The following is a 56372-nucleotide window of genomic DNA, read 5'->3' on the forward strand; positions in this document are numbered from 1 at the left end:
CCGGCAGACTGTTCCTTCGGCATACCTGCATCCTCGTTTCCAAGGTCAGGAGCCTCCAACATTTCCAGGGCGATTCACGACGTCCTCCTCGTTGTCTTGGGACACCAAGCCCTCTAACGACAACAGGGGGACGTCGCACTTACCACGCACAACACGCGACATAGTTCTCTTACTACGGCCGCTCGCGGGGAACCTACGAGCGCTTGCGGGCGCCGGCGCCGTAGATGATGTCGCTGCGGCCGGCGTCCCAGTGGTTCCGGAACACGACCTCGGAGACGGGCCGCCGACGTACCGGGCCGTGCCTGCCGCGGGGCCAGCCCACGACGATGTGCCCGGCCAGCGCCCACTCGTCGGGCACGCCGACCGCCGCGCGGATCAACTTCTCGCCGTCGTAGGACGCCCAGCTGGTAAAGCACGCCCCGAGGCCCTGCGCGCGGGCGGCCAGGTAGAAGTTCTGCATCGCGGGGAAGATCGACCCGCCCTGCAGAAACTCGGACGAGAACTCATTGCGGAACGCGGTGAAGAGCACCGAGGTGAGTTCGCCTGCGCGGTCGTGAAGTTCGTAGGTCGCGCGGTTGTTTCGGGCGGCCCGGCTGTGGTCGTCGTCGGCGGGCCGGCTCATACCGTAGATCGACTCGATGGACCGCAACGCCGCCTGTGCGGCTTGCGCGACGACGGCCCGCTGTTCGGCGGAGTCGAGCACGACGAACCGCCACAGCTGCGCGTTGGCGCCGTTCGGAGCCCAGGTCGCGGCCTCGAGGCAGCGGTCAAGTGTCGCGGCGTCGACGGGTTCGTCGGTGAACCGGCGGATTGCCCGCGCGGTCGCCAGCGTCTCCCAGACATCGTTGGTGGGCTGCGACATGCTCCTCCGTTCGGGCGTCCTGCTCCTGCCCGTCGACCTTATCGGGAAGGGCGAGCCCGTTGAGACGGTGCTATACGATCGTATAACGTGCTGTACGGCCGTATAAGACGCCTTCGGAAGGGGCCACCCATGACCACCGCCGACGATCTCGACCAGCTGCGCAGCCGGCTGCAGTACGTCGAGGACCGGATCGCGATCCTGGACTGCGTGATGAATCAGGCCCGCGGCCACGACCGCCACGACGCCGACCTGATGTCGAGTGTCTACTTCTCCGACGGCGTGGACGAACACGGTCCGGTGGTCAAGGTCGGCGCCGAGTACGCCGAGTACGCCAACGACGCCCACAGCGCGGTGTTCGAGGATCACCTGCACAACATCACCACCCACACCTGCGAGATCGACGGTGACGTCGCCCATGCCGAGAGCTACGTGATGGGCTCGATGCGGGCCAAGGGAGGCAAGGTGGTCGCGCTGATGGGCGGGCGCTATCTCGACCGCCTCGAGCGCCGTGACGGGGCGTGGAAGATCGCGCTGCGGCGCTGCACGATCGAGTGGATGATGCAGGGCGACTCGTCGGTGCTGGCTTCCGGAGCGGTGAAGGGTTTCATCAAGGGCAAGTGGGACCGCACCGACCTGTCCTATGCGCGTCCGCTGCAGATGGACAGCGAGCCCGTCGACCGGTGGTGAGGCGCTGATGCAGCTGGCCGGGCGCGTCGCGTTGATCACCGGCGGTGGATCGGGCATCGGTCGCGCCGCCGCCCAACGGCTTTCGACCGAAGGTATGCGGGTCTGCGTGCTCGACATCGACGGCGCCGCCGCACATGCGGTGGCCGATCCGCTCGGCGGGCTGGCCTTGGCGTGCGACGTCGCCGACCCCGATCAGGTGGCGACGGCGTTCGCCCGGTGTGTCGAGGAGCTCGGCGGGCTGGACCTCGCGCTGTTGAACGCCGGCATCACGATCAGGTGGTCGGGTGACATCGGTGTGCTGGACCTCGCCGACTACCGAAAGTCGTTGGGAGTCAATCTCGACGGCGTGGTGTTCGGCATGGTCACCGCCGTGCGTACGATGCGTTCCCTCGGTGACGCCGACCGTGCCATCCTGGCGACCGCATCGCTGGCCGGCCTGATGCCGTGGCACCCCGATCCGGTGTATGCGCTCGGCAAGCACGCCGTGGTCGGCCTGATGCGTTCCGTGGCTCCGAACCTCGCTGCCGAGCGCATCGCGGTACACACGATCTGCCCGGGCATCACCGAGACGGGTGCCCTCGGCGACCGGCGCGCGCTGGTCGAAGGAATCGGGGTACCGGTGATGGAGCCGGAGGCCAGCGCCGACGCGGTCGTCATCGCAGTGACGGCCCCGCGTGATGCCACCGGATCATGCTGGGTCGTCGAGCACGGAAGAGAGCCCTGGCCGATGGACTTCGCCGACCTCGACACCCCCGACAACCGGCTCAACGTTCCAGTGCGGGGCGCCAAGGGCTGACCGGCCCCTTCGGCCGCGACTGTGGGATTGTGTCACGCCGTTGCGGGTTTTCCGTGACACGAGCCCACACTCGGCGATCGGGACGTCAACCCAGCACCGCAGGCATCGAATCCCAGCCGCGGACCGTCGCCGTCGGCGCCCGCACGGCGTTGTCGATGTCGATCGTCCAGTCGGGCCAGCGCTTGAGGATCTCCTCCAGCGCCACCCGGCCTTCGACCCGGGCCAGCGACGCGCCGAGGCAGAAGTGCGTGCCCCGACCGAACGACAGGTGGTTGTTGGCGACCCGATGAACGTCGAACGTGTCCGGGTCGTCGAACTTGCGGTCGTCGCGGTTCGCCGAACCGGACATCAGCAGCAGCGCACTGCCCGCCGGTATCGTCTGGCCGTGGTACACAACGTCGTTGGCCGCGTAGCGGGCGATATGGTGCACCGGCGGCTCGTAGCGCAGCACCTCCTCGACTGCATTGGAGATCAAGCGCGGGTCACGGCTCAACTCTCTCCGTTGGTCGGGGTGTTCGCCGAGCAGCTTGCCCAGCCAACCGAACAACCGCCCCACCGTCTCGGTACCCGCGTTGGCGATCACTCCGAGGAAGACCAGCAGCTCCTCGGTGCTCAACCGCCGGATCGTGCCCTCGACGTCGGCGAACTCCACGTTGAGCAGTTCGGTGACCAAATCATCTGACGGGTTCTTCTCGCGCCAGGCCACATAGTCGCGAAACATGTTGCCGTTGAAGTAGTTGTTCTTGCTCACCGGTAACGGCTCGCCCGGTTTGTTGCGAAGTCGGCGACCGGCGACACTGCGGACGGACCGCTGCAGCGAGTCCGGCATACCGACGAGCATTCCGATGACGCGCATAGGCATTTCCGCGCCGAGGTCGGTGGTGAAGTCGAAGCGATCACCGTCGCGCAAAGGATCGAGACACGTCGCGCAGAAGGCGCGCACCTGATCCTCGATGGCCGCCATCTTGCGCGGGGTGAACGCGCGCGACACCAGCAGGCGGTGCACGGTGTGCAGCGGCGGGTCCTCGTTGATGAAAACTCCCAGTGGCATCACCGGTTCGGCTTTGACGACCTCGAGGATGTCACCCTTGGCGGAGCTGAGGTTCTCGACGTCGCGCAGCGCCGCTTCCACGTCGGCGAACCGGCTCAAACCCCAGAACCCGAACTTGTCGTTGTAATACACCGGCGCTTCGTCGCGTAGCCGTCGGTAGACCGGATACGGGTCGACGTCGATGGCCACGTCGTACGGGTCGTAGTACAGCTCGTCGCTTGTTGTACGAACGTATGGCACTGTACGATCGTATGGCACAAGGGCGACGGCGTAAAGGAGCGTGAGGGTGGACCTCGGTTTCGTCTCGCTCAACACACCGCGCGACCTGGAAGCCGACCTTCTTGCCGTCGAGCTCGAGTCGCGGGGTTTCGAGTCGCTGTGGGTCGGAGAGCACCCGCAGATTCCGGTGGCCGTCCGCGGCCAGCTACCCGCCGGCCTGCTCGAGGCGCAGAAGCAGATGTGGGATCCTTTCCTCTCGCTGACGGTCGCCGCGCGGGCGACGACGACGTTACGGGTCGGCACCTCGGTGGTTCTGCCGCTGGAGCGCGAATTATTCACGTTCGCAAAGCAAGTCGCGACCCTGGACCATATGAGTGGCGGCCGACTGCTGCTGGGCGTGGGCGTCGGTATGCGCACTGAACTGGAAGCGAGCAGTCCGATCGCGTGGAGAGGCCGGTACCGCGCCTTGACTGACATGGTCGCCGCGCTGAAGAAGCTGTGGGTCGATGACGAAGCCGAACACCACGGACAGTTCTACGATTTCGCGCCGGTATGGAGTTATCCCAAGCCGGTCCAGGAACCGCACCCGCCGCTGCTCGCTGCTACCACCGGGCCGAGGGGGACGCGCGAGTGTCTCGATTGGGCCGACGGCTGGTTGCCCGGCGATGCGGCGTTTCACGACCTGGGTGCGGCACTGGCCGACTACCGGCGTGCTGCCGAGGACGCCGGCCGCGACCCGTCGACGCTGGACCTGACGGTGATGGCCTGGGGCGATCCGAAACCCGACAAACTCGCGCGATACCGGGACCTCGGCTTCAATCGCGCCGTCCTCGGCGGCGGCCGGCGTGACGGCACCGACCCGTCGACGACGCTGAGCTTCCTCGATCGCTACGCCACTATGGCCGGCGAACTCCGTTGACCAGCAACCCGATAGACCACATCAAAACGGAAAGGGCATCAGCGTGAACGACAGATTTTCGATGGAGGGGCGCGTCGCCGTCATCACCGGAGGCGGGACCGGCATCGGCCGCGGATCGGCATTGACGCTGGCCGAACGTGGTGCCGACATCGTGCTCGCAGGGCGGCGGGCCGAACCGTTGAAGTCCACCGTGACCGAGATCGAGTCGCTCGGCCGCCGTGCGCTGGCGGTACCGACCGACGTCACCCAGGCCGACGCTTGCCGCGCGCTGGTCGACACGACGCTGGCCGAGTTCGGCCGCGTCGACGTGCTGGTGAACAACGCCGGTGGCGGCGAGACGAAGTCGATCATGAAGTGGACCGACGACGAGTGGCAGCACGTCCTCGACCTGAACCTGTCCAGCGCCTGGTACCTGTCGCGCGCCGCCGTCGAGCCGATGATCAAACAAGGTAAGGGCGCCATCGTCAACATCTCCTCAGGTGCCAGCCTGCTGGCGATGCCGCAGGCGGTGGCCTACGCCGCGGCCAAGGCCGGGTTGAACAACCTGACCGGATCGATGGCCGCGGCGTGGACCCGTAAAGGCGTGCGGGTCAACGCGATCGCCTGCGGGGCGATCCGCACACCGGGCCTGGAATCCGACGCACAGCGGCAGGGCTTCGACATCGACGTGATCGGCCAGACCAACGGCGCGGGCCGTGTCGGGGAACCCGACGAGATCGGGCACGGCGTGCTGTTCTTCGCCTCCGACGCCTCCAGCTTCTGTTCGGGCCAGACGCTGTACATGCACGGCGGCCCCGGCCCGGCGGGGGTGTGACATGGGTGTCAGCCACGTCGGTTTGCGGGTGCGCGACCTCGACAACTCGAAGCGGTTCTACGAAGCGCTGGGATTCACCGAGGCGAAACGGTTGACGATCCCTGACGAGATGGCGGCCGGATTGCTTCCGCTCGCCCCGCCGATCGGATTCGAAGCCGTATACCTGCAGAACGACGGGTTCGTACTGCAGCTGCTGACGTTCTCCGGGCACCCCGCGCCCGATGAGCCAGAACGCGGCATGGTCGGTGCGGGCCTCACCCACCTGTCGATCGCCGTCGACGACATCGCCGCTGCGCAGGCGGCGGTCACCTCCGCAGGCGGCACGATCGTCGCCGACCCAGGAGGCGGATTCGCCTGTATGGCACGCGATCCGGAAGGTCAGCTGATCGAACTGGTGCACAACAAGGTGCGCCCGGTGCCGCCGGCGGGCTGAGCCGTCACAGCACCGCCCCACCGTTGACTCCGATGACCTGGCCGGTGACGTAACCCGCTCCCTCCGAACACAGGAACGCACACGTGGCCGCCACGTCGTCGCCGGTGCCGAGGCGTCCGGCTGGGATCGCGCGCACCAGCATCTCGGCCGGCGGTAGCTTCTTGGCGCGCTGTTGTTCGCGCAGCATGGGGGTGTCGATGACGAACGGCGGGATGGTGTTGGCGGTGATCCCCCGTGACGCGTACTCCGCGGCCACGGTCTTGGTCATCGCGATGACCCCACCCTTGGTCGCCGAGTAGTGCCCCTGACGGACGGCGCCGCTCTGGCCGGCGGCCGACGAGATCGTGACGATCCGCCCCCACTGCGAAGCGACCATGTCGGGCAGCGCGGCCTGCAGACACAGAAAGGTGCCGGTCAGGTTGACCGCGAGGTAGCGGTTCCACTCGTCGAGGGTGATCTGGTCGAACCTCGTGAACCCGGCCAGCGCGGCGCTGGTGACGAGAATTCCGATCGGGCCCAACGTGTTTCGTGCCCTCTCGAACGCCTCGTTCACCGCGCCCTGATCCGACACGTCGACCTGGATTCCGGTCGCGTGGGCGCCCTCCGACTGCAGGCCGTCGGCCGCCGACGAAGCGGCACCGCCGTTGATATCCAGAACGGCGACCGAATGCCCGGCGCGGGCGAGATGCTCGGCTATCGAACGCCCCAGGCCCGAACCGCCGCCGGTGACCACTGCTACGCGGTTCACGTCGCCCATCTCCTTGCTCTCGCTGTGCTGTACGAGTGTACAACCCATGCAGATGTATAGCACGGTCAGCGGCGAGTGGACGAACCCTTCCTCGGCTTGCGGCGCGCGGGCCGCGGTTCGATCGCGTCGAGGTACTTCTCGACCGCCTTCACGACGTCGGTGTGCGCGGCGTCGACGCCGACACCCTCTTCGAGGTTGAGGAATTTGGGGATTCCGGTGATCAGCAGTACGGCGGCCCCCAGCGACAGGTCGCCCTCGAACCGGGTGCGAGCGCCGTAGCGCTGCGCCAGCGCGTCGACCTGGATCTCGCGGACCCGGTTGGTGACCTCGGCGATCTCCGACGCGATCGACTTGCGGTGGTTGCCCAGCGCCATGAATTCGGTGATCAGGGCGCCGGTCGCCTCGTCCCAGCTGTACTCCCACAACGCGTGAAGCGGGTCCTCAGACCGTGTCGCGAGCGCCTTGCTCAACACCGCGAGATTGCGCTCGGAGTAGCGGCGGATCGCGGCGAGGAAGATGTCGTCGAGCGACGGGAAGTAGTACTGCACCAGGCTCGCGGTGACACCGGCCTTCGCGGCCAGCGCGCGATAGCTCACGCTGGCGTACCCCTCTTCGAGCATCATCTTCTCGACGGCGTCGAGCAGGGTGTCACGTGTCTTCGACGTCTCCGCGCCGATGCGGCGGGGCGATGCTGCCATCGTCACCTCTCAGATTGGCTGACGACATTCTCGCACCGCGGTGCCGCGGGCCCTCAGCAGAACATGCCTCGGTATCCGAACGCCGGATGTCGAGGGCTGACATGGGGGTCATCGGTGCCGAAGATCTTCTCGCGTAGCGTGCCGGGACGGTACTCGGTCTGCATCAGACCCTTGTCCTGCAGTACCGGTACGACGTGGTCGAAGAACTCGTCGTAGCTCTCCGGCATCAGCATGTTCATGATTTGAATGCCGTCCGACCCGGCGGCCTGGAACTCGAGCAACCGGGTCGCGATCGTCTCCGGTGATCCGACCACCATCTGCGGCAACGACATCGTCGACAGGAAGTCGTTGATCGTCGGTGTCCCGCCCTCGGGCCACGCGTTGATCAAGGAGAGAAACGCTCCGCGGATACCCGGCATCTCGTCGATCAGGTCGACCAGCGGTGTGGCGGGATCATATTGGCCCAGGTCCATCCCGCTCAGGCTGGCGAAGTACGCGGTCTGCGCCTCGGTGCTGCGCCACTCCTCGAGCTCCATCCACTTGCGGTTGGCCTCCTCGTCGGTGGATCCGACGACGAACATCAGCCCCTGCAGGAACAGGATGTCGTCAGCCGAGCGGCCGCGTTTGCGTGCCAGGCTCCGCACGGTGGCCACCTGCTGGGCGATGGTCTCGGGGGTGAACGCTGACAGGAACATCAACTCGGCGTGGCTGGCCGCGAAGTCGAGGCCCGCCGGCGACCCGCCTGCCTGCGCCAGCAGTGGAACCCGTTGTGGCGACGGCTCCATCAGGTTGTACCCGCGAACGCGGTAGCGCTGTCCGACGTGATTGATCTCGTGCACCTTCGCCGGAGCGGTGTACACGCCGCTGGCCGGGTCGTCGACCACCGCGCCGACATCCCACGACCCTTCCCAGAGTTTGTAGACGACGTCGACGTACTCCTTGGCCCACTCGTACCGGTCGTCGTGTGACATCCCGCCGGGCACACCGAGATTGGCGAACGCGCGTTCGTTGGCCGAGGTGACGATGTTCCAGCCGACCCGACCGCCGCTGAGATGGTCGAGCGTGGAGACCTGCCGGGCGAATACGAACGGGTGCTGCTGGATCACCGAACTCGTGTAGAGGAACCCGATGTGCTCGGTTTCGTGGGCGAGTGCGGGGATCAGCATCGTGCAGTCGCCGATAGGCACGTTCATGGCTTGTTCGAACACCACGTCGCCCGACCCGTTGTATTCGCCTTGGACGCCGAGCGTGTCGGTGAAGAAGAATGCGTCGATCTTGGCGGCTTCGGCCTTGCGCGCCAGGTCCGTCCACAGGTCGAAGGTCTTGAAATCCCGGTTGCGGGCGCGTGGATGCCGCCAGCCGCCGTGGAAGTTGTGACCGACCGAGTTCATCACCAGCAGGGTGACGATCATGCGCTTGGGCATTGAGCCCTCCTCCCTATACGACCGTATAGCCGATGCTATATGATCGTACAAACTTCTCGAGGAGAATCGTGTGAGCGACCTGTACTACGACCCCTGGGACGTCGCAATCGATCTCGACCCCTACCCGACGTATCGCAGGCTGCGCGACGAGGCTCCGCTGTACCACAACGAACGTCACGGCTTCTGGGGTGTCAGCCGCTACGACGACGTGGACGCCGCACTGCGAGACACGGCACGGCTCAGCTCGGCCAAAGGAGACATCCTCGAGGTCGTCATGGTGGACCCGGTGATGCCGCCGGGAGTGTTCATCAACGAGGACCCGCCGCTGCACACGATCCACCGCGCGATCGTGTCCCGGGCCTTCACGCCCAAGCGGATCAGGGCGGTCGAGGAGAAGGTCCGGTCCTTCTGTGTCGCGTGTCTGGATCCGCTGCTCGATGGCGACCGTTTCGACTTCGTGGTCGACCTCGGCGCCGAACTGCCGATGAAGACCATCGGAATGCTGGTCGGTATCCCCGACGCCGAGCAGCCCGCGGTCCGGGCCCACGCCCATGGGTCACTACGTAACGAACCGGGCAAGCCGCTGCCGGTGGACAAGGACCACTACTTCGACGGCGACATGTTCGCCGATTACGTTGCGTGGCGCGAGAACCACCCGTCCGACGATCTGATCACCGAACTGCTCAACGTCGAGTTCACCGACGAGACGGGCACCGTGCGCGGGCTCACCAAAGAGGAAATCGTCGTCTTCCTGGCGGTCGTGGCCGGCGCGGGCGTCGAGACCACCGGGCGGCTGTTCGGCTGGATGGGCAAGGTCCTCGCCGAGCACCCGGACCAGCGCAAGGAACTGGCCGCCGACCTGTCCCTGGTGTCGGGCGCCATCGAAGAACTGCTGCGCTACGAGCCGCCAGGTCCGCACGTCGCGCGCTACGTCGCCACCGAGGACGTGCAGTTCCAGGGCCAAACCGTGCCGGCGGGCAGCGCGCTGCTGATGATGCTGGCGTCGGCCAATCGCGACGAACGCCACTTCGCCGACCCCGACCGCTTCGACATCCACCGCAAGCCGGGCGGGCACTTGACCTTCGGTCGCGGGGCGCACTTCTGCGTCGGCGCACCGTTGGCCCGGTTGGAGGGCCGAATCGCATTGGAGGAAGTTCTCAAGCGCTGGCCCGAATGGGACATCGACCTCGAAAACGCCCGCCGCTCACGGTCATCGACCGTGCGCGGATGGGACACTATGCCTGCGGCTGTCAGCCGTCGATGATCCGGTCGGCGGCCCGCCAGGCCATCGCCATGATCGGCCCGTTGAGGTTGCCCGCCACCATGGTCGGCAGCACCGAACAATCGACGACACGCAGATCGTCGATGCCGCGGACGCGCAACTCGCTGTCGACCACATCGTCGTCTCCGGGGCCCATCGCGCAGGTCCCGATCGCGTGGTAGCCGCAGTATCCGCCCTCCAGGGCGGCGTCGATGAGTTCGTCGTCGCTGCACACCGAAGGTCCGGGGTACATCTCGTGGCTGATGCGCTCGGCGATCGGCGACTGCTCGAAGATGGCGCGCATCCGGCGAAGCAGGCGAACCATTGTCTCCCGGTCCTCAGGGCTGGACAGGTAATTGGGCTCGATCCGCAGCGCGGTGTCCGGCCGGTTCGAGGTGATCTCCACGCTGCCTTGTGATGTCGGGCGTAGCACCATGCCGAGGCAGGAGATTCCGGGCTCACGTTCGATGCTCACCGATTCGCCGCTGGTGTTGTAGGGCGGAAGGGTCCACGGACCCATCATGATCTGGCCGTCGACGCGATCGGCGTCCTCATGCGACTTGGCGAACGCCACGACGTCGAACGAGGGGGCTGCCAGCGGCCCCTTCCGGCTGGCCAGGTACTTCATGCCGGTGATGGCCTGGCCGATGTTGCTCGAGAGCAGCTTGTTGTACCCGATATCTTCTTTGAGCCTGAACCGAATTGCTGCACAGCGATGTTCGCGCATCCTGCGGCCGACGTTGTCGCGCTCGAGGACGATGGGCACGCCCGCCGCCTTCAAGGCTTCCCGCGGTCCGACCCCTGACAGCTGAAGCAGCCGTGGGCTGTTGAGGCTGCCGAGCGAGATGATGACCTCTCGGCGGGCGCGGACCTCGGCGACACCGCGCGGACCGTGGACTTCCAACCCGACCGCCCTGCCGTTCTCGACCAGGATGCGGCGGGCGACGGTGTTGGTGGCGACGGTCAGGTTCGCCCGCCGCACAGCCGGTTTGAGGAAAGCGCTTGCCGCGCTGACCCGTCGCCCGTTGCGGATGGTCGAGGTGGCATACCCCACCCGCTCGGCGTCGGACTCATTGATGTCCTGGACCCTGCTTAACCCCGCACAGGTGCTCGCCGTGATCATCTCCTCGCACAGCGGATCGGGGTCATCCGGCACCGAGATGTGCAGTGGGCCACCGACTCCGCGGGTGGCGGAGGCGCCGAACTCGTTGTCCTCGAGAGCTTTGAAGATCGGCAACATGTCGTCCCAACCCCAGCCCTTGTTGCCGAGCCGTTCGAGGTGGTCGTAGTCGGCGCGGTGGCCTCGGTTGTAGATCATCCCGTTGATCGAGCTGGAACCACCGAGCACCTTGCCGCGCATCCACTGTTCGGAATGGCTGTCCGGCCCGAATGGAGTAGTGGTGTAGTGCCACATGTATTTCTCGTTCTCGAACAGCATTCCGGATCCTTTCGGAATCCGGAAAAACGGATGGCGGTCGGGTCCACCGGCCTCGACCAGTAGCACCGACACGCGGGGATCGGTCGACAATCGGTTGGCGAGAACACATCCGGCCGACCCGGCCCCGGCGACGATGTAGTCGTACGTAGTCATGCATGGTCCTTCCGAGCCCGAGTCGACCCACCCCGCTGTACGAGCGTACAGTACAGCTTCGAAGTCAGGTCGGCGTTCGAGGAGAGTGATCAGGTGGCCGAGACCATCGCGGTGGTGACAGGGGCCAGTCGCGGTGCAGGGGCGGGTATCGCACGCGCGCTTGGCAGCCACGGATGCACCGTCTACGTCACGGGCCGAACCCAGAACGGCGGTGACGCACAGGGATCGAGACTGTCGGGCACGATCGACGAGACCGCACAGGCGGTCACCGACGCGGGAGGCAAGGGCATCGCCGTCCGTGTCGACCACGGCGACGATGATCAGGTAAAGGCCTTCTTCGATCGGGTCGGGCGCGAACGGGGCCGCATCGACATCCTGGTCAACAATGCGGCGCTGATCCGCGACGAGATGATGGGGCGCACGAAGTTCTGGGAAGAGCCGCTGAACGTCATCGACACCCTCGACGTCGGACTGCGCAGCAGCTATGTCGCGACCGTCTACGCCGCGCCGCTGATGCTTCCGCAGCGCAGCGGCCTCGTCGCGTTCACCTCGTCGTCGGGCGCGGTGCACTACGCGTTCGGGCCGGCGTACGGGGTGCCCAAGGCCGGTACTGACAAGATGGCCGCCGACATGGCGTTCGACTTCCGGGAGTTCGGCATCGCCGCGGTGTCGATCTGGATGGGTTCGCTGTTGACCGAGCGGGTGCGCGGGATCATCGCGAGCAACCCAAAGAAGTTCGGGCACATCCTCGAGACCGCCGAAACCCCCGACCTCACCGGACATGTCATCTGGGCGCTATATCGGGATCCGGCTCTGATGGAGGTCAGTGGCCAGACGCTCATCGGAGCGGAATTGGCGCTCAAGTACGGCATCAAAGACGACGGCGATCGTCAGCCACCGTCGTACCGCGACATGTTCGACGTTCACCCGGCCAAGCAGTATCCGCACGTCATGCGGTGATATGCGCACACTCGGGGGGTCGTGAAGGTGCGCGAACTGCTGAAATTTCGCGGCGTTTCGAGTGCAAACCCGCACGCTCGCGGGTATTCGGGGGGCACGTGCAACCACCAGCTGAGGAGGCCACGATGGCGAAGGATCACGGTTCCAGCGTCAAGAACGACAAACAGTACGAGGGTCTGCGCGAGAAGGGCATGAGCAAGTCCCGCGCGGCAGCCATCGCCAACACGCCCGGTGCGTCGAAGAAGGGCGGCAAGAATTCCGGCGGCGGGAAGAAATCCGGCGGATCCAAGAAGAGCTGACGATGACTTTCGGCCGCTGAGTCGGTCATATCCTGCGAGAGCACCACCACCGCAGGAGGAACGATGTCCGTCCCGACTCAACCGGCCGCCCTACCGCCCGTCGTCGACCAGGCGACATGGCGCGCCGCCCTCGACGACCTGCGCCGCCGCGAAAAGGCGGCGACACGAGAACTGGACGCGATCGCCGCCCAGCGCAGACGCCTGCCCATGGTCCGCATGCCCGACTACACGCTGATCGGTGAGCACGGGCCCGTCCGACTGGCCGACGTGTTCGAGGGGCGCTCCCAGCTGATCGTCTACAACCACATGTGGACCGACGGCGCAGAGTGGCAGTGTGGCGGCTGCACCGGGTTCACCTCGCAGTTCACCCGGTTGGAGTTCCTCGACAACTACGACGCCCGCTTCGTCATCGTCACCAACGGCCCGATTGACGAGGTGCTGGCCTACCGCACCAAGGTCGGCAACCGGATGGATTGGTACTCGTCGTCGGAGAGTTCGTTCGGCGCCGACGTCGACGCGCCACCCGGCGAAGGTTTCGCGGTCAACGTGTTCCTGCGAGAAGGTGACACCGTTTACCGGACCTGGCACACCAACGGCCGCGGCACCGAACAGCTCAGCCACTCGTTCGCGCTCATCGACCTTCTGCCGTGGGGCCGCCAGGAGGAGTGGCAGGATTCGCCCGAGGGATGGCCGCAGCGGCCGACGTACTCGGGCTGGCTGGACTCACCCGACATCGCGCGGGCGTACGGCCCCGGGCACTGCTGATGGCGTCCGTACCGGAACCCGGCGCGGACTGAGCCTCGCGGGGTGGAGTATGCGCGAGTGCCCACCTATCAGCGAATAATTCGCTGACAACGAATGTTTCGCTGCTAGGCGGGCACTAGCTCCAATGGTCCCGAGCCGGGCTCCGCTGCGCGGCGGCCCCCGTCAGGTTGATGCATCGGTGGCATCCTGGCTACATGGTGTCGGTATGGGCTTGATCATCCGTCTGCTCGAGCTGCTGATCGTGCTGGTTCCGCTCGCCGGCGTGCTGTACGGGGGGTGGCGGGCGCTGACGGCGGCGCGCGCACGCCAGGACGCCGGCCGCGAGCAACTCGCCGACCCCGCACCGCAGCCCTCGTCCGGAACGGCAACGCAGTGGCAGGCGATCGCGCGGGCGGTCAAGGCGCACGACCGCACCGACACCCGATGGCTCGAGTACGAGCTGGACGTCGCGAAGCTGCTCGACTACCCGTTGATGACCGACATGCGCGACCCGCTGACCGAGCGGTTCCATCGGACCAAGTTGCGTGCGGACCTGTTGCGTCCGGACAAGGCCGAGGATCTGGTCGACGACGCCGAAGCGGCGCGCGAGTACGTCGACGCCGTCACCGACTACGTCACCGCGTTCGAGGCCGCCGAGACCGAGGCGGTCCGTCGTCGGCGCAGCGACTTCTCGGCGCAGGATCAGCAGCGCATAGCGCGGGCCCAGAGCATGTTGCGCGTCGCGACCGACACCGCGGCCACCCCGCAGGAACGCGAACGCGGCTACGAACTCGCCCGCCGCGAACTCGAGGGCCTGATGGTGCTGCCAGAGCGGGCCCGCGTCGCCATCGAGCGCGGTATCGCCGGCGAACTCGACGGCTGACGGTGTTCAGACGCCGCGACGCAAAAGTTCGACGAGCACCGCGGCCATATCCGGAATCGCTTGGCGGGCAATGACTTCGTAGCCGTGCGTGCTGAGCGTGGGCAGGCACAGCAGCCCGGCCCGCGGAGTGAGCCCGCTGGCCTTGGCGTGCGAAGCGTCGGATTCGAACGCACCCAGGACCGCAGGCTGCGCCGAAAGGCCGAGCTCGGTGGCGGCGGCGATGAGCGCATCGGCGACCGCCTTGTCGTAGATCGTCTCGGCGTCGCTGTAGGCGACGATCGGGCCGCCGCTGCACGAGGTCCCGTACTCCGCTTCGGCCGGACCGACCTCCAGCGCGATGGTCAGGTCGCCGGGCAGCGCGCGGCTGGCGTACGAGCCGCCGACACCACCGACTTCCTCGGCGGTCGTGAAGACCAGGTAGGTGTCGCGTGCCGGGCGCCCGTCGCCGGAAGCCAGCCGGCTCGCCACGTCGAGCAGTGCGGTGACCGCCGCGCGGTCGTCCATGAAGTAGCACCCAAGATAGTCCGGGCCGACGTCGATCAGCGTGCGCTTGCTTTGGTGGACGCACGCCCGCGTGCCCGCTCTGACACCGGCGTCGGCCAGTTCCTCGGGAGTGTGGCCGGTGAAGACGTAGACATGGAGCCAGTCGAGCGCCAGGTCCCCCTGGTCCGGTTTGGTCTCCCAGATCCGCTGACTCTCCTTGGTGGTGTGCTCGGAGCCGAGGGTCAGCACGCCGCACACGGTGCGCTGGTCGCCGAGCAGCGCGACCGGCCCGAGACCGAAGTTGCCCGGATACATCGTGCCCAGCGGCGTCATGTGCAGGGTCCCGTCGGGCTCGATCCGTTTGACCAGCATCGACAGCTCGTCCATATGGGCCATCACACGGATCGGCTGGTCCGCGCGGTGGTCGCCGTAAAGCAAACCGATCAGGTTGCCCGCCTCGTCGACCCACATCTCGTCGACGTGCGGTTCGAGCTCGCGGCGGCACACCTCCCGCACGGCGTCTTCCTGACCGCAGGGGCCGTACGCGTGGAGCAGTTCCTGCAACAGGTCACGGCGCAACGGGTCGTCAGGCATAGATCTTGAAGTAACCGACACCGCGTCGGCCTAACCCCCGCGACCGGCTGACGCGCCTCAGGCCACCGGCGGATGCGGATACGGCGGGGGGACCGGCACGCACAATCCGGTGCTGGTGTCCAAGGCCTTACCGTCGACGCAGAAGGACGCGCAACCGTAAATGACGCCCGTCTGACCCGGCGGGCAGCAACAGTTGCCCGGCTGGGCTGCCGCGACGACGGGCGAAAGGGGTGCTGCCGCCAGCGCGGCCACGAAAAGCCCCGCGATCAGTGACCGTCGCATCATGAAGGCAGTCTAGGTCGGCTGGCTCAGGTCCCACAGAAGGTTCGGTACTTCCCGAAGTCATCGGGTGCGGGTTCGGCGTACCGCTGCAGACCTGGGCGCTCGTCATACGGCGCGGTGACCGCGTCCAGCAGCCGGTACAGCGGGTCGAGGTCGCCTTCGGCGGCGGTGCCGCCAATCTGGCCGGTCGCGGCGGTCAGCGCCTCCTCGACCAGATGGTTGCGAGGAATGTAGACCGGGTTGACGCGGTCCATCACCGTCGCGTCGGGCCGCAACGCATGCCACCGCGACAGCCACTCGTCGAACGCGGCGAGGTCGAGGAACAGGCCGCGTGCGGGTTCGTCGTCACCGCGGGCCGCATGCGCGAGTTGGCGGAAGAACGACGTGAAGTCGACGTGGCTCTGGTGCAGCTGGGCGATCAGGTCGTTCATCAACGGCACCGCGATCTCGTCGGGCGTGGTGTCGGGCAACCCGAGCTTGGCGCACATGCCCGCCGACAACGCGTCCTGGAACTTGGGCGCGAAACCACCGAGGCTGCCTTCGGCGATCGCAATCGCCTGCTGTTGTTCGTCGGCGAACAACGGCAGCAGTGCCTCGGCCAGCCGGGCCAGGTTCCACACCGCGATCGCCGGCTGGTTGCCGTAGGCGTAGCGGCCCCACGAGTCGATCGAGCTGAACACCGTCTCGGGGTCGTAGGCCTCCATGAACGCGCACGGCCCGTAGTCGATGGTCTCCCCGGAGATCGTCATGTTGTCGGTGTTCATCACGCCATGCACAAAGCCGACCAGCATCCATTTGGCGATCAGCGCGGCCTGCACCGCGATCACCGACTCGAACAACGCGACATAGGGGTTGCCCGCGCCGGCTGCGTCGGGATGGTGCCGCTGGATCGCGTGGTCGGCCAGGCGCCGCAAGAGCTCGATGTCGCCGGTGTTCGCGGCGTACTGGAAGGTGCCGACGCGCAGATGGCTGCGGGCCACCCGCGACAGCACCGCACCGGGTAGCGGCGTCTCGCGCTGCACCTGGCGTCCGGTCGCGACCACGGCCAACGAGCGGGTGGTCGGAATACCCATCGCGTGCATCGCCTCGCTGACGATGTATTCACGCAGCATCGGGCCGACGGCGGCCAAACCGTCGCCGCCGCGCGCGAACGGCGTCGCGCCGGAACCCTTCAGATGCAGGTCGCGAAGCTCTCCGGAGGTCGTCGTGAGTTCGCCGAGCAGCAGCGCGCGCCCGTCGCCCAGTCGCGGGACGTACCCACCGAACTGGTGACCGGCATAGGCCTGCGCGACCGGGTTCGCGCCGTCGGGAACCTGCGTGCCGACCAGCAGCCGCAGCCCCTCGGGTCCGCGCAACCAGGCGGGGTCGATGCCGAGTTCGGCGGCCAGCGGCTCGTTGAGGACGAGCAGCCGCGGTTCCGGCGCCGACTCGGCCTGCCAGCGGACCGCGAGCTCGGGTAGGTCGCTGGCGTAGCGGTCGGCGAAGGTGACGGCGGTGGGTGCGATGCTCACCCTTTCCACAGTACGAGCGGTAATCGGTGCTCCGTGTCGTCGTCAGATTCACAAACGGGCCGAGGTCGAAGTTCCCAACAGGGCGCCCCACTCGGTGAGCACAGCGGTTCGCGCCGCCGCGTTCACACATTCCCCTTTGCCGCTTGCGGCGGTGACCAGCGCGTCGGCGAGCGTGAACAACGGCACCCGATGGTGTTGCGCCGCGCGGATCATCTCGCGGAACGCCTCGTCGACCGTGCAGTGGCGAAGCGCGATGAGAACACCTTCCGCGGTGTCCAGGCATTGTCGTCCGGGAGTCATGGCTCCGTTGGTACCAACCGCAGTCGGCATACGGTTGGTCAGACGCTGGGAATCGACTGGGAGCCCTCGAGCTGCGGAGCCGGAACGGGTCCCAACGGTGATGTCTGTATGGTGAGGCTTCCTGGCGAGCGCGGATGGTGGTCAAAGAAGACCTGCCGCGCGCGGGAAGAAACCGTCGGATGAGGAGCAGCCCGGTGACGCTGAACACCATCGCGCTCGAGCTGGTGCCGCCGAACGTCGAGCGTGGGCACGAGCAGGCGTTGGAGGATGCGCAGAAGGTGCTGCGATGCTCCGCGGAAACCGGGCTCGACGGCCGCATCCAGCACGTGATGATCCCCGGCATGATCGAGGAGGACGACGACCGTCCCATCGAGATGAAGCCCAAAATGGATGTGCTCGACTTCTGGGCGATCATCACCCCCGAACTGTCCGGGATGAACGGGCTGTGCACCCAGGTCACCGCGTTCATGGACGAACCGACGTTGCGTCGGCGGCTGACCGATCTGTCCAGCGCCGGGTTCGACGGCATCGCGTTCGTCGGGGTGCCGCGCACGATGAGCGACGGCGAGGGTACCGGGGTCGCTCCGACCGACGCGCTGTCGATCTACTCCGACGTCGTGCCCAACCGCGGGGCGATTCTCATCCCAACCCGCGATGGTGAGCAGGGCCGGTTCCGGTTCAAGTGCGATCAGGGCGCCACCTACGGCATGACCCAGTTGCTGTACTCCGACGCGATCGTCGGGTTCCTGCGCGACTTCGCCGAGCTGACCGATCACCGGCCCGAGATCCTGCTGTCGTTCGGTTTCGTGCCGAAGCTGGAGAGCAAGGTCGGCCTGATCAACTGGCTGATCCAGGATCCGGGTAACGCCGCCGTCGCCGCCGAGCAGGAGTTCGTCAAGAAGCTCGCCTCCACAGAGCCGGCGGAGAAGCGCAAACTGATGCTCGACTTGTACAAACGCGTCATCGACGGTGTCGGCGACCTCGGCTTCCCGCTGAGCATCCACCTCGAGGCCACCTACGGCGTGTCCACCCCGGCGTTCGAGACGTTCGCCGAGATGCTCGACTACTGGGCGCCCGACACGCCCTGACGGTTTACGCCTCCCGGCAGCGGGAAGGCCCACCACGTGGTGGGCAGTCTGCTATCCCGTGCCCGGCACGCGTTCCATCACGTGCGGCTCGATCGCGAGACCGCACTGGCCTTGCTGAAGGCCGTCATCGCGTGCACCATCGCGTGGCTCCTGGCGACCAGGGTGTTCGGTTCCTCGCACGCCACCTTCGCGGCGTTCTCGGCCCTGATGCTGGTCGAGATCACGATCGCGGACTCGATCGCGAAGGCCGTTCGCTACACGGCCGCGATGCTCGTCGGCATCGGCCTGGCGGGCGCGGCGGTGTGGCTGTGGGGTGTGGTGGTGTGGCTGTTCCCTGCCATGCTGATCGTCGCGCTGGTGATCGGGCGGTGGCGCCGTCTGGGCGCTCAGGGGATCAACGTCGCGGTGGCGGCGATCTTCGCCTATGGCACCTTCGCGCTGCCCTCCGGTGACGCCTCGGGCGGCAGCCCCCTTCCGTCGATCGCGGGGATGGTTCTGCTGGGCGCGTCGGTGGCGCTCGTGGTGACGTTGGTGGTCGCGCCGCCGCTGCGGTATCGCAGCGTCCGGCACGCCGTGGAATCGGTCAGCGGGTCGATGGTCGAGCTGCTGACGGATATGGCCGAGGGGCTGGTGGACGACGACGAGGTGAGCGAGGAGGTCGCGCGGGATTGGCAGTGGCGCGCCGACGCCTTGCCGAACAAGGCGGCGCAGGCCCGCCACACCCTCGACCACGCCGTGCGCACCACGAAGCTCAATGTGCGCCGGCTGCTGGTCCACACCGACACCGCGGTGGCAGGTCACCGGGTGACGGTCAATGCGCTCGAGCGGATCGGCGAAGAGTTGCGATGGGTGGCCACGGGGGTGGTCCGTGCCGTCGCGCGGGAAGAGTCGGGCGCACACCACGACGAGTTCCTCCGCCGCTACGGCACGCTGCTGGCGGCCGTGCGGGATGCCGTCGCGGCTGCGGGGTCGATGCACACCGTCGCCGACTTCGGCGGGCAACCCCTGGCCGAGGAGGCCCGCCGGTGCCGGGCGGCGTTCGACGAACTGACCGCGCACGTCGCCAACCGTGAACTCGACCGTCCCACCCAGTGGGCGATCTTCGGCGGGCTGTACACCGACGCCGAGCGTCTCTGCGACGAAATCGATTCCGCCCGTGACGCATACGCGACCTCCGCGCGCAGCGGCACGGTGCGGCCCACGTAGGACCGCACCGTGCCGGTTGCATTCACGACGCCCGACGTTGTGCATCTACACCGCCGAGCCCGGATTCCCGTCGGAGAGTGCACTTCGCCTGCCGGCCAACTGGACGGGCACCCCGTCGACCGCCGACAGCGACGCCGACCTGCCGACGCCCTGACCGGCCGCCTATCCTGGCCGGAGTGTCCGGCCCGTCTGTCGCTGAGCTTCGCGAACGCCTCGACGGGCTGACCATCCGCGACGCGGCCCGCTTCGGCAGGCGCCTTCGTCAAATGCGCGGCGCGCCTCCGGAGAAGCTCGCCAAACTCGCCGAGCAGATCGCTGCCGCGGAAGCGGTCGTCACGACCCGCGCCGCCGCGGTCCCGACAATCTCCTACCCCGAGCTTCCGGTCAGCGAACGCCGCGACGAGATCGCCAAGGCGATCACCGAAAACCAGGTGGTGATCGTCGCCGGCGAAACCGGTTCGGGGAAGACGACCCAGCTGCCCAAGATCTGCCTCGACATCGGCCGCGGTGTGCGCGGCACGATCGGGCACACCCAGCCGCGACGCCTCGCCGCCCGCACCGTCGCCCAGCGCATCGCCGACGAAGTGGGCAGCCCGCTGGGCGACACGATCGGCTACACGGTGCGCTTCACCGACCAGGCCAGCGACCGCACCCTGGTCAAGCTGATGACCGACGGCATCCTGCTCGCCGAGATCCAGCGTGACCGCCGGTTGCTGCGCTACGACACCCTGATCCTCGACGAGGCCCATGAGCGCAGCCTCAACATCGACTTCCTACTCGGATACCTTCGGGGGCTTCTGCCTCGGCGGCCCGACCTCAAGCTGATCGTCACCTCCGCGACGATCGAACCGGAGCGCTTCGCGGCCCACTTCGGCGGTGCCGAACATGGACTCAGCGCCGGTGCGCCGATCGTCGAGGTGTCCGGGCGCACCTATCCGGTCGAAATACGGTACCGCCCTTTGGAAGTCGCCGCCCCGGTCGACGAGAGCGATGACCCCGACGATCCCGACCACGAGGTGGTGCGCACGCAGACCCGCGACCAGACCGAGGCGATCGTCGACGCCATCGCCGAGTTGGAGAACGAACCGCCCGGCGACGTGCTGGTGTTCCTGTCGGGTGAGCGGGAAATCCGTGACACCAGTGAGGTGCTGCGCGGATTGGTCGGTGCCACCACCGAAGTGCTACCGCTGTACGCACGGTTGCCGACGGCCGACCAGCAGCGGGTGTTCGCGCCCCGCCACACCGCCCGCCGCATCGTGCTCGCGACCAACGTCGCCGAGACGTCGCTCACGGTGCCCGGAATCCGCTACGTCGTCGACCCGGGCACCGCCCGCATCTCCCGCTACAGCCGCAGAACCAAGGTGCAGCGGCTGCCGATCGAGCCGATCTCCCAGGCGTCGGCCGCGCAGCGGGCCGGGCGGTCCGGACGGACGGCACCGGGGGTATGTATCCGCCTCTACTCGGAGGAGGACTTCGCGGCGCGGCCGCGCTACACCGAGCCCGAGATCCTGCGGACCAACCTGGCCGCGGTCATCCTGCAGATGGCGGCCCTCGGGCTGGGCGAGATCGAGACCTTTCCTTTCCTCGACCCGCCGGACCGGCGCAGCATCCGCGACGGTGTGCAGCTGTTGCAGGAACTCGGCGCGTTCGATGCCGACGGCGCGATCACCGATGTCGGCCGCAGGCTCGCGCAGCTTCCCGTCGACCCCCGTCTGGGCCGCATGATCCTGCAGGCCGACACCGAGGGTTGCGTGCGCGAGATCCTCGTGCTGGCCGCGGCGCTGTCGATCCCCGACCCTCGGGAGCGGCCTGCCGACCGCGAGGACGCCGCGCGGCAGAAACACGCCAGATTCGCCGACGAGCATTCCGATTTCGTGTCGTACCTCAACCTGTGGCGGTACCTCGGCGAGCAGCGCAAAGAGCTGTCCGGCAATGCGTTTCGCCGGATGTGCCGTGACGAGTTTCTGCACTATCTGCGGATCCGGGAGTGGCAGGACCTCACCGGCCAGCTGCGCAGCATCGCGCGCGACCTCGGGATCACGGAGTCCAGCGACGTGCGAGAACCCGCCGACCCCGCAAGTGTGCACGCCGCGCTTCTGGCGGGCCTGCTATCGCATATCGGGCTGCGCGACGGTGACGGCCGCGAATACCAGGGCGCGCGCAACTCCAAGTTCGTCCTCGCGCCCGGTTCGGCGCTCACGAAACGTCCGCCGCGCTGGATCGTCGTCGCCGATCTCGTCGAAACCAGCCGGCTGTTCGGCCGCGTCGGGGCCCGTATCCAACCCGAAGTCGTCGAGCGCATCGCGGGCGATCTCGTGCAGAGCACCTACAGCGAACCGCACTGGGACGCCCAGCGCGGGGCGGTGATGGCCTTCGAGCGGGTGACGCTCTACGGGCTGGCGCTGGTTGCCCGTCGCCGGGTCGGCTACTCGCAGATCGAACCGGACCTGGCGCGCGACTTGTTCATCCGGCACGCGCTGGTCGAGGGCGACTGGCAGACGCGGCACCACTTCTTCCGCGACAACGCCCGCCTGCGCGAGGAACTCGAGGAACTGGAGGAGAAGGCCCGCCGACGCGACCTGCTGGTCGGCGACGAGGAGATCTTCGCGTTCTACGACGCACGCATCCCGGCGGATGTGGTGTCCGCGCGGCACTTCGACGCATGGTGGAAAAAGCAGCGCCACGTCACCCCGGAGCTGCTCACGTTCACCCGCGACGATCTGCTTCGTACCGAGGACGCGGTCGATGGCCAGCCCGACGCGTGGCGGGCGGGCGACCTGGCGCTGCCGCTGAGCTACCGCTTCGAGCCGGGAGCCGAGGACGACGGTGTGACCGTGCACGTGCCCGTGGGGGTGCTGGCCCGGCTCGGCGGCGACGAGTTCGCCTGGCAGGTACCGGCATTGCGCGAGGAGCTGGTCACCGCGTTGATTCGCTCGCTACCGAAAGATTTGCGGCGCAACTTCGTGCCCGCACCTGACACGGCGCGCGCGGTGCTCGGTGCGATCACCCCGGGAGCCGAGCCGCTGCTCGAGGCCGTGCAGCGTGAACTGCACCGCCGCACCGGCGTGCTGGTGCCGATAGACGCGTTCGACCTCGACAAGCTGCCGTCGCACCTGCGCGTCACCTTCGCCGTCGAAGGCGCCGACGGCACCGAATTGGCGCGCGGTAAGGATCTCGACGCGCTGCAGCATGAACTCGCCGCGCCGGTCCGGCGCGCGGTCGCCGACGCGGTGGCGGGCGGCCTCGAGCGCACCGGATTGCGCACGTGGCCAGACGATCTCGACGAGATGCCGCGCACTGTCGAGCGGACCGCCGGCGGCCACACCGTGCGCGGATATCCAGCGCTGGTCGACAAGGGCGGCGCCGTCGACCTGCATGTGTTCCCGACCGCCGCCGAACAGCAGGCGTCGGTGGGGCCCGGCACCCGCAGGTTGTTGCGCCTCGCGGTGCCCTCACCCGTGAAAGCCGTTGAACGAGGACTGCAGCCCCGCACCAAGCTCGTCCTCGGCGCCAATCCCGACGGGTCTCTGCAGGCGCTGATCGAGGACTGCGCCGACGCCGCAACCGATATGCTCGCACCCGCGCCGGCGTGGACCCGCGAGGAGTTCACCGCGCTGCGCGACCGCGTCGCCGCCGACCTGGTGGCCACGACGGCCGGAATCGTCACCCGCGTGGAGAAGGTGCTCGCGGCAGCGCACGACGTCGAGGTGGCGTTGCCGCCGGCGCCCTCGGCCGCGCAGGCCGACGCGATCGCCGACATCCGCGCACAGCTGGACCGGTTGTTGCCGCGCGGCTTCGTCGCGGCCACCGGCGCCGCGCACCTGGCCGACCTGACCCGCTATCTGCTTGCCATCGGCAGGCGGCTGGAGCGGCTGCCGCAGGCGCCCGCGGCCGACCGCGAGCGGATGGACCGCGTACATGCGGTCGAAGACGCGTACGACGAGCTGGTGCGCGCGTTGTCATCCGCGCGCACCGCCGGCGCCGACATCCGCGACATCGGCAGGCAGATCGAGGAACTTCGCGTCAGCCTGTGGGCGCAGCAGCTGGGCACGCCCCGCCCGGTCAGCGAGCAGCGCATCTACCGCGCGATCGACGCGGTGCTGGCCCGCTGAGAGCCATATAGCGGCACGACGCCCGCGCATCCGGTAGGCATGTGACCTATGTATGCCTCGCTGGTCCGACGTGCGGCCGCGGTCCTGCTCGCGGTCGCGACGGTGTCGTGCGGCGGCTCGTCGCCGCCCGCCCAGAGCGACACACCCACCCCGTCGGGATCTGCGCCCGTCATCGAACCCGTTGTCCTCGAGGAGATTCCGCACGACGTCACCGCGTGGACGCAGGGCCTCGAGCTCGACGGCAACATCCTCTACGAAGGCACGGGCATCGTGGGCCAATCACAGGTACGCGAGCTCGACCCGGCCACCGGTGCGGTGCGGCGCGCGGCACCGGCCCCGAACAACTACTACGGCGAGGGCATCACCGTCGTCGGCGACCGTATCTGGGAGCTGACGTGGCGGAACGGGGTGGCGGTGGAATGGGACAGGGCCACCCTGACCCCAGTGCGAGAGGCGGCGGTCGACGGGGAGGGCTGGGGTCTGTGTCACGACGGTGACCGGCTGGTCCGCAGCGACGGCACCGACCGGCTGCGATTCCACGACCCTGCGACCTTCGCCGAGACCGGCTCGGTGGCCGTCACCCGCGACGACCAGCCGCTGCGCAATCTCAACGAGCTCGAGTGCGTCGACGGCCAGGTCTGGGCCAACGTCTGGCACTCCGATGAGATCGTGCGCATCGATCCGGCGACGGGCAGGGTCAACACCGTCGTCGACGCCGCCGGGCTGTGGCCCGGTCAGGGCGACGACCGGGAGAAGGTGCTCAACGGCATCGCGCACGTCGGCGGCGACGAATACCTGCTGACCGGCAAGTTCTGGCCGTCGATGTACCGGGTTCGGCTCGACCCGCCGGGCTGAGGGTTTGCACCGCGGCCGAACCGTCAACGTAGCGGTCATGACCGCTCTCGACACCACCAGGGACGCGACGCGGCTCGTCGCGGGGCCCATCGCAGGCGTCTATCGGCGCACCGGCGCCGATCTGCCCTTCGGCGATCCGCTGACCTCGCACGGCACGGAGATGGAGGGCTGGTTCTGGCGCCTGACCGATGCCGCGTCGGGACGCGCCGTGGTGGCGTTGTTCAGCGTCAACCAGCATCCCGACGGCGACTGGGCGACCACCGCGGTGGCGTTGCACCCTGGCGAGCGGGTGTACAGCGCGGCGTTGGACGGCGCCTACGCCGGCGCGGACCCGTTTCGGCTCGACGCTTCCGACGGACGGTTCCATGCGACATACGACCGGCTGCATGCCGACCTTCCCGGCGTGCGCGTCGACATGCGTTTCGACGACCCGGTCCGCTGGCCCAAGGCGCTGGCCGGCGGCGGGCTCGCCTCGGTCATACCGTTCCTCAACCAGTACTGGCATCCGTACCGGCTCGGTGGATCCGCCACCGGCACCGTCGAATTCGGCGGTGAGCGCTGGGAGTTCGACCGCGCCAAGCTCTACACCGAACGCAACTGGGGCGCGGGCTTCCCACAGCGGTGGTGGTGGGGTCAGGCACACGACTTCGGCGACGCCGACGTCTCGGTGGCGTTCTCCGGTGGACTGCTCGCGCTCGGACCGCTCAAACAGGATGTGGCAGGCGTCGTCGTCCGGCTCGAAAACAAGGTGCTGCGCTTGACCCCGCCGACGGCCTGGGTGCGCTCGGACATCGGCGACGGTACGTGGCGGCTGCGCGCGACGTCGCTTCGGTACCAGATCGAATTGCACGGCGACGGTACGCATCTCGATCCGCATGTACTTCCGGTGCCCCTGCCCGCCGAGCGGCGCAACGTCGACATCGACTTTGAACACCTCGCAGGCAGGTTGCGCTGCGTTGTCAGGGATTTCGGCCGGGTGATCTTCGACGGGGAGTCCGAGATCGCGGGTCTGGAGGTCGGCAGCCTGCCCGGTGACTAGGGTGAGGTGAATGCGACTGGGCAGGATCGGCGGACGGTGACGCGTCCTCGGGTGGTCGTCGCGGGCCTCGGCGACAGCGGCGTGCTGACCGCGATCAAACTCGCCCGGCACGCCGACGTCGTCGGTGTCTCCGCCAAACCTGGACTGCTCAGCGGCCAGGAACTCGGCATGCGCATCAGCAGGCCGCAGGACTGGGCCCGCTACAACTGGATTCCGTTCCACCGATTCCGCGGACTCGACCACGTCCGCACCGTGCACGGCACGCTGACCGGGCTCGACCGGGCGGCCAGAAAAGTGTTCGTCGAGACCGCCGCCGGCGGCACTGTCGCCGAACCCTATGACGCCCTGGTGATCTCGACCGGGGTCAGCAACGGCTTCTGGCGGCAACCGCATCTGCAGTCGGCCGACGAGATCACCACCGAACTCGGTGCGGCACACCAGCGACTGGGATCCGCGCGGTCGGTGATCGTCATCGGCGGTGGTGCCGCCGCGGTCAGCAGCGCCGCCAACCTCGCCAAGGCGTGGCCCGACAAACGCGTCGACCTCTATTTCCCTTCAGAGCGTGCCCTTGTGCACCACCACCCGCGCGTGTGGCAGCAGATCAGCCGTCAGCTGACCGGCCTCGGCGTCGGCCTGCACGCGGGCCATCGTGCGGTGCTCCCGGACGGCTTCGCGTGCGACGAGATCACCGACGCACCGGTGCAGTGGAGTACCGGGCAGCCGGCGGCGTCGGCCGACGCGGTGCTGTGGGCCATCGGCCGGGTCTCACCCAACACGCAGTGGCTGCCGCCCGAGTTGCTCGACGAGCACGGCTTCGTGCGTGTCACCCCCGAACTCCGGGTGCCCGGCGCGCCCGGTGTATTCGCGGTCGGCGACGTCGCCGCGACCGACCCGCTGCGAAGCTCGGCCCGCAACCGTGCCGACGGGCTGCTCGCCCACAACATCCGCGCCCACTTCGGCGGCAAACCGCTGCGCGCCTACCGCCCCGCGAGCCGGCGGTGGGGTTCGGTGCTCGGACCGCAGGGCGACGGGCTCGAGGTGTTCACCCCCAAGGGGCAGGCGTTCCGATTCCCCGGCTGGTCGATCGACCGCGTGCTGATGCCGTGGATCGTCTGGCGCGGCTTCTACCGCGGCGTGCGCTCGGATTCTTCCCGCCGAACCTGAAGATATGCCGCAAGCTGCGGTGATTTCTCGAGCAGAAGTTCAGTTTCGAGGCAGCGCCGACGTGATCGTGTCCAGCAGGGCCCCGTACCGGTTGGCCTCGCGATGGGGGCCGGGCTTGCCGCTGCTGATCACCCCGGCGGCCAAACTGCGCTGCGGATCCGCCCATACCGCGATGTTGGTCAGGCCCGTATGCCCGAACGCGGCGGGGGCATTGCGACCGAACGGCCCGAACCGCTTCGACCCGAGCATGAAACCGGTGCCCCAGCGCAGCGGCGCCAGCCCGACCGCGACGTCGGGGCGCAGCCGCCGGGCTTCGGCGGTCGCATTGCGCAGGGTCTCCGGCGCCATGATGCGTACGCCGTCGAGTTCGCCGCCGCGTCGCAGCAAATCGGCGAACCGCGACAGCTCGTAGGCCGTGGAGACCGTGTTCGACGAGGGCAGCACGCTGGTCAGGTACTGCGGGCTGTTCGAGAACGGGATGATCTTGTACATTGAGCCGCCGACCGCCAAGCGGAACACCGTGGCGGCGGGCTGAGGGAGCTCCTTGCCGGTGGCATGGCTGGGTGCGACCAACGGAACGTCTTGTGCCGCAACGCCGTAATTCGTCCACCGGAAACCCAGCGGTTCGAGGATCTCGGTCGCCAGGATGTCGCGGATGTTGCGTCCGGCCGCGGCGCCGACGATCTCGCGCATCAACGGACCCCAGGTCAGTCCGTGGTAGATGTGCACGAGGCCCGGCCGATACAGCGGTTTGAGCTCGCCGAGCTTTTCCCGGGTGTACTCGCTGTCGTCCATGCGCCGCAGATCCGGGCGCGGCCCGGTGTGGATCGGGATGCCCGCGCTGTGGGTCATCACATGCCGGATCGTGGTGCGGTGCTTGCCGTGGCTGGTGTAGCTGGGCAGGTACTCGCAGACGCGGTCGTCGAGAGAGAAGACGCCGCGCTCGACGAGCATGTGCACGACCGTCGTCGTGATCGCCTTGGCCGCCGAGTACGCGCAGAACGGTGTCTCGGTGGTGACGGGCACCTTCTCGGTATCGGGTGGGTCGGTGGGACCGTTGCCCCATCCGTGTCCGATCGCCCGGTTCAGCACGACCTTTCCGTTGTGCCGCAGGCATATCTGGATGGCGGGATGCATCCCGGCCTCATACCAGTGGCGCGCGGCCTGCCAGATGCGTTCGATCGCCACGGGGTCGACGTTCGAGTGGTCTTCCTCGCCGACCGCGGTCACGGCGTCGAGATCGTCGGGCACTCGTATCCTGCCGTCGGGCGCGGTCATTCGGCCGCCCTGTGCAGGGTCGCACCCAGGTGGTGTTGCAGCGGCTGACCCATCGCGGCCATCCGCAGCGTGTAAACCAACTCGTCGCCGTCGACGCGGATCGAACGACCCAGCGCAACAACATTTTTCGCAGTCGAGGTGAGCCCGATCGAGGTCGCGGTCAGGTCGAGCTCGATGACTACGCCGTCGACCACGAGGGTGCCCTCCTCGATCTCGGTGATCCCGGTCGGATGGGCCAGCACCCATTCGGCACGGCCGGGGGACGGCACCCGCAGATAGCCCGTCTCGGCGTGCAGGGGCCGGCCGTCGTCGGCGGTCGTCTTCTGCCGGTACGTCAGGAACGGTTTGCCGACATGGTCGAACGCGACCTGCTCGTGGTATCCGAACGGTTGGATCGTGGGGTACTCACCGGCGCCTGGACCGGACCAGACGCCGAGCAGTGGGCGCAGCACGGCGATGTCGGGGTGAAGGTCGGCCACCCGGCCAGGCTAGCGGGGCCCGCCGCTCAGGATGCCCTTGCCGATGAACGACCCCAGTTGTCCGAGCAGGTCGGTGGGGGAGGCCTGCGGCGGCGGCGAGGCGTTGGTCTGCTGCCAGGGCTGGCAATCACGCGTGGTGAAGGCGGTGTCGGTCGCCTCGATGCGCACCACCTGGGGCTTCTTGGTGAGCGCGTTGTCGGGAACCTGGTCGTCGTTGACCCGCTTCCAGTAGCAGGCGCCGTCGTCCACGGGGCCCGCCGAGGAGTACGTACCCGGCAGGATCTGGGTGCCGACCTCGTAGGTGCCGTCCTTGTCGATGGAGGTCAGGGGCCCCGCGGGGGGCGGCCCCGGTGCGGAGGACGGGCCCGGCGCGGCGGACGGTCCGGGAGCCCCCGGATCGGGATGATGCGGCTCATCCGGTTGGGCCTGCGCGACACCCAGCCCGCCGAGGGCGAGGAGCGCCGTCGCGGCAACGGCGGCCAGTCGCGGCAAAGTCATGCGAGCCAGTCTAAACGGACAGCGGGCATGGGAAGGAAAAAACCCGTCGCCGCAGCACGGAGCTGCGGCGACGGGCTTTGTGCATCTGAGGTCGACCGGATTAGCCGGCCATGAACTCGTCGTAGGCCGACGCCAGCTCCGGCGACAGCGCCTGGACGTTGCAGGTGCGCTGCACGTCGCCGATCGGCGCGAGGATGCCGCGCAGGTCGTAGTACTCCTGCGGGTTGGCGTTGAAGTACCCGCGCAAGGTGGCCGACGCTTCGTTGCGAGGCTGGCCGAACGCGGTGGTCACGGCCTGGTTGGCACCCGGATGGGCGTCCAGGTACGAACGTGCCTGACCCGTCACATTGCTGACGGTGCCGGACACGGCGCTTGCGCTGCAGTCCGGTGCGGCCATCGCCGACGGCGCGGCGATGGTTGCTGCGGCCAGGCCGCCGAGCAGGCTGGCGGCACAGGCGCCGGCGATCTGCCGACGCGCGGCGATACCACGGATTTTCATATCGTTTCTTTCCTTCATTGCGTTTGTCGCTGATTCCCCCGTCCCCGAAAACCAAGGTACCCAAGGCAAACGAGCACAAACGCCGCCGCGCAACCCGGAAACGGACCACATGCAGGCGTTACACCGCACCGGCGTGATCTGTACCGCAATATCACCGGAATTCGATAAGCGTGCGACCAGAAACTTCGATAACTCTGAGAATTAGCTACCGATCTTTAATTGATCGTGATTTGCATGGTGACCGAATCGTTATCCAACGCGGATGGGTGGAGCGTCGAACCCAGGGCTGAACATAAGGTGGTCCCTGTGAAGCTGGATCTGCTGAGCCCCGGCGTCGAAGTCGGCCTCGTCACCACGAACCGAGACGAGATGGTCGCCTTCTATGAGGGCTTCCTCGAGCTCGAACCCCAGGGCGAGATCGAGTTTCCGGGCGGTTCGCAGCGGCGGTACTCGCTTGGCGGCAGCGTGGTCAAGCTGGTGACCTACGAGTCGCCGCCGCCGCAACCGGTTACGACCGGTGGCGGCCGGGCGCAGGCCGGGATCCGGTATTTCACGGTGGGCGTGAAGAACCTGCGCGGCATCGCCGAGGAATTCGCCGCCGCCGGGTACGACGTCGTCGAACCGCTGACCGAGTTCGCGCCGGTGCCGGGTATGGGCTGGATGTTCGTCGCCGACCCCGACGGCAACTGGATCGAAATGTTCGGAACGCTGTGACCGGCTCCCAACCCATGTCGACCCCTCCGGTGACGCCGACGTGCTACCGGCACCCCGATCGGGTGACCTATGTGCGCTGCGCACGGTGCAACCGCTACATCTGTCCCGAGTGCATGCGGGCGGCATCGGTCGGGCATCAGTGCGTGGAATGTGTGAACGCCGGCGCGCAGCAGGTTCGGCAGGTGCGCACCCAGTTCGGCGGCGTCGCGACGGCCAAACCGATGGTCACTTACGTGCTGATCGCCGCGAACGTGGTGATGTTCGTGCTGCAGATGGCGGTGCCCGGTTTCCAGCGCGAACTCGTGCTGCAGTCCTTCGCCGTGGCCGATGGAGAGTTGTACCGCCTGATCACGTCGGCGTTCCTGCACTACGGGCCGGCCCACATCCTGCTCAACATGTGGGCCCTCTACGTGGTCGGCCCGCCACTCGAGGCGGCGCTGGGCCGGTTGCGGTTCTCGGCCCTTTACCTGCTGAGCGCGCTCGGTGGATCCGTCCTCGTCTATCTGCTGTCGTCGCCCGTGGCGCAGACCGCCGGAGCGTCGGGCGCGATCTTCGGGCTATTCGGGGCGATATTCGTGGTGGGCAAGCGGTTGAACATGGACGTGCGATGGGTGGGCGCGATCATCGCGATCAACTTGGCGTTCACGTTCATCATCCCGCTGGTGAGCTCGCAGAACATCAGCTGGCAGGGTCACCTCGGGGGGCTCGTCACGGGTGCCGCGATCGCGACGGCCTACGTGTATGCGCCGCGCGGCTCGCGCAACATGGTCCAGGCGGGGGCCAGCGCGGCAGCGCTCGTGGTCTTCGCGGCACTGATCTGGTGGCGCACCGTCGATCTGCTGGCGTCGCTCGGTCTGGCCTGAAACCCGCTACAGCTGGATGCGGGAGCCGACGATCACGGTGCGGTCCAGCGGCAGGCCGAAGTGCGCTGCGGCGTCGGCGGTGATGTGCGACGTCGCGATGAACAGTCGTTTGCGCCACGGCGCCATGGTCGGGGCGTCGCCGGGAAATACTTCGAGCTTGGACAAAAAGTAGGACGCGTTGGCCAGGTCGACCGGGCCCTCGGTGTCCGCGGGATCGAGCAGGGCCAGCGCCCGCGGTACGTTCGGCCGTTCCATGTAACCGAACCGCGCGACGACGTGGACGATCCCGTCTCGGGTGTAACCGAGGTCGTCGTGAGTCATCCGCTCGGCGTCGGGCACGCGCGGCACGGTCTCGGTCTCGACGGAGACGATGAGCACATGCTCGGCCAGGACGCGGTTGTGTTCGACGTTGGTCCGCATGGCCAGCGGTGCGGTGTGCTGGCTGCGGTTCAGGAACACGGCGGTGACCGGTATTCGCATCAGCGGCGGTTCGCAGTGCGACAAGCCCGCGACGAACTCACGCAGCGGTCCTTCGGCGCGTTCGCGCGCTGCGGTGATGACGGCGCGCCCGCGTTGCCAGGTGGTCATCACCGTGAACGCCGCCACGGCGATGGTCAGCGGTAACCACGCGCCGTGCACCAGCTTGGTGAGGTTGGCGCCGAAGAACATCAGGTCGACCACCAGCAGTGCACCCGCGCCGGGCACCACCACCCACAGCGGCCACCGCCACCGTGTGCGCGCGTAATAGAAGAACAGCGTCGTGGTGATCGTGATGGTGCCCGTAACCGCCATGCCGAACGCGTAGGCCAGCGACGCCGAACTGCGGAAGGCGAACACCAGGATCAGCACTCCCAGCAGCAGCGCGCCGTTGATCCACGGCACGTAGATCTGCCCGATGGTCGACGCCGAGGTGTGCTCGATGCGCAGCCGCGGCAGGTATCCGAGGCGCGCGGCCTGCGAGGTCACCGAGAACGCGCCCGTGATCACGGCCTGTGAGGCGATCACCGTCGCGGCGGTGGCCAACAGCACGATCGGGACGCGGGCCCACTCCGGTGCCAGCAGGAAGAACGGGGCCGCTACCGTCGACTCGTCGCCCAACACCAGCGCGCCCTGGCCGAAGTAGTTCAGCGTGCAGGCGGGCAGGACGAGCCCGAGCCACCCGAAAGTGATTGCCCGCCTGCCGAAGTGGCCCATATCGGCGTAGAGCGCCTCGGCACCCGTCACCGCCAGCACGATCGCCGCGAGCGCGAAGAAGCCGATGTGGAAGTGCTCGGTGATGAAGGTCAGTGCGTAGGTCGGCGACAACGCCTTGAGGATCTCCGGATGCCCGGTGATGCCACGCACCCCGCATAACCCGATCGCGACGAACCACAGGATCATCACCGGGCCGAAGAACCGTCCGATGGTGGCGGTGCCGCAGCGCTGCACCGAGAACAGCGCGACGATGATCACGGCGGTGACCGGAACGACGAAGTCGGCCAGCTCCGGGTCGATCACTTTGAGGCCCTCGACCGCCGACAACACGGAGATCGCCGGCGTGATCATGCTGTCGCCGAAGAACAGCGCGGCGCCGAACAGACCCAACGCGGCCAGCGTCGCCGTCACCCGTCGCCCGCGCCGGCCGGTCCACCGGCGCAACAGCGTGATCAGCGCCATGATCCCGCCCTCGCCGCGGTTGTCGGCCCGCATCACCAGCGTCACGTAGGTGAGCGTCACGATGATCATCACCGACCAGAAGATCAGCGAGACGACGCCGTAGACGTGGCTGTGCGCTACGGGCACGGGATGCGGATCGCGCGGATTGAACACCGTCTGGATCGTGTAGATCGGGCTGGTGCCGATATCGCCGAACACCACGCCGAGCGCGGCGATCACCACGGCCGGACGCAGCGACGCGGTACCCGGCGCTGCTCGCATTCGATGATCATCGCCGAGCGTGGGCTCGTTCGCGGCGGATCGGCAGAGCGGCAATGCGGTCCGGCGCGCTTTGGGAGGATGAGTCCGTGGCCGACGACGCGCTCGACGAACTTTATGCCGCCAGGCTCGAGGACTTCACCGCGCTGCGCACCAAGCTCGCCGGTGAGGCGAAGAAACGCGGCGACGCCGATGCGGCCAAGCGGATCTCGGCCGCACGGAAGCCAACGACCGCTGCATGGGTGGTCAACCGGCTCGCGCTCGCCGACGAGGACGTCACGCAACGCCTGAAGGGTCTCGGTGAACGGTTGCGCGACGCACACGCGGCAATGGATGGTGAGCGGATCCGGGAGCTGTCGGCCGAACAGCGTCGGCTGGTCAACGATCTGACCCGTACCGCGTTCGAGGAGGCGGAACTCAAGCGTCCGACGGGAGCGCTGCACGACGACGTCACCGGGACGCTGCAGGCCGCCATCGCCGACCCCGATGTCGCGGATCGGCTCGGCAGGCTGACCAAGGCCGAGGAATGGTCCGGATTCGGCGAGTTCGGCGACACCGCAATTGTTTTCAGCCCCACAGCGAAACGCAAGCCGACGCGCGAGCCCGAGCCCGAACCCGTGGAGCCGCGCGACGAAGGACGCGACGGCAAGGACGCGGAGGCCAGCAGGCGACGACAGCAGGCGCGCGCCGAACTGGCTGCCGCCGAGCGCGCCAGGGCCGAAGCCGACGACGCACTGTCCGAACTGCAGTCCGACCTGGCCGCCGCGCGTCTGCGCCACCAGGACGCCCGACGCCGGTTGCAGGAGGCCGAGCGCGGCCTGGCCGCCGCCGAGGACTCCTACGACAAGGCCAAGCAGGCCTCGCGCGAAGCCGCCGCCGCGGTCAAGGACGCCAAGGCGCGGCTGCAGCGCGTTAAGTGACTGCGCGGCAACTGATCTCCATGCTGTCGCTCTCCCGTGCCGGGATCGGTACGCTGACGTAGCCGTTAGCCGGGTCACGGACGTGGTCGAGATAGGGCACCAGTTCGTCCATCGATGTGTTGTCCGCGACGACCAGTGCGCCCGGCGTCAGGCGCGGTTCCAGCAGCTCGAGCACTGGAACATACAACTCCTTCCAGCCGTCGAGAAGGACGAAATCGACTGTGCCGGCCAGGGTTTGCAGCGTATGTAGCGCATCGCCGGCCAGCACCGTGATCACGTCGTCGAGACCGATGTCGACGAACGTCTTCGTTGCCGCGGCGACCTTTGCCGCGCTCAGTTCGGTGGTGACGACACGGCCCCTTCCGTTGTCCCGCACCGCCGCGGCCAGGTGGATCGCGGACAGGCCGAGGGACATGCCGAACTCGACGACGGTGGCAGGTTTAGTCGCCCGCACCAGCGCGTACAGCAGCCTGCCGGCCTCCGGCGTCACCGGCAGATAGAAGTCGCTGAGAGCATCGGCGCGCTCCTGCGGCGTCGCCTCCGACAGGCGGGCGAAGTCGGCGCGCCGAAGTGCCTCCATCTGATACCGCGCTTCGGCGTACATCCGGTCGATCGCCCCGGCGACGCGGGACTCGTGCAGTGTGATCGTCATAGTTGTCGAACGTATCGGGCCGGCGGCCATTCGTGTCAGGATGACCACAGGGCCATGGGGACTTCCGGCACGTCGACTCGACGCGTGATCGCGGTGATCGCGCTCATGGTGCTTGCGGCCTGGGCGTTGCGGGGCTACGTCCCCGGCGTGGAGCGCACCGCCGAAGAGCCAGGGCAACGCCAGAGCAACCCGCTGGCGTTGGCGGCCGTCATCGTGTTGCTGTGCGCGGCGGTGGCGATCATCGGTTTCGCGATCATCGTGCGGATGCGGGATAAGCGGCCACTCCCAGCGGCGGCCGGGAGCCTGCCTCGGGACCGACGGCCCGGCGACCGGCCGTCGTGGCGGTTCACCCTCGTCGCGTTGGCCGCGCTGATCGGGTTGGTGTTCCTGGTCTTACTTCTATCCCGGCTCTCGCTCCCGGTGCCGACCGAAGAGGTGCCGCCGGCCGCCACACCCGACACGTCCGTACGCGGCGACCCCGACGACTCCGTCTCACCGCGTCCGGACGAGGACGACGCGGCCGACGGCAACGTCGTGAACTACCTGATTCCCCCGATACTTCTGTTGATGGCGCTGATCGTCGTCGGTACGGCGGTCGCATCGCGGCGACAGGGGCGCACCCCGACTTCGGCCGACGTCGTCGTGGCGGTGGACGAGCCGGTGGCCCCGGCGCCCACGACATCTCTTGCCAGGGCCGCCGAGGTCGGCCTCGCCGAGATCGGTGACCTGAGCCGCGAACCGCGCGAGGCGATCATCGCCTGCTACGCCGCGATGGAACGCGAACTGACGAGGGTCCCCGGCGCAGCGCCGCAGGCGTACGACACCCCGAGCGAGGTGCTCGCGCGTGCGGTCGCCAGCGGGGCGTTACGCTCCGACAGCGCTACCGAACTCGTCGAGTTGTTCGAGGAGGCGCGGTTTTCGCCACACGTGATGAGCGAGCAGCACCGTGAAGCCGCGGTGCAGGTGCTCAACCGGGTGCTGAGCGAACTACCGCAGCGCACGACGGGGGTCGCATCGTGAGAAGGCTTGTGGCCGCGGCGTTTCTGTTGGTTGTGGGTGCGGAACTGATCGCGGTCGCCAGCCGTGATCGTGAGCTGATCCTGATCGTTTCCGGCATCGCGCTGGCGCTGGCATTGCTAGGCCTGCGGTGGCAGCTGGCCCGTGAGGCCGAAACCGGCGGCGTCGACACACCTTCCGACGATGCCGCAGAGTCGTTGCGTCGCTGGCGATCACGCACCGAGACCCTGATCAGCCGTGCGGAGGCCACCCGCACCGACTGGGACAGGCACCTAAGGCCCATGCTCGCGCGGCAGTTCGAGTTGGCTACTGGCCAACGTCGCAACCGCAACCGATCCGCTTACCACGCCACCGGTGAGATGCTGTTCGGCCCGGAGCTGTGGGGTTGGGTCAACCCCGAGAACGTCGCCAAACGCGGGACCGAAGAACCCGGACCCGGCAGGGCGACGCTCGATGAGATCCTGCAACGGTTGGAGCGGGTATGACGACAGGACTGCCTGCGGCGGCCACCACCGCGAACTGTGAAGCGGTGCTCGACGAGATCGGACGGGTGGTGGTCGGCAAACGCGATGCGTTGGCGCTGATCCTGACGACCGTGCTGGCCGGGGGACACGTGTTGATCGAGGACCTGCCGGGTCTCGGCAAGACGCTGATCGCGAGGTCCTTCGCAGCGGCGCTCGGACTGGAGTTCAAACGCGTGCAGTTCACCCCCGACCTGCTGCCCGCCGATCTGCTCGGCTCGACGGTGTATGACATGCAGTCGGGGCGTTTCGAATTCCGTCGCGGCCCGATCTTCACCAATCTGCTTCTCGCCGACGAGATCAACCGCACACCACCGAAAACACAGGCGGCGCTGCTCGAAGCGATGGCCGAGAGCCAGGTGAGCATCGACGGTGCGACGCACCCGTTGCCCGCCCCGTTCATCGTGTTGGCGACCGACAACCCGATCGAGTACGAGGGCACCTACCCCTTGCCCGAGGCTCAGCTCGACCGCTTCACGATCCGGCTCGAACTGCGGTACCTCTCCGAACAGGAAGAGGCGTCGATGTTGCGCCGCCGCATCGACCGCGGCTCCGCCGAACCGACGGTCGCTCAGGTCGTGGACGCCCACGATCTCGTCGCGATGCGGGAGTCGGTGGAACAGGTCACCGTGCACGACGATGTGCTGCGTTACGTGGTGTCGTTGGCGGCCGCCACCCGAAACCACCCGCAGATCGCGGTGGGCGCCAGTCCCCGCGCCGAACTCGATCTCGTCCAGCTGGCCCGCGCCCGCGCGCTGCTGCAGGGTCGTGATTACGTCGTACCCGAAGATGTGAAAATGCTTGCGGTTCCGGCAGTTGCGCACCGGATCACCTTGCGGCCGGAGATGTGGGTGCGCCGAGTCCGTGGCAGCGATGTGGTCGACGAGCTACTGCGGCGACTGCCGGTGCCGCGGACCGACCCGTGATCGAAGTCCGCTGCACCGAGGCCGAGTTAGGCTGGCGCGCCTCACCTCTGACGCGGGCACTGCTGACCTGTGCGGTGGTGGCCATGGCCGTGGCGGTGCTCGGGTCGCGCTGGGAGCTCATCTCGTTTGCCGCGCCGCTGATCGGGGTGTTGTGTTCGGTTGGGTGGCAGCGCGGGGTCCCCACGGTGCGAGTGTGCGCTGATCCCGGCGTCCACCGTTGCTTCGAAGGTGAGCCGGCGCGCATCACGATGTGGGCGGAGGCCGGGAACGAGGCGGTGAGGCTGGTGAGCGGCTCCGTCGAGGGGATGACGCTCGAGGTCGCTTCGCGGGAGCCTTCAAGGCAAACCGTGGTGGCGACCGCGCAGCGCTGGGGCCGCTATCCGCTGCAGGCGCACCTGATGGTCGCGGCGCGGGGCGGTCTGGTCGAGGGGATCGGAGTGGTCGACGCCGCAGACGTATTCGTGTTCCCGATGGCGCCGCCGCAGTCGACGGCGGTCCCGCGCACCGAGTTGCTCGATCGGCTGGGCACTCACCTGACCCGGCACATCGGTCCCGGTGTCGAGTACGCCGACGTGCGCCGGTATGTGCCGGGAGATCAACTGCGCACCGTGAACTGGGCGGTCAGCGCGCGTAGGGGCAGCCTGCACGTCACCGAACGGTTGACCGACCGCGCCGTCGACGTGGTCGTGCTGATCGACAACTACGCCCAGCCGGCGGGTCCCGCCACCGAGGCCACTGAGCGCACGGCACGCGGTGCGGTACAGGTGGTGCAGAGCGCGCTGCGCAGCGGCGACCGGGCCGGCATCGTCGCGCTCGGTGACCGCCATCCGCGGTGGTTGAGCGCGGACATCGGCCGAAGGCAGTTCTATCGGGTGCTCGACGCGATGCTCGGTGTCAGCGGTGGTTACGACACCACATCGGGCACTCTGGCCCCGCGCGCCGCGGTCCCGCCGGGCGCAATCGTCGTCGCGTTCTCGACGATGCTCGACACCGAGTTCGCGCTGGCGTTGATCGACCTGTGCAAGCGCGGCCACACCGTTGTGGCGGTGGACGTTTTACAGGGTGCGCCGTTCGAGGAGGGATGCGACGCGTTGGTGGCACGGATGTGGGCGCTGCAGCGATCGTTCATGTATCGGGACATGGGCACCGTCGGTGTGGACATCGTGGCGTGGCGCGAGGACGACACGCTCGACCAGGCCATGCAGCTGGTACCCCAGCACCGCAGACCGGTGCGGAGGCGACGGTGAATCGCGCGTTGTCCACAGGGTTCGGTTTCGTCATGGTGGCGGCGGCCGCGCTGTCTGCTGACGATGCGGCGTTGGTTGCGTGTGGTTTTACGGTAGCGATGGTGGTGCTGGGCAACGTGTTTCGGGTGGCCGCCACGTTGGCGGTGTTGTCGACGGCCACGGCGATCGTGGTGGCATCGGCGAGTCCAGTGCTGGCGGCGCTGTGTGGATTGGCCGGTGCGGCGTATCTGGTGTTGCGGCATACCGCCGATGTCACCGTGCCTACAGTCGTTGGGGCACTGGGGTTCACGGGTATCGCTTTGGCGGCGGTGCTGCTGTCACCGGAGCTGCCATGGGTGCCGTTGGCGGCACCGATCGCGATATTGGCGGTCGTCGTGCTCGCGACGCGGCCGTTCTGGTTGGGCACATCGCAGCGGTGAACCGCATCGCCAGATGTTGCGCTGACGTAGTCCCGACTTGTCGGTGGGCGATGGCACAATCGAACACATGTTCGAGTCCGACTTCGCGGATGCCGACGACAAGACAGTCGTGGCGGCGATCGAGGAGTGTGCGCGCTCTGAGGCGATGCTGGCCGCGCGGAGGCTGGCCGCCACCGCGGAGTTGACCGCGCGCTACACCGAACCCGATGAGGAGCGCGATCATCTAGCCGTCGACGGGTGGCGGATGGCGTCGGCGGAGATCTCGGCGGCGATGGGGGTCGGGGACCGGGCGGCTTCGAGGCAGATGTGCATCGCGATGGCGCTGCGCGAGCGGCTCCCGAAAGTCGCGGCGCTGTTCACGCAGGGACGGTTGAGTGCGGCGCTGGTGTCGACGATCACCTGGCGCACACAACTGATCGTGGACTCGCAGATCGCCGAGCGCATCGACACTGCGATCGCGCAGCGCGCCGGCGAGTGGGGTGGGTTGTCGGTGGCGCGGCTGGAATCAGCGATCGACTCCCTTGTCGATGAGCACGATCCCGACGCGCGCCGGCGCATGCGCGAGGCCGCCCAGAACCGGGATGTACGCCTGGGCAAGCGTGATGACGTGACCGGAACGATGTCACTGTGGGGCCGATTGAGCATCACCGATGGTGAACTGCTCAAACGCCGGCTTGCGCAGCTGTCGAGCCAGGTGTGCAAAGACGATCCGCGCACCGGGGGACAGCGCCGCGCCGAAGCGCTCGGCGCCATCGCCGCCAACGCCGAGGGATTGAGTTGCAAATGCGGTAGTCCCGACTGCCCGTCAGCCGGACAGGACGATCCCCGCGCAGCGCACTTCGTCATCAATGTCATCAGCGAAGCCAACGCTCCGAACACAGAACCCGTACCCGCAACACCTGCCGAATCCGCGACGGCAGAGCCGGCGGCCGGGCCGGTGGAACCGGCGACAGAGCCGCAACCTGCCGAACCGGCGACAGAGCCGCAACCTGCCGAACCGCCGACAGAGCCGCAACCTGCCGAAGCGGCGACAGAGCGGCCGAAGCCGAGATCCGCTGCGGCACTGATCATCGGCGGCGGGATGATCCCGACCCCGTTGTTGGCTGAGCTGATCAAGAACGGGGCCAAGGTCCAGTGGGTTCACAAACCCCCCGCCGCGCCCGAGACCGGCTATCGCCCCTCGCGCAAGACCGCACAATTCGTTCGGATGCGCGATATGACATGCCGGTTTCCCGGTTGTACTCGACCGGCAGAATTCTGCGACCTTGACCACACCACGCCCTCTCCGACTGGTGCCACCCATCCGTCGAACCTCAAGTGCCTGTGTCGAATTCATCACTTGCTCAAAACGTTCGGTGGGTGGGGCGATCAACAGCACCCCGACGGAACCGTCTTGTGGACCGCGCCGTCTGTGAGAACCTATTTCACGCACCCCGGAAGCCGGTTGTTCTACCCCGGCTGGGACACCACCACCGCCACCCTGCCCGTGCCCGCCGGACCAGCACGACACGGCGACAAAGGCGCGATGATGCCGCGTCGCCGACGAACCCGCGTCCAAGACCGGCTTCAACGAATCGAACGCGAGCGTGCCCTCAACGCCATGGACCGCACTAGATGGGCCGCGCCCGCGACCACCCAACCCAGCAGGCCACCCCCACAGGACGATGACCTGTGGAAAATCGCCACCGACGCCGGCATTGAGACCACGGACACCGATCCCGCGCCGTTCTGATCAACTCGTCGACTCGGGCCAAGCTGACGCGGCCAAGCTCAAGAACGGCCATGTCCTGATGAGCATGTGCAGCCGCTCGCGGGCGGGGACGTAGCCCGATATCTTCGTAGGGCGCTTACCGGCCCGGTAAGCGAAATGCTCAGCGCAGCGCTTACTTTCGGGAGGTCGGATGCCGAGCGATGTGCGGAAGGCGATCACAGGTGCGTCGATCGGGAACGCCGTCGAGTGGTTCGACTTCGCGATCTACGGATTTCTGGCGACGTTCATCGCGGCCAACTTCTTTCCGGCGGGCAACGAGACGGCGGCACTGCTGAACACGTTCGCGATTTTCGCGGCCGCCTTCTTCATGCGCCCGCTCGGCGGATTCGTCTTCGGCCCGCTTGGCGACAAGATCGGCAGGCAACGGGTCCTGGCGTTGGTGATCCTGCTGATGTCGGGCGCGACCGTCCTCATCGGCGTGCTGCCCACCTACGCCTCGATCGGCGTCGCCGCCCCGCTGCTCCTTCTGCTCCTGCGCTGCCTGCAGGGGTTCTCCGCCGGCGGTGAATACGGCGGAGGCGCCGTCTATCTCGCGGAGTTCGCAACCCAACGCCGCCGCGGGCTGACCATCACCTTCATGGCGTGGTCCGGCGTGCTGGGCTTTCTGCTCGGCTCCATCACCGTGACCCTGCTTCAGGCGCTGCTGCCCACCGAGGCGATGGAGAGCTACGGCTGGCGCATCCCGTTCCTGATCGCCGGGCCGCTGGGCCTCGTCGGCCTCTACATCCGGCTGCGCCTCGACGACACGCCCCACTTCGCCGAGCTCAGCAAGACCGACCGCGTCGCGGAGTCGCCACTGCGTGAGGCGTTCACGACGTCATGGCGGCCGATCCTGCAAGTCATCGGCATGTTCATCGTCTTCAACGTCGGCTACTACGTGGTGTTCACGTTCCTGCCGACCTACTTCATCCAGACGCTCGAGTTCTCCAAGACCGACGCCTTCCTGTCGGTCACGCTGGCCAGCCTCGTCGCACTCGTCCTCATCCTTCCGTTGGCTGCGCTGTCGGACCGGATCGGCCGTCGGCCGATGCTGATCGCCGGATCGGTGGCCTTCGCGGTTCTGGGCTATCCGCTCTTCCTGCTGCTCAACTCCGGGTCGCTGGTCGCCGCGATCGCCGCCCACTGCGGTCTGGCGGTCATCGAGTCGATCTACGTCTCCACCGCGGTGTCGGCCGGTGTCGAACTGTTCGCCACCACCGTGCGCTACAGCGGATTCTCGATCGGCTACAACATCTGCGTCGCCGGATTCGGCGGCACCACCCCGTACGTGGTCACCTGGCTGACCGCCGAGACCGGCAACGATCTCGCGCCAGCGTGGTACTTAGTCGTCGCCGCGGTGGTCTCGCTCGCGACGATCATCACGCTGCGGGAGTCCGCGGGCCGGCCGCTCGCACAGACCGCCGATCGACAGCCGGCGTCTAGGGTGGGTTCATGAAGCTTCGCGTGATGCCCTACGTCACGGTCGAGATCGACGATCACTTGCGCCGCCGCGCTCGAGCCGCAGGCGAGCGACTGCGCGTCAACGTGCGCTCCTACCTGTTGAGCGCCGCCGACGACGTCGACTCCGTCAGCGACAAAGTCCGTGGTCTGTGCGATCGGGCGGTCAACCGCGTCGACACCGTCGTCGCCACCGTCAACGATCGGATCGCCCCCGAGCGCACAGCACCGTCACTGCGGGTGGTCACGGGCGACCGCGAGGCCAGCTAGCGTCGATGGCCCGGCTGGGTCGATGCCGGCCGACCTCGACTGGCGTCAGCCTGCCCGAGCGTTGCGGCCGCCGACCAGGAATCCGGCGACCAGCACGACCAGACCGATGATCGCGACCGGAATCGACCACATGCGACGATCGGACACCGCCGAGTGGCACTGCGCGACATAGTCCGGCGGATCCTCAGTCAGCTCATCGATGATCGGGAGGTTCTTCAGCTGGTTGGGATCGTTGCTGTTGGCCTGGCTGGCCTCGGAGTCGTCCGCGGCGATGGCATTGCCGCACGAGATCTTCTGGTTGTCCGGCCCGGAGATCGACACTGGGACCAGCATGGCGATGACTCCAACGAGAAGGACCACCGCACCGACCAGCAAAAGCAAACGTCGCAGATTCATGATCGGTTTGATGCCCCGATAGGTGGGGCACCAAACCTCGCAAACGGTCGCTGCCTCCGAGCCAGGCGCGCAGGCCCGCGGTCCGTATGTTGTTCTTGTCCGATGTGCGCAGCCTGGCCGGAAGGGAGCGAAACGCTTTGGTAGGCCCCTCGTGGTAGATCAGGGTCTGGTCGTCCTGCTCGCCCTGCTCGCCGCGGTCTTCTTGGCGATCGGCATCGTGGTTAGGCAGCGCGCCACCTTGGACGTACCGGAGGAGCACGGCATCAGCACCGTGATGGTGACGACGCTGCTGCGCAGGCCGCTGTGGTGGGCCGGCACGGCCGCCGCGCTGGCAGGCTATGGCTTCCAGGCCCTCGCTTTGATCAAGGGTTCGCTGCTGCTTGTTCAGCCCATCCTGACGTCGGCTCTCCTGTTTGCTCTGCCGCTGAGCGCCAGGCTCGCCAACCGTCGGGTCACTCGCCGGGAGTGGATGTGGGCGATGGTGCTCACCGCCGCGCTCGCGGTGTTCGTGGTGCTTGCCAAGACCCGACCCGGTGACTACGAGGCGTCCGTTCCCCTTTCCGTTCTCGTGGCAGTCGTCTGCGCCGGTGCGGTGACGGCGTGTGTGATCTTGGCCGTCCGCACCGCCGGGTGGAAACGTGCGGTGCTGCTCGCGGTCGCGGTCGGATTGCTGTTCGGGGTCGTCGCGCTGCTGACGAAGCTGGTGATGTTCCTGCTCGCCAACGGCGGCCTTGGCAAGGTGGTGACCACCCCTGCGCTCTATCTGCTCCTCGTGCTGGGCGTCCTCGCGGTGTTCCTGCAACAGTCCGCGTTCCACGCCGGATCCCTGCAGACCTCGGTGCCGACGATGCTGGTTCTCGAGCCGGTGGTCGCCGTCGTGCTGGGCGCGGTGGTCCTCGGTGAGCACATGACCGTCGGCGGCGTGAAGGCGATCGCGATCTCAGCCGCCGTCGTCGCGATGGCTGCCGCCACGATCGCGCTCGGCCGCGACGAGGGTGCGCTCGAAGAGGAGCTCGAGGCGGAGGCCGCCGCCGCGGCGGCGGCCAAACACGGACCCTGACAGCACGGCGCTGACAGCACGGACCTCAAACGTCAGACGCTACGGCCCGTTGGATCGACGCTGCTCGTGCGCCATCGCCGTCCACAAGAGCTGAGCGGCGGCACGCGCCGACTGCTGCGGAGCGATCGGCTCGGCGACGCCGGGCTGCTGGGCCGGACGACCGCTGACGTGTTCCAACAACGCCACCGCCAGTTCGCGCAGCTTGACGTTGAACTCCTGACTCGCGCGACGCAGCATGCTCCACGCCTGCTCGGCGTCGCAGCCGACCAACCCCATCAACGCGCCCTTGGCCTGTTCGATCGCCCCGCGCGACTGCAGGGCAGCCAGCAGGTCCTCGAACGCGGCCTCGTTCTGGGCCGCGGTGGTGACGAGGGCCGCTGAGACGAGTTGCTCGTAGGCGGCCAGCGTCGTGACGGTGACCGCCGAGGCGGGCTCGGTTAGCGTGCACGACAGCACAATCGCCGCGTCCTCGCGCCAGAAGCCCGGTACCGCCGCCGCTCCGTGTACGGCTTTCAAGTCGGCCGTGATCCCGCCGGCGAGGTCGGCGGCCGCATCGAAGTTCAGCCCGGGCCAGCGGTCGTCGGTCCACAGATCGAGGCTTAGTACCGGCACCTGATGGGTCAGCGCGTCGGCAACGGGGCCGCCCAGCCCAGACAGCTGAGTTGCGATCATTTTCTCTTCGATACCGAGCGCCGCAAGTGCAGACGCGTCCTCGTTGAACCGCTTGTCGTGGACGGTGACGGCAACCCCCAGGGTGTTCGACACGTCGGCCTGCAATCGTTCGAGGATCCGGTGCAACAGCGTGATCAGCTCGGGGTGCTGGCGAGGCTGAAAACTGGGTGCTGGCACGGCGATCCGCTCAGTCGACGACGGTGACCGTCGCGACCTTGTCGAGGCCGGAGATACCGAGCAGCGTGGTGATCGGCCCGTTCGTGGGCACCACCAGCTCGAGCTTGGCGTTCGCCGCGAGAGAGAACAGCTCCCGCAGGGCGGCGCTGTCGCAGTAGGTGACCTCGGTGAGGTCGACCGTGACGGAGGAATTGTCCGCGGCTGCGCGCGTCAACACGTCGCTGAACTCGTCGACGTTCGCCAAGTCGATCTCGCCGACCGCGGTGACCACCGGTGGCGCCTCAGCGCCCCCGGGCTCGAGCCGGAACTGGTTGCGGGTCACTACTTTCAGTCCCCCACCGTCAACACCAATGGACGGCAGTGTGAGCGAGTCCGATCACAGAACCTCCCGATGTCCTAGAGGCCGCCGCACCGCCTCTGTGCATGCCACATAGTCCGCATCGCTGCCTCTTCCCGACAGACGTTCCTTGCCAATATTTGTAATACCACGACAGCGGCGTCCAGGCGGGCAGAGCTGGTTCAAACTCGAATCTCCGGTAACTGAAACGTCATATCCACGGTGGTGCCGGCCGCCGTGCCGTCGAGGTCCACGCGATCGCTGACGGCGCGCATCAACAACAGGCCCCGGCCTCGGGTGCCGGGATCGGGAGGCGGCGCCTTCCACGACCCGAAGTCGGTGACCCGCACGTGGATCGCCGTGTCGTGGATCTCGGCCTCGACGCGCACGCGCCCTGGCTCGTGCCCGCGGTAGGCGTGCTCAACGCTGTTGGAGCAGGCCTCGTTGACGACGAGGATGAGATCGGAAACCGACTCGTTCGAGGCGCCGTTGGCCGCCAGCCACGCAGCCAACCTGTGCCGGATCTCGGTCAACTTCGCCGCGGTGGCGGTGTCGTCGATGACGAGGGAGGCCTTCGGCGACCGGTAGATCACGATCGCCACGTCGTCGTCGAACCCGCCGTCAGGCACCAACGCGCGCAGCACCGCGTCGGCGACACCTTCGATTGGCATCCTCGCGGTATCGGTCAACACCGCCGACATCCGGTCGATCTGGGAGTCGATCGACCGGTCACGGCGTTCGATCAGGCCGTCGGTGTAGAGCATCAGCGTCGAGCCCGCTGGTAACGGATGCGTCGTCTGCGGGCGGGGCCGCGAGTGCGTCACGGCGAGGGGAACCGAACTCGCCTCGTCGAGCAGTTGCGGTGACGCGGTTGTAGACACCAGCACCGGCGGGACGTGACCGGCGTTGCTGTACTCGACGGATGCGGACACGGTGTCGACGATCGCGACGAACACGGTGGTGCAGTCGGCGTCGGGGATGAACTCGGCGACCGCGTCGAGGTGTTCGAGCACCGTCGACGGCCGCGCTCCGGTGAGTAGCAGCGCGCGCGTCGACGCACGCAACTGCCCCATCACGGCGGCGGCCGCGAGTCCGCGCCCCACGCAGTCCCCGACCACGATTCCGATCCGGCCGTCACCGACGGGAAGCACGTCGTAGAAGTCGCCGCCGATCTCCAGCGGATGGACGGCGGGCTCGTAGCGCACGGCGAACCCGGGCGGGAGATCGATCGGGGACAGCAGCGAGCGCTGCAGCGTCAGCGACGTCTCCCTGGCGCTCTCGAACTGCCGGACGTGCTGCAAGGCCGCGCTCAAGTGGCCGACGAGCGCCGAGACCAGGCGCCGGTCCTCCGCGCTGACCACCCGCGGAACCTGGTGCTCCAGGCACAGCACGACATCCCGCGCCCCGGAGAGCACCGCGACGAAGCCCCTGGTGGTGCCGGTGCTGGGCACCGCACCGACCGGTGTCACCGTCAGCGGAATCCAGGTGCGGGCGTCCTCGAACGTGCGGCGCCAGTCCTCGCCGAGATCCCTCCACGAGGTGACCGCGGGTTCGCCGGCCACCCGGACGGTCGGCTCCTCACCGTTGACCTTCGGCCACGTCACCGCGATCAGCCGCTGCGCATCCAGCGGAACGCGACACTGCGCGAGCGTTATCGCCAGCACCTCGTCGACGTCCTTGGCGACGCTCACGGCGGTCGCCAACCGCGCCATCGCCCGGTCGCGCTCCGCCGCGGCGCGGGGCGCCGTGACATCGCGGATGGTGCCGACATAGAGGCCGCGCCGCGAATTGTGGTCGGGGACGGCGTTGATGCTGATCGCGACCCAGCGCGTGCGTCCGTCGCGGTGCCTGATCTTGGTCTCGGCCGTCATGCGTCCGTCGCGCACCAGTGCGGCCCTGCGATCGTCGGCCGCGACCCCGTCGACCGCCCAGGGATGAGGCATCGGATAGGGCAGGTCCTCCTGGCCGTATCCGGTGACCTCGGCGAAGGCGTCGTTGATCTCGACGACGCACCCGGTGGCGTCGGTGATGAAGAAACCCTCTTGAAGCGAGTTGACCAACGCTCTGCGGAACACGTCGCGATCGGCGAGATCGTCGGCTCTCGCTCGTTCGCGTTCGTAGCGCTGGTGGAAGTCTGCGGTGTCGGTCATGTTCGCGGCAGTCGGCCCTCCCAGCTCGCGCTCACACCGGAATCACCCAGCGCAGAAGTCTCTTCTCGACATTAGCCTGCGTATCGCAGCATGAACCGCTGAAGCACTGATCTATGGCAGGACGCGACGCGTTAAGCTCGCCCCATTGCCGTCGTGGTGGCGGCGCCTACCGGAGGACCACCGTTGTCACGAATTGAGCCGATAACCACTTCGATCTCCCACGAGGACGGCATCGCTGTGTTGACGGTCGGCGGTGACGTCGACCTCGCCACGGTCCCGGCGTTCCAGGCGGCGATCACCGAGGCGCTCACGCAGGAGCCATCCGCCCTCGTCGTCGACCTGCTGGCGGTGGATTTCCTCGCGTCCGCGGGTTTGCAGGCACTGGTCGCGACGCACGAGACCGTGAGCAAGTCGGCCCGCTTCGCGGTGGTGGCCGACGGGCCTGCGACCAGCAGGCCGATCCAGCTGACCGGACTCGATCAGGTGTTCTCGCTGTATCCGACCCTGGCCGAGGCGTTGGGCGCGCTGAAGTCCGGCTCCTAGTCCCGCAGAGTCGCTAGCTGCGATTTCTCACTGAGCGCGGGTCCCGATCTTCGGTTAGAGTTTCCAACGCCGGCTTTGATCTTGAAGCTTCTCCGCACCGGTCGGGACAGTTAGGACTGCAATCATGAGGTCAGCTCAGATCGGACGTCGTATCGCCGCCGTCGCCGGTGGTACCGCCGCGGTCGCGATGGTCATGTTCAGCGCATCGTGCTCCACCGAGGAGAAGGCGCCGGAAGAGACCACCACGACGACGACCACCACGACAACCACGACCGAGGCTCCTCCGCCGCCGGTCGAGACCACCGACAAGGCGCCGCGCATCTCGCCGGGACCCAACCCGTTCTCGCCGACGGTGACCGCACCCCCTGCCCCGACGGCGATCCCGGGCGACCACTAGCCCTCCATCGACCCGGGGCCGGACGGTGAGTGTGCGGCATCTCAGCGTGCTGGCGCTGATCACGGCGGGCGTATTCGTACTCGTCTCCGATCTGCGCCCCGTCTCCGCGCGCTTCGGCGGCGAGGTGATCGCCGGGCCGTACTCCTACCTGTTGGCGAGCTCGACCGATCTAGGGCCCTCGCTCGACAGCGGGGTTCAGCTGACGATGGCGCTGCGCGACGAACACCGCCCCGCGGGGGCGTACGCATGGGCACACGGCCACGGCCTTTCGGTTCGCTGGCGTCCCGGTCATCACTGGGCAGTGGTGGAAGGGCCGGCGGCGTCCGTCGCGGATGCGTTCGACGTCGAGGTCCGTGACTACCGCGGCCGCCGCGGCCAGGTGTTCTACGCCTCCCCGCAACAACCGGACGTGCCGGATGCGTTGCGCGAGGAGGTCTCTGAGGTCGGCCGGATCCTCGGATACATGCCGCACCACACTTCGCACATCTGGACGGTGCCGTTGGATGTGCCGGACAAGGGCCTGACCCCCGAGGCGCTGCGCAACACCTACAACGCCGCGCCGCTTGCCGCGGCCGGCTACACCGGCAAGGGCACCACGATCGTGTTCTTCGCCTTCGACGGCTTCGACCAGGCCGACCTCGACAGCTTCGCCGACACCTACGACCTGCCCCGCTTCACCCCCGAGGTGATCGGTGAACTCGACGACCCGCGCGGGGAAGCCACGATGGACCTTCAGGTGGCGCACGCCGTCGCTCCCGATGCGCGCAAGGTCGTGGTCAGCGCGCTTCCGACCGTCACCGCCGACGGCGCGTTCGAACGCATCGGGCAGATGCTCGAGGACACGGACCGCCGTTATCCGGGCGCCGTGTGGAGCTTCTCCATCGGGTGGGGCTGCGACAGGCTGATCACCGCCGCCGACCTCGCCCCCGTGCGCTCGGCGCTGGCCACCGCGCAGTCACACGGCACGACGGCGTTCAACGCCAGCGGCGACCTCGCCGGTCTCGAGTGCAAAGGCGGCGACGACTGGTCCTCGCCGCCGGGCGAGTCCGACGTCGGCCTGGACTCGATCGCCTCGCTGCCGGAGATGACCGACGTGGGCGGCACCACCCTGTCCACGGACAGCGACGGGCGGTGGTTGTCCGAGCAGGCCTGGTTCGACGTGCCGTTGTCGGTCGGCACGGGCGGCGGTGTCTCGGCGGTGTTCGACCGTCCGGACTGGCAGCGCGAGGTGTGGCCCGACCGCGACACCGACCGCCGGCTGACTCCGGACGTCGCGGCCGTCGCGGACCCGTTCACCGGCGTGCGCATCGTCTTTGCGCAGACGCCGTTGGTCGGTGGCGGCACGTCCCAGTCGGCACCGATCTGGGCCGGCCTGGCCGCGGTGATGAACCAGTACCTGCTCGCCAACGGCGGCCGCCTGCTCGGCGACCTGAACCCGCTGCTGTATCGAATCTCGCGGGGCGCCCCGCTGCCGGCCTTCCGCGATGTCACCCTCGGAGGTAACGCGGTCGCGGACGCGTTGCCCGGCTACGACCTGGTGACCGGCCTGGGCACCCCGGATGTCGACAACCTCGTGCGCAACGTGCTCATCCTCCAGAAGGCGGCCGCATGAGCACCGGCGACGACCAGACCGTGCCGACCGAAGAATGCCGGATCTGCAAGACCGATGTGCCTGCCGGCGAGTACTGCGGGTTGTGCGGATGTCACCTGACGCCGCGGCCGAGGGAGGGCCCGGATTGGTTGCGGCCGCTCGACTTCAGCGCCGCGCCGAACGAGCACCTTCTGCAGGTCTCGGTTGCGAGCTCGCTGTTCCCGCACCTGCCGCAGCGCTCGCGCACCGCGTTCCGGATCGGCCTGCTGGTGTTGGTGGCGGCGTTGATCGCCTTCACGTTGCTGCGGTTGCCCGCTGCCGTGGTGACGGTCGCCGCGCTGGGACTGCCGCTGTTGTTCGTCCTGTACCTGCGCGAGTCGGATGCGTTCCGCGACTTCCCCATTGCCACAATGCTTCTCACGGTCACCCTGGCCGTCGGTCTCGGGGTGGGCTGGGTGTCGTTGACGGGGGCGGTGCTCGCCAAATCCTATGGTGTCGCGCTGGGTTCGGCGATCGCCGGTGAGCGCATGCTGCGCATGGGCGTCGCGATTCCGCTCGGCGGAGTTGTCCTGATGTTGACACCCGCCGTGATCGTCCGCCTGACGCGTCCGTCCTCCCGAGAAGCGCTGGACGGCTTCATGATCGGAGCGCTCGGCGCCTTGAGTTTCTCCGCGGCGGCGACGCTCACGCGGCTGGCTCCGCAGTTCGGCACCGGAGTGGTGAGCAAGCGTCCGATGGAGAGCCTGCTGGTCGAGGCGGGCATCCGGGGCCTGGCGGCACCGTTGATCGCTGCGGCGGCCGGTGGATTGATCGGTGCCGCACTGTGGTTCACCCGGCCCCCGAGCAAACGCGACCAACGCCCGGGTGTCGTGCGCGCGATGCTGATCGGCTTCGCGGTCGCGGTGCTGGGCGTGTATCTGGCGCTGGGCCTGATCGACGTCGCCCGCTTCCCGCAGGTGCTGATGTTGGTGGCCTATCTCGTGGCGGCGGGGGTGGCGCTGCTGTTGCTGCGGTTGGGCCTGCACCTGGCGTTGCTCCACGAGGCGCACGACGAGATCCGCGCGGAGGAACCGCTGCTGTGCCCGCACTGTGGACACGTCGTGCCGGACATGGCGTTCTGCCCCGCGTGCGGGGTGGCGACGCGCGCGTCGTCGCGCTCCTCGCGCCGGGCGAGGCGCGAATCACGGCCGGTTCGCGGTGCCCCCGAATGAGCGCACCGACGAATTTCTTTCCCGGATATGCGGTTCCGGCCGGTGCATACGCGGCCGCGACGCCGCACCGCACGTCGCGCAGGCGGCTGGTGCTGACGTGGTTGGCCGTGATCGCGGTGATTGCCGCCGTCCTCGTCGGAATGTCGGCGATGATGGCCAAACCGCCGGTGCGCTACGTATGCCCACCCGACTGCGGACGTCCGCCGACCGGCACCCCGGTGTCCATCAACCCTCGGTTCACCTCGCCGGACGGCGCGTTCTCGGTGTCCTATCCCGCGCCGGAGTCGGCCTACCGGGTGAGCACCGAGCCCAACGGGGTGACCGCCGAACTCCTCGCCGGTGACGGTGGGACGCTGCAGTTGTTCAGCGAACCCGCCGCGGGCCGGTCCGCGCAGGAGATCGCAAAGTCGTTGGTGAAAGCCACTTTTCCCGACACCCGCACCGCCTACGAGATTCCCAACGCGATGGTCGGCTTCCATTCGGGATACGGCGAAGTCGCCGACTGTTGGCCGCAAGGCGCCAACAGCAGCTATCTGCGCATGCGGGTTCTGGTCGTGGCCGCGGTGAAAAACGACCTGGCGTTGATTGCGGCAGCAGTCGGACCGTACCACCAGTTCAGCCCCGACTTCGGGTTCGGCAAACCGTCCGGTGCCAACCTCCAGATCGCCCTGGATATGGGCAAATACGTCAACAGCTTCAGCTGGCGTGGGGATCGGCCCCGGTGATGCATTCAGACCGAGGATGCGACCTTGGCCGCAGCGTGGTCGGGCATCGGGTCGTAACGGGCGAAGGTCCTGGTGAACGTGCCGGCGCCGTGGGCCAGCGAACGCAGGTCGATGGCGTAGCGGCTCAGCTCGACCTCGGGGATCTCGGCCTTGACCAGTGTGCGGTCGTCGCCGACCTTCTCGGTGCCCAGCACACGGCCCCGCCGCCCGGCCAAATCGCCCATGATGGCGCCGACGAAGTCGTCGGGAATCAGCACCGTCACCTCATCGACCGGTTCGAGCAGGTTCACCTTGGCCGCCGCGGCCGCTTCCCGCAGCGCGAGGCTGCCGGCCATCTGGAAGGCGAAGTCGGACGAGTCGACGCTGTGGGCCTTGCCGTCGAACAGCGTGACGCGGATGTCGACGACCGGGTAGCCGGGTCCGACGCCCTTCTCCATCTGCGCCCGAATGCCCTTTTCGACGCTCGGGATGAACTGGCGGGGCACCGCGCCGCCGACGACTTTGTCGATGAACTCGAATCCGGAGCCTTCGGGCAGCGGCTCGACCTCGATGTCGCAGACCGCGTACTGACCGTGACCGCCGGACTGCTTGACGTGGCGCCCGTGTCCTTTAGCCTTGCCGCCGAACGTTTCTCGTAACGGAATGCGCAACTCGACCGTGTCCACGGCGACGCCGTAGCGCCGGGAGAGCGCATCGAGGACCACGTTGGCGTGCGCTTCACCCATCGTCCAGAGCACGATCTGGTGTGTCTCGGGGTTCTGCTCGATGCGCAGGGTCGGATCCTCGGCGGCCAACCGTTGCAGACCGACGGACAGTTTGTCCTCGTCGGTCTTCGCTCGTGGCTGCACCGCGATGGGCAGCAGCGGTTCGGGCATGCTCCATGGCCGCAGCACGAGCGGATCGGACTTGTCGGACAACGTGTCACCGGTCTCGGCCCGGCTGAGACGTCCGATCGCGCAGATGTCGCCGGCGATCACCGAGGGAGCGGGACGCTGCTGCTTGCCGAGCGGGAAGGACAGCGACCCGATGCGCTCGTCCTCGTCGTGATCCTCGTGCGCGGCGAGCGAGCCGGTCAAGGAGCCGCTACCGCCGAAGAACGACGAGAAGTGGCCGGACACATGCACTGTCGAGTCCGGGGTGATGGTTCCCGAGAACACCCGCACCAGGCTCACTCGTCCCACGTAGGGATCGGACGTCGTCTTGACGACCTCGGCCAGCAGCGGGCCGTTCGGGTCGCACGGAAGCTCGGCGCGCGGTTTGCCCTGCGGCGTGAAAACCTCGGGCAGCCGGTGTTCGGGCGGTGGGGGAAAGCCGGCGGTGATGATCTCGAGCAGTTCTTGTGTGCCAACGCCCGTGCCGCTGCACACCGGGAGCGCGGGGAAGAACGTCGCCCTGGCCACGGCTTTCTCCAGGTCGTCGATGAGCACCGACTGGTCGATCTCCTCACCGCCGAGGTAGCGCTCCATCAGCGTCTCGTCCTCGGACTCCTCGATGATGCCCTCGATCAGCAGGCCGCGGTGTTCGGAGATCGCGTCGGTGTACGAGTCGTCGGGTGCATGGGTAGCGGTGCGCTTACCGTCGGCGTATTCGTAGTGGGTCTCGGACAAGAGCCCGATCAGCCCGGTGCACGGTGAGTTCGCGGGCAGGTACAGCGGAAGTACCTTGTCGCCGAACGCCTGCTGCGCGGCGGCCAACGCGTTGGCGTAGTTCGCGCGGGCGTGGTCGAGTTTGGTGATGACCACGGCGCGCGGCATGCCCACCTGGCTGCATTCGAGCCACAGCGCCTTGGTGGGTTCGTCGACTCCTTCGTTGGCGGCGATCACGAACAACGCGCAGTCCGCGGCACGCAATCCCGCTCGCAGTTCCCCGACGAAGTCGGCGTAGCCGGGCGTGTCGATGAGATTGACCTTGACGCCGTCGTGTCGTAGCGACGCGAGCGCGAGGCCCACCGAACGTTGTTGGGCGATCTCGGCGTCGTCGCTGTCGCAGACCGTGGTGCCGTCCTGAACGCAACCCTGTCTGGTCAGGACTCCTGCGGCCACCAGAAGTGCCTCGACGAGTGTTGTCTTGCCGCCACCCGATGGGCCCACCAGCACCACATTGCGGATGGCGGCCGGACTGTCCGCGCTCGGGGCGGCTCCGGCGCCCTGGGAATGTGTCGTCTTGTCAGCCATGACGTTCCCTTCCACGACGGCTGCGCTGCCGCCGCCAAAGTGTGTGTTAGACCACAATTCCCCTAACCGACAGCGAGCACAAGGGCTTGATCGAATTGGCGCTCAGGCCTGCCACGAAGCCCACTTCGTGATGGTCACGCTGACGACCGGGCCGTCGAGGGCGATTCGCTCATACTGCGGATACTTGTTGCGCAGCAGTGTGTATCCGGTCGCCAATTCTTCGCCGCTGAAGTGAATTTCGGCTCTGCCGTCGACGCGCACCCACCACAGCTGCGCCCAGTCCTCGTCGTAGTGGTCGACGAGCATGCTCACATGTGGGTTGCCCTCGATGTTGCTCAGCCGCCGGAGTCTGCGCGTCGACTTCCGCTTGGCGTCGACGGCGGTGTAGGCCGTCCCGGCGTGCACGGCGAACACGACCGGCACCAGGTGTGGCGCCCCTGCGGGCCCCACGGTGGCGAGCGCCGCGACGGGCGCCGCGGCGAACATGGCCTCGGGCTCGAACGCGGCCATGCTCACCGCTGACTCGGCCGCTGCGGCGCGACGCTGATCGGCGACCGGGTCACCGGCGTGCGCGTCACCCCGATCTCCGGGTCGCGGCCGGCTCTGGTCGGTGGAGTGCGCGGCCGGTTGGTCGCCGGCGGCGGAGGGGCGATCGGCGCCGCCGACGTCTGGACGCGTGGCGGTGGAGCAGGCCGCGGCGACGGTGGCGGGGTGCTCGGTGATTGCGTTTGGGTGCGTGCAGGTGCCGTGGTCTGGACGGTCGGGCGGACCGGTTCGGACTTCTGGTCGGCGGGCGCGCCGGACGGTTGGAACACCAGCAGGACTGCGGAGACGACGAGCGCGACGGCCGCGATCGTGGCGGCGATCAAGATGCTGAGATTTCGTTTCGTCCGGTACCAGGGCGGCGGGGCGGGCTCGAAGTACCAGCTGTTCTCGTCGAAGGCGTCGAACATCATGTCGCGTCCGGGCACCTTGTCGGGGTCGAAGACCCCGGCGTCGGCGTGCGGCCCCGGATCGGCGGCATCCGCGACATCCACCGGATCGTCTATCAGGTAGTCGAAGTCCCCCGAAACTTCGCGTCGCGCCACACGAGAATGCTAACGCCGGGCAAAGCGGACGGTCTGGCAAACTCCGATGGGAGTTGCACGTCGTCGCAAACCGCTCTGACGATCGGAAGGTTCGGCATTGAAGATCACGACTCTGGCGGCTCCGTTCGCCGCATCCGTTCTGCTGCTGGCCGGTTCGGTTGCGTGCGCGTCGCCGGAAGAAAGCGGTGACGGCGAGCAGACGCAGACCGGTGTCAAGGCCGCCGAAGCCACATCGGCCGAGGATTTCGGCGGGATCGACGGGCTTGTGGCGGCGGCCAAGAACGAGGGTGAGCTCAATGTGATTGCCCTACCGCCGGATTGGGCAAACTACGGCGCGATCATCAAGGCGTTCTCCGCTAAGTACGGCATCAAGGTCAACTCGGCGCAGCCCGACGCGTCGAGCCAGGAGGAGATCGACGCGGCGAATCAGCAGAAGGGCGGCAACACCGCACCCGACGTGTTCGACCTCGGACAGTCCGTCGCGCTGGCCAACACCGAGATGTTCGCGCCGTACAAGGTGGTCAACTTCGACGACATCCCCGCGGCGTTCAAAGACCGGGACGGAACGTGGGTCAACGATTACGGCGGCTACATGTCGATCGGCTACGACTCGGCGAAGGTGCCGCCGGTGACGCGCATCGACGACCTGCTGAAGCCGGAGTACCAAGGCAAGGTGGCACTCAACGGCGACCCCACCCAGGCAGGTGCCGCGTTCTCGGGTGTGGTGATGGTCGCGCTGTCCCAAGGGGGTTCGGTCGATGACATCGCGCCCGGTGTCGAGTTCTTCGAGAAGTTGGCCGACGCGGGCAACTTCGTATCCGTCAACCCGACGTCGGCCACCATCGAGTCCGGTCAGACGCCTGTCGTGATCGACTGGAACTTCGTCAACGCGGCCGAGAGCAAGAAGCTGCCGTCGTGGCAGGTGTTCGTACCGCCGGATCACACCGTCGCCGGCTACTACTACCAGGCGATCAACAAGGACGCGCCGCACCCGGCCGCGGCGCGGCTGTGGCAGGAATTCCTGTACAGCGACGAGGGCCAGAATTTGTTCGCGCTCGGTGGTGTTCGACCGGTCCGCGCCGACAACATGGCCGTCGACGGTACTTTGGACAAGGCGGCGGCGGAGTCATTGCCCGTCATCGACGGGCCGGTGACGGTGCCCTCACCCCAGCAGACCGAGGCCGCCACCAAGTATCTATCGGAGCACTGGGCCGCCGCGATCGGCTGACCTTACGCGGGTGAGTTCAGACGTCCCTGACCGGTTCGATGCCGAGGTCTCGGTACGTGACCAGCGCGGCGAACGGCACGCCCCGCGCGGCAAAGCGTTTGGCGGCGATGTCGCCGCGGTCCACCATCGGGATCACGCCGGTGACGTCGGCACCCGCCGCGGTCACCCGGTCGAA

At 67.7% G+C, this 56372-nt stretch carries 59 protein-coding genes (1 of these 59 running past the window's edge); 35 read left to right on the plus strand and 24 right to left on the minus strand.

Features of this window, described 5'->3' with window-relative positions; genetic code table 11:
* Positions 1-193: 193 nt before the first annotated feature.
* The gene (locus tag AU192_RS10680) at positions 194-862 is read right to left on the minus strand and encodes a nitroreductase family protein (RefSeq protein ID WP_064395863.1); all 669 of its coding nucleotides are present in this window, start codon (positions 860-862) and stop codon (positions 194-196) included.
* Positions 863-991: 129 nt separating this feature from the next.
* Between AU192_RS10680 and AU192_RS10685 the strand changes: the two genes are divergently transcribed.
* Together AU192_RS10685 and AU192_RS10690 are read left to right on the plus strand one after the other, a co-directional pair.
* Positions 992-1549, plus strand: coding sequence for a nuclear transport factor 2 family protein (locus tag AU192_RS10685; RefSeq protein ID WP_064395865.1), 558 nt, complete (start codon positions 992-994; stop codon positions 1547-1549).
* A 7-nt stretch (positions 1550-1556) separates the two neighbouring features.
* Positions 1557-2345, plus strand: a complete 789-nt coding sequence (locus AU192_RS10690; RefSeq protein WP_064395867.1) for an SDR family oxidoreductase — start codon at positions 1557-1559, stop codon at positions 2343-2345.
* 85 nt (positions 2346-2430) lie between these two features.
* Here the strand turns inward: AU192_RS10690 and AU192_RS10695 are convergent, their stop codons facing one another.
* Positions 2431-3636, minus strand: a complete 1206-nt coding sequence (locus AU192_RS10695; protein WP_064395868.1) for a cytochrome P450 — start codon at positions 3634-3636, stop codon at positions 2431-2433.
* A 46-nt stretch (positions 3637-3682) separates the two neighbouring features.
* Between AU192_RS10695 and AU192_RS10700 the strand changes: the two genes are divergently transcribed.
* Genes AU192_RS10700 through AU192_RS10710 form a run of 3 tightly spaced genes read left to right on the plus strand, consistent with a single transcriptional unit; the run spans position 3683 to position 5781 of the window.
* Positions 3683-4534, plus strand: coding sequence for a TIGR03619 family F420-dependent LLM class oxidoreductase (locus AU192_RS10700; protein ID WP_064395870.1), 852 nt, complete (start codon positions 3683-3685; stop codon positions 4532-4534).
* A gap of 43 nt (positions 4535-4577) precedes the next feature.
* Positions 4578-5348: an SDR family NAD(P)-dependent oxidoreductase gene (locus tag AU192_RS10705; RefSeq protein WP_064395872.1), complete on the plus strand. Its 771-nt coding sequence runs from the start codon at positions 4578-4580 to the stop codon at positions 5346-5348.
* A 1-nt stretch (position 5349) separates the two neighbouring features.
* Positions 5350-5781, plus strand: coding sequence for a VOC family protein (locus tag AU192_RS10710; protein WP_064395874.1), 432 nt, complete (start codon positions 5350-5352; stop codon positions 5779-5781).
* A 4-nt stretch (positions 5782-5785) separates the two neighbouring features.
* Here the strand turns inward: AU192_RS10710 and AU192_RS10715 are convergent, their stop codons facing one another.
* From AU192_RS10715 to AU192_RS10725, 3 genes are read right to left on the minus strand one after another with little or no spacing between them, the layout of a single operon-like run.
* Complete coding sequence (locus AU192_RS10715) at positions 5786-6538, minus strand: SDR family NAD(P)-dependent oxidoreductase (RefSeq protein WP_207544929.1); 753 nt, start codon at positions 6536-6538, stop codon at positions 5786-5788.
* A gap of 56 nt (positions 6539-6594) precedes the next feature.
* Positions 6595-7227: a TetR/AcrR family transcriptional regulator gene (locus AU192_RS10720; RefSeq protein ID WP_064395876.1), complete on the minus strand. Its 633-nt coding sequence runs from the start codon at positions 7225-7227 to the stop codon at positions 6595-6597.
* Positions 7228-7280: 53 nt separating this feature from the next.
* Positions 7281-8651: an LLM class flavin-dependent oxidoreductase gene (locus tag AU192_RS10725; protein ID WP_064395878.1), complete on the minus strand. Its 1371-nt coding sequence runs from the start codon at positions 8649-8651 to the stop codon at positions 7281-7283.
* Between the two features lie 70 nt (positions 8652-8721).
* On the opposite strand from AU192_RS10725, the gene AU192_RS10730 reads away from it, so the two are divergent.
* Positions 8722-9915, plus strand: a complete 1194-nt coding sequence (locus AU192_RS10730) for a cytochrome P450 (RefSeq protein ID WP_064395880.1) — start codon at positions 8722-8724, stop codon at positions 9913-9915.
* Here the strand turns inward: AU192_RS10730 and AU192_RS10735 are convergent.
* Positions 9902-11503, minus strand: coding sequence for a GMC family oxidoreductase (locus AU192_RS10735; protein ID WP_064395883.1), 1602 nt, complete (start codon positions 11501-11503; stop codon positions 9902-9904). The genes AU192_RS10730 and AU192_RS10735 overlap by 14 nt on opposite strands.
* Before the next feature lie 105 nt (positions 11504-11608).
* On the opposite strand from AU192_RS10735, the gene AU192_RS10740 reads away from it, so the two are divergent.
* From AU192_RS10740 to AU192_RS10750, 4 genes are all read left to right on the plus strand, one after another.
* The gene (locus AU192_RS10740) at positions 11609-12463 is read left to right on the plus strand and encodes an SDR family NAD(P)-dependent oxidoreductase (RefSeq protein WP_064395972.1); all 855 of its coding nucleotides are present in this window, start codon (positions 11609-11611) and stop codon (positions 12461-12463) included.
* A 125-nt stretch (positions 12464-12588) separates the two neighbouring features.
* Positions 12589-12762: a DUF7218 family protein gene (locus tag AU192_RS25680; protein ID WP_164674041.1), complete on the plus strand. Its 174-nt coding sequence runs from the start codon at positions 12589-12591 to the stop codon at positions 12760-12762.
* A gap of 63 nt (positions 12763-12825) precedes the next feature.
* Entirely contained in the window at positions 12826-13527 is a 702-nt protein-coding gene (locus AU192_RS10745; protein ID WP_064395885.1) for a DUF899 domain-containing protein, read from the plus strand.
* A 205-nt stretch (positions 13528-13732) separates the two neighbouring features.
* Positions 13733-14389, plus strand: a complete 657-nt coding sequence (locus tag AU192_RS10750) for a hypothetical protein (RefSeq protein WP_064395888.1) — start codon at positions 13733-13735, stop codon at positions 14387-14389.
* 6 nt (positions 14390-14395) lie between these two features.
* On the opposite strand, the gene AU192_RS10755 is transcribed toward AU192_RS10750, so the two are convergent.
* Genes AU192_RS10755 through AU192_RS10765 form a run of 4 tightly spaced genes read right to left on the minus strand, consistent with a single transcriptional unit; the run spans position 14396 to position 17559 of the window.
* Positions 14396-15466, minus strand: a complete 1071-nt coding sequence (locus AU192_RS10755; RefSeq protein ID WP_064395889.1) for a M42 family metallopeptidase — start codon at positions 15464-15466, stop codon at positions 14396-14398.
* Between the two features lie 57 nt (positions 15467-15523).
* A complete protein-coding gene (locus AU192_RS25070) occupies positions 15524-15751 on the minus strand; it encodes a hypothetical protein (RefSeq protein WP_064417827.1) in 228 nt (75 codons plus the stop codon).
* A 23-nt stretch (positions 15752-15774) separates the two neighbouring features.
* Positions 15775-17259 carry a protein adenylyltransferase SelO gene (locus tag AU192_RS10760; RefSeq protein WP_064395891.1) on the minus strand — a complete coding sequence of 495 codons (1485 nt, stop codon included), beginning with the start codon at positions 17257-17259 and terminating at the stop codon, positions 15775-15777.
* Between the two features lie 48 nt (positions 17260-17307).
* Positions 17308-17559 carry an ANTAR domain-containing protein gene (locus AU192_RS10765; RefSeq protein WP_064428051.1) on the minus strand — a complete coding sequence of 84 codons (252 nt, stop codon included), beginning with the start codon at positions 17557-17559 and terminating at the stop codon, positions 17308-17310.
* A gap of 194 nt (positions 17560-17753) precedes the next feature.
* Here AU192_RS10765 and AU192_RS10770 point away from each other — a divergent pair, with 194 nt between their 5' ends.
* Genes AU192_RS10770 through AU192_RS10795 form a run of 7 tightly spaced genes read left to right on the plus strand, consistent with a single transcriptional unit; the run spans position 17754 to position 27023 of the window.
* Positions 17754-18647, plus strand: a complete 894-nt coding sequence (locus tag AU192_RS10770; RefSeq protein ID WP_064395895.1) for a mycobacterial-type methylenetetrahydrofolate reductase — start codon at positions 17754-17756, stop codon at positions 18645-18647.
* Positions 18648-18683: 36 nt separating this feature from the next.
* Complete coding sequence (locus AU192_RS10775) at positions 18684-19853, plus strand: FUSC family protein (RefSeq protein WP_133148025.1); 1170 nt, start codon at positions 18684-18686, stop codon at positions 19851-19853.
* A gap of 16 nt (positions 19854-19869) precedes the next feature.
* Entirely contained in the window at positions 19870-20007 is a 138-nt protein-coding gene (locus tag AU192_RS25415) for a hypothetical protein (protein ID WP_242656934.1), read from the plus strand.
* Between the two features lie 22 nt (positions 20008-20029).
* Positions 20030-23965, plus strand: coding sequence for an ATP-dependent RNA helicase HrpA (hrpA, locus tag AU192_RS10780; RefSeq protein WP_064395898.1), 3936 nt, complete (start codon positions 20030-20032; stop codon positions 23963-23965).
* A gap of 48 nt (positions 23966-24013) precedes the next feature.
* A complete protein-coding gene (locus tag AU192_RS10785) occupies positions 24014-24820 on the plus strand; it encodes a glutaminyl-peptide cyclotransferase (protein WP_064395901.1) in 807 nt (268 codons plus the stop codon).
* Positions 24821-24857: 37 nt separating this feature from the next.
* A complete protein-coding gene (locus tag AU192_RS10790; RefSeq protein ID WP_082694976.1) occupies positions 24858-25859 on the plus strand; it encodes a tocopherol cyclase family protein in 1002 nt (333 codons plus the stop codon).
* 36 nt (positions 25860-25895) lie between these two features.
* Positions 25896-27023, plus strand: coding sequence for an FAD-dependent oxidoreductase (locus AU192_RS10795; protein ID WP_064395904.1), 1128 nt, complete (start codon positions 25896-25898; stop codon positions 27021-27023).
* 39 nt (positions 27024-27062) lie between these two features.
* On the opposite strand, the gene lipE is transcribed toward AU192_RS10795, so the two are convergent.
* The 4 genes from lipE to AU192_RS10815 all read right to left on the minus strand — a co-directional run bounded on the left by lipE (position 27063) and on the right by AU192_RS10815 (position 29777).
* The gene (lipE, locus tag AU192_RS10800) at positions 27063-28301 is read right to left on the minus strand and encodes a lipase LipE (RefSeq protein ID WP_064395905.1); all 1239 of its coding nucleotides are present in this window, start codon (positions 28299-28301) and stop codon (positions 27063-27065) included.
* On the minus strand, positions 28298-28780 hold the full coding sequence (locus AU192_RS10805; RefSeq protein ID WP_064395907.1) for a peroxynitrite isomerase: 483 nt from the start codon (positions 28778-28780) through the stop codon (positions 28298-28300). The genes lipE and AU192_RS10805 overlap by 4 nt, the downstream gene beginning before the upstream one ends.
* 9 nt (positions 28781-28789) lie before the next feature.
* Positions 28790-29278, minus strand: a complete 489-nt coding sequence (locus AU192_RS10810; RefSeq protein WP_120275581.1) for an Rv1352/Rv1906c domain-containing protein — start codon at positions 29276-29278, stop codon at positions 28790-28792.
* Between the two features lie 100 nt (positions 29279-29378).
* Positions 29379-29777 (minus strand): heme-binding protein, encoded by a 399-nt coding sequence (locus AU192_RS10815; RefSeq protein WP_064395909.1) that lies wholly within the window; start codon positions 29775-29777, stop codon positions 29379-29381.
* Between the two features lie 306 nt (positions 29778-30083).
* On the opposite strand from AU192_RS10815, the gene AU192_RS10820 reads away from it, so the two are divergent.
* Positions 30084-30491: a VOC family protein gene (locus tag AU192_RS10820; RefSeq protein ID WP_231984741.1), complete on the plus strand. Its 408-nt coding sequence runs from the start codon at positions 30084-30086 to the stop codon at positions 30489-30491.
* 14 nt (positions 30492-30505) lie between these two features.
* Complete coding sequence (locus tag AU192_RS10825) at positions 30506-31354, plus strand: rhomboid family intramembrane serine protease (RefSeq protein WP_064395911.1); 849 nt, start codon at positions 30506-30508, stop codon at positions 31352-31354.
* A gap of 6 nt (positions 31355-31360) precedes the next feature.
* On the opposite strand, the gene AU192_RS10830 is transcribed toward AU192_RS10825, so the two are convergent.
* The gene (locus AU192_RS10830; RefSeq protein ID WP_064395914.1) at positions 31361-33271 is read right to left on the minus strand and encodes a potassium transporter Kup; all 1911 of its coding nucleotides are present in this window, start codon (positions 33269-33271) and stop codon (positions 31361-31363) included.
* A gap of 86 nt (positions 33272-33357) precedes the next feature.
* Here AU192_RS10830 and AU192_RS10835 point away from each other — a divergent pair, with 86 nt between their 5' ends.
* Complete coding sequence (locus AU192_RS10835) at positions 33358-34188, plus strand: hypothetical protein (RefSeq protein WP_242656935.1); 831 nt, start codon at positions 33358-33360, stop codon at positions 34186-34188.
* On the opposite strand, the gene AU192_RS10840 is transcribed toward AU192_RS10835, so the two are convergent.
* Positions 34181-34840: an O-methyltransferase gene (locus AU192_RS10840; RefSeq protein WP_064395917.1), complete on the minus strand. Its 660-nt coding sequence runs from the start codon at positions 34838-34840 to the stop codon at positions 34181-34183. The genes AU192_RS10835 and AU192_RS10840 overlap by 8 nt on opposite strands.
* Before the next feature lie 84 nt (positions 34841-34924).
* Here AU192_RS10840 and AU192_RS10845 point away from each other — a divergent pair, with 84 nt between their 5' ends.
* The 8 genes from AU192_RS10845 (at position 34925) to AU192_RS10880 (ending at position 42448) form a co-directional block, all read left to right on the plus strand.
* The gene (locus AU192_RS10845; RefSeq protein ID WP_242656936.1) at positions 34925-35860 is read left to right on the plus strand and encodes a DUF4129 domain-containing protein; all 936 of its coding nucleotides are present in this window, start codon (positions 34925-34927) and stop codon (positions 35858-35860) included.
* Positions 35857-36342: a hypothetical protein gene (locus tag AU192_RS10850; protein ID WP_064395921.1), complete on the plus strand. Its 486-nt coding sequence runs from the start codon at positions 35857-35859 to the stop codon at positions 36340-36342. The genes AU192_RS10845 and AU192_RS10850 overlap by 4 nt, the downstream gene beginning before the upstream one ends.
* Complete coding sequence (locus tag AU192_RS10855) at positions 36339-37304, plus strand: AAA family ATPase (protein ID WP_064395923.1); 966 nt, start codon at positions 36339-36341, stop codon at positions 37302-37304. Before AU192_RS10850 ends, AU192_RS10855 begins: the two co-directional genes overlap by 4 nt.
* A complete protein-coding gene (locus tag AU192_RS10860) occupies positions 37301-38551 on the plus strand; it encodes a DUF58 domain-containing protein (RefSeq protein WP_064395925.1) in 1251 nt (416 codons plus the stop codon). Before AU192_RS10855 ends, AU192_RS10860 begins: the two co-directional genes overlap by 4 nt.
* A 32-nt stretch (positions 38552-38583) precedes the next feature.
* Positions 38584-38970 carry a hypothetical protein gene (locus AU192_RS10865; RefSeq protein WP_082694979.1) on the plus strand — a complete coding sequence of 129 codons (387 nt, stop codon included), beginning with the start codon at positions 38584-38586 and terminating at the stop codon, positions 38968-38970.
* 67 nt (positions 38971-39037) lie between these two features.
* Positions 39038-40702 (plus strand): DUF222 domain-containing protein, encoded by a 1665-nt coding sequence (locus AU192_RS10870; RefSeq protein ID WP_082694980.1) that lies wholly within the window; start codon positions 39038-39040, stop codon positions 40700-40702.
* A gap of 169 nt (positions 40703-40871) precedes the next feature.
* Entirely contained in the window at positions 40872-42176 is a 1305-nt protein-coding gene (locus AU192_RS10875; protein ID WP_064395930.1) for an MFS transporter, read from the plus strand.
* Positions 42173-42448: a hypothetical protein gene (locus tag AU192_RS10880; protein ID WP_064395932.1), complete on the plus strand. Its 276-nt coding sequence runs from the start codon at positions 42173-42175 to the stop codon at positions 42446-42448. Before AU192_RS10875 ends, AU192_RS10880 begins: the two co-directional genes overlap by 4 nt.
* Before the next feature lie 45 nt (positions 42449-42493).
* Here the strand turns inward: AU192_RS10880 and AU192_RS10885 are convergent, their stop codons facing one another.
* On the minus strand, positions 42494-42844 hold the full coding sequence (locus tag AU192_RS10885; RefSeq protein WP_064395933.1) for a hypothetical protein: 351 nt from the start codon (positions 42842-42844) through the stop codon (positions 42494-42496).
* Positions 42845-42995: 151 nt separating this feature from the next.
* On the opposite strand from AU192_RS10885, the gene AU192_RS10890 reads away from it, so the two are divergent.
* Positions 42996-43904: a DMT family transporter gene (locus AU192_RS10890; RefSeq protein ID WP_064395935.1), complete on the plus strand. Its 909-nt coding sequence runs from the start codon at positions 42996-42998 to the stop codon at positions 43902-43904.
* A 39-nt stretch (positions 43905-43943) separates the two neighbouring features.
* On the opposite strand, the gene AU192_RS10895 is transcribed toward AU192_RS10890, so the two are convergent.
* The 3 genes from AU192_RS10895 to AU192_RS10905 form a co-directional block, all read right to left on the minus strand.
* Positions 43944-44753 (minus strand): ANTAR domain-containing protein, encoded by an 810-nt coding sequence (locus AU192_RS10895; RefSeq protein ID WP_064395936.1) that lies wholly within the window; start codon positions 44751-44753, stop codon positions 43944-43946.
* A 10-nt stretch (positions 44754-44763) separates the two neighbouring features.
* On the minus strand, positions 44764-45075 hold the full coding sequence (locus tag AU192_RS10900; RefSeq protein WP_064395938.1) for an STAS domain-containing protein: 312 nt from the start codon (positions 45073-45075) through the stop codon (positions 44764-44766).
* Positions 45076-45272: 197 nt separating this feature from the next.
* Entirely contained in the window at positions 45273-47240 is a 1968-nt protein-coding gene (locus AU192_RS10905) for a SpoIIE family protein phosphatase (RefSeq protein WP_064395940.1), read from the minus strand.
* A 183-nt stretch (positions 47241-47423) separates the two neighbouring features.
* Here AU192_RS10905 and AU192_RS10910 point away from each other — a divergent pair, with 183 nt between their 5' ends.
* From AU192_RS10910 to AU192_RS10930, 5 genes are all read left to right on the plus strand, one after another.
* A complete protein-coding gene (locus AU192_RS10910) occupies positions 47424-47783 on the plus strand; it encodes an STAS domain-containing protein (protein WP_164674038.1) in 360 nt (119 codons plus the stop codon).
* A gap of 124 nt (positions 47784-47907) precedes the next feature.
* The gene (locus AU192_RS10915) at positions 47908-48180 is read left to right on the plus strand and encodes a hypothetical protein (RefSeq protein ID WP_064395943.1); all 273 of its coding nucleotides are present in this window, start codon (positions 47908-47910) and stop codon (positions 48178-48180) included.
* A 25-nt stretch (positions 48181-48205) separates the two neighbouring features.
* Positions 48206-49792 (plus strand): S53 family peptidase, encoded by a 1587-nt coding sequence (locus AU192_RS10920; protein WP_064395945.1) that lies wholly within the window; start codon positions 48206-48208, stop codon positions 49790-49792.
* Positions 49789-50982 carry a hypothetical protein gene (locus tag AU192_RS10925; RefSeq protein WP_064395946.1) on the plus strand — a complete coding sequence of 398 codons (1194 nt, stop codon included), beginning with the start codon at positions 49789-49791 and terminating at the stop codon, positions 50980-50982. Before AU192_RS10920 ends, AU192_RS10925 begins: the two co-directional genes overlap by 4 nt.
* Complete coding sequence (locus tag AU192_RS10930) at positions 50979-51707, plus strand: hypothetical protein (protein ID WP_064395979.1); 729 nt, start codon at positions 50979-50981, stop codon at positions 51705-51707. Before AU192_RS10925 ends, AU192_RS10930 begins: the two co-directional genes overlap by 4 nt.
* 5 nt (positions 51708-51712) lie before the next feature.
* On the opposite strand, the gene AU192_RS10935 is transcribed toward AU192_RS10930, so the two are convergent.
* The 3 genes from AU192_RS10935 to AU192_RS10945 form a co-directional block, all read right to left on the minus strand.
* Positions 51713-53881 carry an elongation factor G-like protein EF-G2 gene (locus AU192_RS10935; RefSeq protein WP_064395948.1) on the minus strand — a complete coding sequence of 723 codons (2169 nt, stop codon included), beginning with the start codon at positions 53879-53881 and terminating at the stop codon, positions 51713-51715.
* Between the two features lie 102 nt (positions 53882-53983).
* The gene (locus AU192_RS10940; protein ID WP_064395981.1) at positions 53984-54391 is read right to left on the minus strand and encodes a TIGR03668 family PPOX class F420-dependent oxidoreductase; all 408 of its coding nucleotides are present in this window, start codon (positions 54389-54391) and stop codon (positions 53984-53986) included.
* Between the two features lie 2 nt (positions 54392-54393).
* Positions 54394-54969 carry a hypothetical protein gene (locus tag AU192_RS10945; protein ID WP_064395950.1) on the minus strand — a complete coding sequence of 192 codons (576 nt, stop codon included), beginning with the start codon at positions 54967-54969 and terminating at the stop codon, positions 54394-54396.
* A 97-nt stretch (positions 54970-55066) separates the two neighbouring features.
* On the opposite strand from AU192_RS10945, the gene AU192_RS10950 reads away from it, so the two are divergent.
* A complete protein-coding gene (locus AU192_RS10950; protein WP_082694977.1) occupies positions 55067-56197 on the plus strand; it encodes an ABC transporter substrate-binding protein in 1131 nt (376 codons plus the stop codon).
* Positions 56198-56213: 16 nt separating this feature from the next.
* Here AU192_RS10950 and pyrE read toward each other — a convergent pair whose 3' ends face one another.
* Positions 56214-56372 carry the 3' end of an orotate phosphoribosyltransferase gene (gene pyrE / locus AU192_RS10955; protein WP_064395953.1) on the minus strand. Its footprint extends 426 nt past the window's final position, so 159 of the gene's 585 nt are visible here — the last part of the coding sequence; the start codon falls outside the window, past its right edge; the stop codon is at positions 56214-56216.

The sequence above is a fragment of the Mycobacterium lehmannii genome, assembly GCF_001499925.1.
In the GTDB taxonomy this organism is placed as follows: domain Bacteria; phylum Actinomycetota; class Actinomycetes; order Mycobacteriales; family Mycobacteriaceae; genus Mycobacterium; species Mycobacterium lehmannii.

Bases quoted from the DNA above. Each gene is read 5' to 3' on its own strand.
- AU192_RS10735 (WP_064395883.1), bottom strand. From the start codon at position 11,503: ATGACTACGTACGACTACATCGTCGCCGGGGCCGGGTCGGCCGGATGT.
- AU192_RS10915 (WP_064395943.1), top strand. From the start codon at position 47,908: ATGAGGTCAGCTCAGATCGGACGTCGTATCGCCGCCGTCGCCGGTGGT.
- AU192_RS10810 (WP_120275581.1), bottom strand. From the start codon at position 29,278: ATGACTTTGCCGCGACTGGCCGCCGTTGCCGCGACGGCGCTCCTCGCC.
- AU192_RS10765 (WP_064428051.1), bottom strand. From the start codon at position 17,559: ATGACTCCCGGACGACAATGCCTGGACACCGCGGAAGGTGTTCTCATC.
- AU192_RS10830 (WP_064395914.1), bottom strand. From the start codon at position 33,271: ATGCGAGCAGCGCCGGGTACCGCGTCGCTGCGTCCGGCCGTGGTGATC.
- AU192_RS10840 (WP_064395917.1), bottom strand. From the start codon at position 34,840: ATGACGATCACACTGCACGAGTCCCGCGTCGCCGGGGCGATCGACCGG.
- AU192_RS10690 (WP_064395867.1), top strand. From the start codon at position 1,557: ATGCAGCTGGCCGGGCGCGTCGCGTTGATCACCGGCGGTGGATCGGGC.
- AU192_RS10870 (WP_082694980.1), top strand. From the start codon at position 39,038: ATGTTCGAGTCCGACTTCGCGGATGCCGACGACAAGACAGTCGTGGCG.
- AU192_RS10715 (WP_207544929.1), bottom strand. From the start codon at position 6,538: ATGGGCGACGTGAACCGCGTAGCAGTGGTCACCGGCGGCGGTTCGGGC.
- lipE (WP_064395905.1), bottom strand. From the start codon at position 28,301: ATGACCGCGCCCGACGGCAGGATACGAGTGCCCGACGATCTCGACGCC.
- AU192_RS10815 (WP_064395909.1), bottom strand. From the start codon at position 29,777: ATGAAAATCCGTGGTATCGCCGCGCGTCGGCAGATCGCCGGCGCCTGT.
- AU192_RS10930 (WP_064395979.1), top strand. From the start codon at position 50,979: ATGAGCGCACCGACGAATTTCTTTCCCGGATATGCGGTTCCGGCCGGT.
- AU192_RS10925 (WP_064395946.1), top strand. From the start codon at position 49,789: ATGAGCACCGGCGACGACCAGACCGTGCCGACCGAAGAATGCCGGATC.
- AU192_RS10710 (WP_064395874.1), top strand. From the start codon at position 5,350: ATGGGTGTCAGCCACGTCGGTTTGCGGGTGCGCGACCTCGACAACTCG.
- AU192_RS10935 (WP_064395948.1), bottom strand. From the start codon at position 53,881: ATGGCTGACAAGACGACACATTCCCAGGGCGCCGGAGCCGCCCCGAGC.
- AU192_RS10725 (WP_064395878.1), bottom strand. From the start codon at position 8,651: ATGCCCAAGCGCATGATCGTCACCCTGCTGGTGATGAACTCGGTCGGT.
- AU192_RS10750 (WP_064395888.1), top strand. From the start codon at position 13,733: ATGGGCTTGATCATCCGTCTGCTCGAGCTGCTGATCGTGCTGGTTCCG.
- AU192_RS10680 (WP_064395863.1), bottom strand. From the start codon at position 862: ATGTCGCAGCCCACCAACGATGTCTGGGAGACGCTGGCGACCGCGCGG.
- AU192_RS25070 (WP_064417827.1), bottom strand. From the start codon at position 15,751: ATGATGCGACGGTCACTGATCGCGGGGCTTTTCGTGGCCGCGCTGGCG.
- AU192_RS10745 (WP_064395885.1), top strand. From the start codon at position 12,826: ATGTCCGTCCCGACTCAACCGGCCGCCCTACCGCCCGTCGTCGACCAG.
- AU192_RS10880 (WP_064395932.1), top strand. From the start codon at position 42,173: ATGAAGCTTCGCGTGATGCCCTACGTCACGGTCGAGATCGACGATCAC.
- AU192_RS10865 (WP_082694979.1), top strand. From the start codon at position 38,584: ATGGTGGCGGCGGCCGCGCTGTCTGCTGACGATGCGGCGTTGGTTGCG.
- AU192_RS10875 (WP_064395930.1), top strand. From the start codon at position 40,872: ATGCCGAGCGATGTGCGGAAGGCGATCACAGGTGCGTCGATCGGGAAC.
- AU192_RS10825 (WP_064395911.1), top strand. From the start codon at position 30,506: ATGTCGACCCCTCCGGTGACGCCGACGTGCTACCGGCACCCCGATCGG.
- AU192_RS10905 (WP_064395940.1), bottom strand. From the start codon at position 47,240: ATGACCGACACCGCAGACTTCCACCAGCGCTACGAACGCGAACGAGCG.
- AU192_RS10885 (WP_064395933.1), bottom strand. From the start codon at position 42,844: ATGAATCTGCGACGTTTGCTTTTGCTGGTCGGTGCGGTGGTCCTTCTC.
- AU192_RS10940 (WP_064395981.1), bottom strand. From the start codon at position 54,391: ATGGCCGCGTTCGAGCCCGAGGCCATGTTCGCCGCGGCGCCCGTCGCG.
- AU192_RS10685 (WP_064395865.1), top strand. From the start codon at position 992: ATGACCACCGCCGACGATCTCGACCAGCTGCGCAGCCGGCTGCAGTAC.
- AU192_RS10790 (WP_082694976.1), top strand. From the start codon at position 24,858: ATGACCGCTCTCGACACCACCAGGGACGCGACGCGGCTCGTCGCGGGG.
- AU192_RS10855 (WP_064395923.1), top strand. From the start codon at position 36,339: ATGACGACAGGACTGCCTGCGGCGGCCACCACCGCGAACTGTGAAGCG.
- AU192_RS10720 (WP_064395876.1), bottom strand. From the start codon at position 7,227: ATGGCAGCATCGCCCCGCCGCATCGGCGCGGAGACGTCGAAGACACGT.
- AU192_RS25680 (WP_164674041.1), top strand. From the start codon at position 12,589: ATGGCGAAGGATCACGGTTCCAGCGTCAAGAACGACAAACAGTACGAG.
- AU192_RS10755 (WP_064395889.1), bottom strand. From the start codon at position 15,466: ATGCCTGACGACCCGTTGCGCCGTGACCTGTTGCAGGAACTGCTCCAC.
- AU192_RS10785 (WP_064395901.1), top strand. From the start codon at position 24,014: ATGTATGCCTCGCTGGTCCGACGTGCGGCCGCGGTCCTGCTCGCGGTC.